The sequence below is a fragment of the Magnetococcales bacterium genome (assembly GCA_015231175.1).
Taxonomy (GTDB): domain Bacteria; phylum Pseudomonadota; class Magnetococcia; order Magnetococcales; family DC0425bin3; genus HA3dbin3.
Genome location: JADGBZ010000011.1, coordinates 1 through 56,396, shown reverse-complemented (window position 1 = coordinate 56,396; position 56,396 = coordinate 1). Strand labels below are relative to the sequence as shown.

General features: G+C 57.4%; 58 protein-coding genes (1 of these 58 running past the window's edge). 32 read left to right on the top strand and 26 right to left on the bottom strand.

The annotated features are described in order from the left end of the window. A protein-coding gene (locus tag HQL63_04380; protein MBF0176070.1) for a hypothetical protein crosses the window boundary here: on the top strand, positions 1–248 show its end. Its footprint begins 934 nt before the window's first position; only the last 248 of its 1,182 coding nucleotides appear in the window; the start codon falls outside the window, past its left edge; the stop codon is at positions 246–248. 10 nt (positions 249–258) lie between these two features. Here the strand turns inward: HQL63_04380 and HQL63_04375 are convergent, their stop codons facing one another. After that, positions 259–2,118: a hypothetical protein gene (locus HQL63_04375; GenBank protein ID MBF0176069.1), complete on the bottom strand. Its 1,860-nt coding sequence runs from the start codon at positions 2,116–2,118 to the stop codon at positions 259–261. A 276-nt stretch (positions 2,119–2,394) separates the two neighbouring features. Between HQL63_04375 and yajC the strand changes: the two genes are divergently transcribed. Genes yajC through HQL63_04350 form a run of 5 tightly spaced genes read left to right on the top strand, consistent with a single transcriptional unit; the run spans position 2,395 to position 6,210 of the window. After that, a complete protein-coding gene (gene yajC, locus HQL63_04370; protein MBF0176068.1) occupies positions 2,395–2,829 on the top strand; it encodes a preprotein translocase subunit YajC in 435 nt (144 codons plus the stop codon). 24 nt (positions 2,830–2,853) lie between these two features. Next, the gene (gene secD / locus HQL63_04365; protein MBF0176067.1) at positions 2,854–4,449 is read left to right on the top strand and encodes a protein translocase subunit SecD; all 1,596 of its coding nucleotides are present in this window, start codon (positions 2,854–2,856) and stop codon (positions 4,447–4,449) included. Positions 4,450–4,486: 37 nt separating this feature from the next. Further along, positions 4,487–5,425 carry a protein translocase subunit SecF gene (secF, locus tag HQL63_04360; GenBank protein MBF0176066.1) on the top strand — a complete coding sequence of 313 codons (939 nt, stop codon included), beginning with the start codon at positions 4,487–4,489 and terminating at the stop codon, positions 5,423–5,425. Beyond that, the gene (locus HQL63_04355) at positions 5,418–5,819 is read left to right on the top strand and encodes a hypothetical protein (GenBank protein MBF0176065.1); all 402 of its coding nucleotides are present in this window, start codon (positions 5,418–5,420) and stop codon (positions 5,817–5,819) included. The genes secF and HQL63_04355 overlap by 8 nt, the downstream gene beginning before the upstream one ends. A gap of 19 nt (positions 5,820–5,838) precedes the next feature. After that, positions 5,839–6,210 (top strand): response regulator, encoded by a 372-nt coding sequence (locus tag HQL63_04350; protein ID MBF0176064.1) that lies wholly within the window; start codon positions 5,839–5,841, stop codon positions 6,208–6,210. 150 nt (positions 6,211–6,360) lie between these two features. On the opposite strand, the gene HQL63_04345 is transcribed toward HQL63_04350, so the two are convergent. From HQL63_04345 to HQL63_04335, 3 genes are all read right to left on the bottom strand, one after another. Continuing rightward, positions 6,361–6,582: a hypothetical protein gene (locus HQL63_04345; protein MBF0176063.1), complete on the bottom strand. Its 222-nt coding sequence runs from the start codon at positions 6,580–6,582 to the stop codon at positions 6,361–6,363. A 63-nt stretch (positions 6,583–6,645) separates the two neighbouring features. Continuing rightward, positions 6,646–8,265, bottom strand: coding sequence for an ABC transporter ATP-binding protein (locus HQL63_04340; GenBank protein ID MBF0176062.1), 1,620 nt, complete (start codon positions 8,263–8,265; stop codon positions 6,646–6,648). 243 nt (positions 8,266–8,508) lie between these two features. Continuing rightward, a complete protein-coding gene (locus tag HQL63_04335) occupies positions 8,509–9,540 on the bottom strand; it encodes an ABC transporter permease (GenBank protein MBF0176061.1) in 1,032 nt (343 codons plus the stop codon). 221 nt (positions 9,541–9,761) lie between these two features. On the opposite strand from HQL63_04335, the gene HQL63_04330 reads away from it, so the two are divergent. Beyond that, a complete protein-coding gene (locus HQL63_04330) occupies positions 9,762–10,910 on the top strand; it encodes an SDR family NAD(P)-dependent oxidoreductase (GenBank protein ID MBF0176060.1) in 1,149 nt (382 codons plus the stop codon). On the opposite strand, the gene HQL63_04325 is transcribed toward HQL63_04330, so the two are convergent. From HQL63_04325 to nhaD, 4 genes are all read right to left on the bottom strand, one after another. After that, positions 10,907–11,797: an OmpA family protein gene (locus HQL63_04325; protein MBF0176059.1), complete on the bottom strand. Its 891-nt coding sequence runs from the start codon at positions 11,795–11,797 to the stop codon at positions 10,907–10,909. The two genes, HQL63_04330 and HQL63_04325, sit on opposite strands and share 4 nt — an antisense overlap. Positions 11,798–11,852: 55 nt before the next feature. Continuing rightward, positions 11,853–12,602 (bottom strand): MotA/TolQ/ExbB proton channel family protein, encoded by a 750-nt coding sequence (locus HQL63_04320; protein ID MBF0176058.1) that lies wholly within the window; start codon positions 12,600–12,602, stop codon positions 11,853–11,855. A gap of 20 nt (positions 12,603–12,622) precedes the next feature. After that, positions 12,623–13,048, bottom strand: coding sequence for a hypothetical protein (locus HQL63_04315; GenBank protein ID MBF0176057.1), 426 nt, complete (start codon positions 13,046–13,048; stop codon positions 12,623–12,625). A 118-nt stretch (positions 13,049–13,166) separates the two neighbouring features. Beyond that, positions 13,167–14,546: a sodium:proton antiporter NhaD gene (gene nhaD / locus HQL63_04310; GenBank protein MBF0176056.1), complete on the bottom strand. Its 1,380-nt coding sequence runs from the start codon at positions 14,544–14,546 to the stop codon at positions 13,167–13,169. Between the two features lie 470 nt (positions 14,547–15,016). Between nhaD and HQL63_04305 the strand changes: the two genes are divergently transcribed. The 6 genes from HQL63_04305 to dxs all read left to right on the top strand — a co-directional run bounded on the left by HQL63_04305 (position 15,017) and on the right by dxs (position 24,657). Further along, on the top strand, positions 15,017–15,451 hold the full coding sequence (locus HQL63_04305; GenBank protein MBF0176055.1) for a c-type cytochrome: 435 nt from the start codon (positions 15,017–15,019) through the stop codon (positions 15,449–15,451). 207 nt (positions 15,452–15,658) lie between these two features. Further along, a complete protein-coding gene (gene mfd, locus HQL63_04300; GenBank protein MBF0176054.1) occupies positions 15,659–19,327 on the top strand; it encodes a transcription-repair coupling factor in 3,669 nt (1,222 codons plus the stop codon). Positions 19,328–19,506: 179 nt separating this feature from the next. After that, positions 19,507–21,462, top strand: coding sequence for a biosynthetic arginine decarboxylase (gene speA, locus HQL63_04295; protein ID MBF0176053.1), 1,956 nt, complete (start codon positions 19,507–19,509; stop codon positions 21,460–21,462). Between the two features lie 163 nt (positions 21,463–21,625). Continuing rightward, positions 21,626–21,838, top strand: a complete 213-nt coding sequence (gene xseB, locus HQL63_04290) for an exodeoxyribonuclease VII small subunit (GenBank protein ID MBF0176052.1) — start codon at positions 21,626–21,628, stop codon at positions 21,836–21,838. Between the two features lie 4 nt (positions 21,839–21,842). Then, complete coding sequence (locus HQL63_04285) at positions 21,843–22,730, top strand: polyprenyl synthetase family protein (protein MBF0176051.1); 888 nt, start codon at positions 21,843–21,845, stop codon at positions 22,728–22,730. Between the two features lie 13 nt (positions 22,731–22,743). After that, positions 22,744–24,657, top strand: coding sequence for a 1-deoxy-D-xylulose-5-phosphate synthase (gene dxs / locus HQL63_04280; GenBank protein MBF0176050.1), 1,914 nt, complete (start codon positions 22,744–22,746; stop codon positions 24,655–24,657). A 43-nt stretch (positions 24,658–24,700) separates the two neighbouring features. Here dxs and HQL63_04275 read toward each other — a convergent pair whose 3' ends face one another. The 4 genes from HQL63_04275 to HQL63_04260 all read right to left on the bottom strand — a co-directional run bounded on the left by HQL63_04275 (position 24,701) and on the right by HQL63_04260 (position 28,599). Beyond that, positions 24,701–25,435 (bottom strand): sulfite exporter TauE/SafE family protein, encoded by a 735-nt coding sequence (locus HQL63_04275; protein ID MBF0176049.1) that lies wholly within the window; start codon positions 25,433–25,435, stop codon positions 24,701–24,703. 11 nt (positions 25,436–25,446) lie between these two features. Continuing rightward, positions 25,447–26,139, bottom strand: a complete 693-nt coding sequence (locus HQL63_04270; protein MBF0176048.1) for a class I SAM-dependent methyltransferase — start codon at positions 26,137–26,139, stop codon at positions 25,447–25,449. A 122-nt stretch (positions 26,140–26,261) separates the two neighbouring features. After that, positions 26,262–26,690 (bottom strand): hypothetical protein, encoded by a 429-nt coding sequence (locus tag HQL63_04265; protein MBF0176047.1) that lies wholly within the window; start codon positions 26,688–26,690, stop codon positions 26,262–26,264. A gap of 1 nt (position 26,691) precedes the next feature. After that, a complete protein-coding gene (locus HQL63_04260) occupies positions 26,692–28,599 on the bottom strand; it encodes a SurA N-terminal domain-containing protein (protein MBF0176046.1) in 1,908 nt (635 codons plus the stop codon). 198 nt (positions 28,600–28,797) lie between these two features. On the opposite strand from HQL63_04260, the gene HQL63_04255 reads away from it, so the two are divergent. The 5 genes from HQL63_04255 to HQL63_04235 are packed head-to-tail and all read left to right on the top strand — an operon-like array spanning position 28,798 to position 33,423. Continuing rightward, positions 28,798–29,799, top strand: a complete 1,002-nt coding sequence (locus HQL63_04255) for a bifunctional riboflavin kinase/FAD synthetase (GenBank protein ID MBF0176045.1) — start codon at positions 28,798–28,800, stop codon at positions 29,797–29,799. Further along, on the top strand, positions 29,796–30,266 hold the full coding sequence (lspA, locus tag HQL63_04250) for a signal peptidase II (GenBank protein ID MBF0176044.1): 471 nt from the start codon (positions 29,796–29,798) through the stop codon (positions 30,264–30,266). The genes HQL63_04255 and lspA overlap by 4 nt, the downstream gene beginning before the upstream one ends. Continuing rightward, on the top strand, positions 30,263–30,640 hold the full coding sequence (locus HQL63_04245; GenBank protein MBF0176043.1) for a DUF3035 domain-containing protein: 378 nt from the start codon (positions 30,263–30,265) through the stop codon (positions 30,638–30,640). The genes lspA and HQL63_04245 overlap by 4 nt, the downstream gene beginning before the upstream one ends. Positions 30,641–30,658: 18 nt before the next feature. Continuing rightward, positions 30,659–32,071: an insulinase family protein gene (locus tag HQL63_04240; GenBank protein MBF0176042.1), complete on the top strand. Its 1,413-nt coding sequence runs from the start codon at positions 30,659–30,661 to the stop codon at positions 32,069–32,071. Continuing rightward, complete coding sequence (locus tag HQL63_04235) at positions 32,068–33,423, top strand: insulinase family protein (protein MBF0176041.1); 1,356 nt, start codon at positions 32,068–32,070, stop codon at positions 33,421–33,423. Before HQL63_04240 ends, HQL63_04235 begins: the two co-directional genes overlap by 4 nt. A gap of 18 nt (positions 33,424–33,441) precedes the next feature. Here the strand turns inward: HQL63_04235 and HQL63_04230 are convergent, their stop codons facing one another. Together HQL63_04230 and HQL63_04225 are read right to left on the bottom strand one after the other, a co-directional pair. Continuing rightward, complete coding sequence (locus HQL63_04230; protein ID MBF0176040.1) at positions 33,442–34,389, bottom strand: PilZ domain-containing protein; 948 nt, start codon at positions 34,387–34,389, stop codon at positions 33,442–33,444. Positions 34,390–34,468: 79 nt separating this feature from the next. Further along, on the bottom strand, positions 34,469–34,879 hold the full coding sequence (locus HQL63_04225; protein MBF0176039.1) for an HNH nuclease family protein: 411 nt from the start codon (positions 34,877–34,879) through the stop codon (positions 34,469–34,471). Between the two features lie 446 nt (positions 34,880–35,325). Here HQL63_04225 and HQL63_04220 point away from each other — a divergent pair, with 446 nt between their 5' ends. Then, positions 35,326–36,039 (top strand): LexA family transcriptional regulator, encoded by a 714-nt coding sequence (locus HQL63_04220; protein ID MBF0176038.1) that lies wholly within the window; start codon positions 35,326–35,328, stop codon positions 36,037–36,039. 221 nt (positions 36,040–36,260) lie between these two features. Here the strand turns inward: HQL63_04220 and HQL63_04215 are convergent, their stop codons facing one another. Both HQL63_04215 and HQL63_04210 read right to left on the bottom strand, forming a co-directional pair. Continuing rightward, entirely contained in the window at positions 36,261–36,731 is a 471-nt protein-coding gene (locus tag HQL63_04215) for a C_GCAxxG_C_C family protein (protein ID MBF0176037.1), read from the bottom strand. A gap of 43 nt (positions 36,732–36,774) precedes the next feature. Then, entirely contained in the window at positions 36,775–37,017 is a 243-nt protein-coding gene (locus HQL63_04210) for a DUF2249 domain-containing protein (GenBank protein MBF0176036.1), read from the bottom strand. Positions 37,018–37,105: 88 nt separating this feature from the next. On the opposite strand from HQL63_04210, the gene HQL63_04205 reads away from it, so the two are divergent. From HQL63_04205 to HQL63_04175, 7 genes are all read left to right on the top strand, one after another. After that, on the top strand, positions 37,106–37,786 hold the full coding sequence (locus tag HQL63_04205; GenBank protein ID MBF0176035.1) for a bifunctional precorrin-2 dehydrogenase/sirohydrochlorin ferrochelatase: 681 nt from the start codon (positions 37,106–37,108) through the stop codon (positions 37,784–37,786). Positions 37,787–37,956: 170 nt separating this feature from the next. Then, positions 37,957–38,268 carry an Hpt domain-containing protein gene (locus HQL63_04200; protein MBF0176034.1) on the top strand — a complete coding sequence of 104 codons (312 nt, stop codon included), beginning with the start codon at positions 37,957–37,959 and terminating at the stop codon, positions 38,266–38,268. Between the two features lie 168 nt (positions 38,269–38,436). Continuing rightward, complete coding sequence (locus HQL63_04195) at positions 38,437–39,198, top strand: response regulator (protein MBF0176033.1); 762 nt, start codon at positions 38,437–38,439, stop codon at positions 39,196–39,198. Positions 39,199–39,380: 182 nt separating this feature from the next. Beyond that, on the top strand, positions 39,381–39,755 hold the full coding sequence (locus HQL63_04190) for a response regulator (protein ID MBF0176032.1): 375 nt from the start codon (positions 39,381–39,383) through the stop codon (positions 39,753–39,755). A 6-nt stretch (positions 39,756–39,761) separates the two neighbouring features. After that, positions 39,762–40,241 carry a D-tyrosyl-tRNA(Tyr) deacylase gene (locus tag HQL63_04185; protein ID MBF0176031.1) on the top strand — a complete coding sequence of 160 codons (480 nt, stop codon included), beginning with the start codon at positions 39,762–39,764 and terminating at the stop codon, positions 40,239–40,241. A gap of 130 nt (positions 40,242–40,371) precedes the next feature. Next, a complete protein-coding gene (locus HQL63_04180; protein ID MBF0176030.1) occupies positions 40,372–40,857 on the top strand; it encodes a hypothetical protein in 486 nt (161 codons plus the stop codon). Between the two features lie 64 nt (positions 40,858–40,921). Then, positions 40,922–41,545 carry a chemotaxis protein CheX gene (locus HQL63_04175; GenBank protein MBF0176029.1) on the top strand — a complete coding sequence of 208 codons (624 nt, stop codon included), beginning with the start codon at positions 40,922–40,924 and terminating at the stop codon, positions 41,543–41,545. Between the two features lie 55 nt (positions 41,546–41,600). Here HQL63_04175 and HQL63_04170 read toward each other — a convergent pair whose 3' ends face one another. After that, positions 41,601–42,221: a polymer-forming cytoskeletal protein gene (locus tag HQL63_04170; GenBank protein ID MBF0176028.1), complete on the bottom strand. Its 621-nt coding sequence runs from the start codon at positions 42,219–42,221 to the stop codon at positions 41,601–41,603. A gap of 238 nt (positions 42,222–42,459) precedes the next feature. After that, on the bottom strand, positions 42,460–42,678 hold the full coding sequence (locus HQL63_04165; GenBank protein ID MBF0176027.1) for a hypothetical protein: 219 nt from the start codon (positions 42,676–42,678) through the stop codon (positions 42,460–42,462). 118 nt (positions 42,679–42,796) lie between these two features. Here HQL63_04165 and HQL63_04160 point away from each other — a divergent pair, with 118 nt between their 5' ends. Together HQL63_04160 and HQL63_04155 are read left to right on the top strand one after the other, a co-directional pair. Continuing rightward, complete coding sequence (locus HQL63_04160; GenBank protein MBF0176026.1) at positions 42,797–43,003, top strand: hypothetical protein; 207 nt, start codon at positions 42,797–42,799, stop codon at positions 43,001–43,003. 235 nt (positions 43,004–43,238) lie between these two features. Beyond that, entirely contained in the window at positions 43,239–43,394 is a 156-nt protein-coding gene (locus tag HQL63_04155) for a hypothetical protein (protein MBF0176025.1), read from the top strand. A 281-nt stretch (positions 43,395–43,675) separates the two neighbouring features. On the opposite strand, the gene HQL63_04150 is transcribed toward HQL63_04155, so the two are convergent. The 7 genes from HQL63_04150 to HQL63_04120 form a co-directional block, all read right to left on the bottom strand. Further along, the gene (locus tag HQL63_04150; protein MBF0176024.1) at positions 43,676–45,103 is read right to left on the bottom strand and encodes an aldehyde dehydrogenase family protein; all 1,428 of its coding nucleotides are present in this window, start codon (positions 45,101–45,103) and stop codon (positions 43,676–43,678) included. Between the two features lie 171 nt (positions 45,104–45,274). After that, the gene (locus HQL63_04145) at positions 45,275–45,574 is read right to left on the bottom strand and encodes an accessory factor UbiK family protein (GenBank protein ID MBF0176023.1); all 300 of its coding nucleotides are present in this window, start codon (positions 45,572–45,574) and stop codon (positions 45,275–45,277) included. 35 nt (positions 45,575–45,609) lie between these two features. Next, positions 45,610–46,518, bottom strand: a complete 909-nt coding sequence (locus tag HQL63_04140; GenBank protein ID MBF0176022.1) for a U32 family peptidase — start codon at positions 46,516–46,518, stop codon at positions 45,610–45,612. Positions 46,519–46,723: 205 nt separating this feature from the next. Beyond that, on the bottom strand, positions 46,724–47,719 hold the full coding sequence (locus tag HQL63_04135; GenBank protein ID MBF0176021.1) for a U32 family peptidase: 996 nt from the start codon (positions 47,717–47,719) through the stop codon (positions 46,724–46,726). A gap of 236 nt (positions 47,720–47,955) precedes the next feature. Then, the gene (locus HQL63_04130) at positions 47,956–48,126 is read right to left on the bottom strand and encodes a tetratricopeptide repeat protein (GenBank protein ID MBF0176020.1); all 171 of its coding nucleotides are present in this window, start codon (positions 48,124–48,126) and stop codon (positions 47,956–47,958) included. Then, complete coding sequence (locus HQL63_04125; protein ID MBF0176019.1) at positions 48,111–48,551, bottom strand: hypothetical protein; 441 nt, start codon at positions 48,549–48,551, stop codon at positions 48,111–48,113. The genes HQL63_04130 and HQL63_04125 overlap by 16 nt, the downstream gene beginning before the upstream one ends. After that, complete coding sequence (locus tag HQL63_04120; GenBank protein MBF0176018.1) at positions 48,529–49,497, bottom strand: homoserine kinase; 969 nt, start codon at positions 49,495–49,497, stop codon at positions 48,529–48,531. Before HQL63_04120 ends, HQL63_04125 begins: the two co-directional genes overlap by 23 nt. A 34-nt stretch (positions 49,498–49,531) precedes the next feature. On the opposite strand from HQL63_04120, the gene HQL63_04115 reads away from it, so the two are divergent. The 4 genes from HQL63_04115 (at position 49,532) to HQL63_04100 (ending at position 55,912) form a co-directional block, all read left to right on the top strand. After that, entirely contained in the window at positions 49,532–50,161 is a 630-nt protein-coding gene (locus HQL63_04115) for a UbiX family flavin prenyltransferase (GenBank protein MBF0176017.1), read from the top strand. A gap of 341 nt (positions 50,162–50,502) precedes the next feature. After that, a complete protein-coding gene (locus HQL63_04110; protein MBF0176016.1) occupies positions 50,503–51,114 on the top strand; it encodes an NAD(P)H-dependent oxidoreductase subunit E in 612 nt (203 codons plus the stop codon). Positions 51,115–51,128: 14 nt separating this feature from the next. Next, on the top strand, positions 51,129–52,943 hold the full coding sequence (locus HQL63_04105; GenBank protein ID MBF0176015.1) for an NADH-quinone oxidoreductase subunit NuoF: 1,815 nt from the start codon (positions 51,129–51,131) through the stop codon (positions 52,941–52,943). After that, a complete protein-coding gene (locus HQL63_04100; GenBank protein MBF0176014.1) occupies positions 52,940–55,912 on the top strand; it encodes an FAD-dependent oxidoreductase in 2,973 nt (990 codons plus the stop codon). Before HQL63_04105 ends, HQL63_04100 begins: the two co-directional genes overlap by 4 nt. Before the next feature lie 174 nt (positions 55,913–56,086). Here the strand turns inward: HQL63_04100 and HQL63_04095 are convergent. After that, positions 56,087–56,396: hypothetical protein (locus HQL63_04095; GenBank protein ID MBF0176013.1), on the bottom strand; the 310-nt coding region annotated here is incomplete at its 5' end.

Below are 56,396 nucleotides of genomic sequence, written 5' to 3'. Positions count from 1 at the left end.
GGGACTCGTTCTATGTCCGCTACTGGAAAAACTGGTGTCAGCAGCGCAATGTGGAACTGCTGGATCTTTTCCCGGTGTTCATCCAGGAGCGGTCCGAAGCCGAAACCTTGGCCTTCGTCGATCAACATTTCCTCAAAGGGGATGTGCACTGGAACCGCGCCGGACACAAGCTGACCGCCGACTTCATACAGAGCCGTCTGGAAAAACGCCTGGGGGAACATGTAACAGGAAAACTGGGGACAAGATAAGCCGAACCGTCTACGGCTGGTTTTTTGCCAATATCTGGATCCAGAACGGGTCGGTGGCCAGGGGTCCGGGTGAGTCGGCGCCACGGACCTTGGGCTGCATGGTCGACACGGGATGATACCGACCATGAATCCACCGCACCATTTTGGCGCCAGGCTGGCTGGCATCCTCACCGAACAGGGTTTTGTAGCCGTATTCAACCAATGGCCTGAACACAACGACAACATAATCCGGAGGACGACGCTCGAAATGATCGATTTGTTTCTCTTCCGGAATACGCCGCAACTCAAGAGGAAGAAACGACATCGAGGGTGTCGTAGTGGCATGGCGGGAGAGATAATTCAGCATCACTCCTTCAGGTATGACGACGAATGTGGCATCCGGAGATGCGTGTTTCTCCATCCAAGAGAGAAAATAACGGATAACTGCCCCTCTGCTGTCGAGTTGAGGGGCGTAATAGACGATCCGATCCTTGCCTTCTCCGACCGAAAAATTTTTCATCCCGTAGAGAGTTTGACTCAGATAGGCGTTCCGCGCCAACGCCAGGGCAATCAGGAGCGTCATGATCATCCGGAACCGGGTCGGATCGATGCCATGATTGCCGACTTGCTTTGGCAGCCACGCCGTCAGGAATCCAACCAGCAGCAAGGAAGCGGGCATGGCATGAACGAATCCGTAATGGCTGATTTTCGTGTTGAACAGGATCTTCAACAACATGCCAAAGGAGAACATCGCCCACAACAGCAGAGGAGCGCTGTGACTCTGCAAAATATGTCCTGAAGTACCCGAACGACGCCTGACGTACCAAAAAGCCAATCCCATCACCAACACCAATACGGGCAGGGCCCGCAGGGATTGGGTCAGGTAATCCATTATCGGCGCGTTCCAGATCCACATACCGGCTGGAACCAATGGTGACCAGACGAAAATTATTGAGAAATGTCTCCGCTGGCCTGCGCTTGCCAAACCATATCGAGAAAACAGGAGCGTTGTCGATATCATGGCAACGATCCAAAACAGGTTTTGCCCCATCAACCACACATGATCCGCCAGATGGTCAGTACCGATCATGTTGGCATAGAACGGGTTCTGATCAATCCGGCCAGCCCATAACAGGCGATTGAAGTCAAACCAAAGGTAAGAAAGGGGAAACTGTCCTGTCAGAGAGTGGAAACCCAGCACTGACAGGGTAAATCCGCCCAAAATGGAGAAGAGCCGGGTTGCCCAGGGAAGACTCCGGCAGGAGGATTCTGTTGCAGCCAGAAGGAGGTGGCAGGCAACAACAAGCGTGCCTGTCACAAACATCTCCAGACGGGTCATGCAGGCCAGACCGTAAAGCCCCCCCATGAACAAGGCAGACCACCAACGGCCACCCTGCAAGGCGTTGCTCGCAACGCAAACAAGCAGGACCAACAAGATGATGCCATGGACGGATTCTTGACTGTATGGGGTGACGTAATTGTAATTTCCGGTCCAAAGGTATTGGCCGAAAGCAAAACTGGTCAAAAAAGAGAGTGTCGTCAGGTTGGCAGCCCAGATGCCAAGATATTTGTGGAAAAAATAATAAATCGCACCGCTCAGGACAACGATCCCGAACAAATTGGCAACGACCAAAGTGAGAAAGGATGTGTCGAAGAGGCGAAACAACAGGGCGTCAATGTGGTGGGAGAGAGGGCCAAAAATGGCATCGAGATCCCGGTAGAGAACCTCTCCCTGATTCATCCGCCAGGGAATGTACAGGTTGCGCCCAAAATCCACGACGAGATCGGGCCATTTTCTCCACGTCATCCAACATTCGCCCAGAAAGACCGCGCCCAGGATGAGGGAAGAGAGAAAAACACCCCAGGGGGATGTGGAAGACCGGTCTGTCAAGTGGTTTCTCCTGCACAGGAACAGGCTGAAGAAAATTCTCGTGGGAGGGTACACGCCCGGCACTGGAATATCCATCCTGGTTTTTCAACCAGTTGATTTTTTCCAACCTCACCGGCAGCCGCCGATTTTGCAGGCAAGCGCCGAAGTTTGTTTGACGCGGCACTTGGTTTTGTGCATAAAGTCTCTATTTGCGGGTTGTCCTGAACCAGGATGCCCGATCTGTGTCCGGTTCGGGTTCAACTGTTCGTTGCCATCACGCGCAAAAGAGGAGACGCGATGTTTGATCTTGTCGGTGCCGCATGGGCCCAAAATGGCGCTCCAGGACCGGGAGGTTCCGGGGCCACCATGCTCAATATCATTTTTATGGTGTTGATGTTTGCGGTCTTCTATTTTTTGCTGATCAGACCTCAACAGAAGCAACAAAAACAGCACCGCAGCATGATCGCCAACCTGCAACGGGGGGACTCCGTCGTCACGGGTGGGGGCATCATCGGTCGCATCCATCGGGTCGATGACGACGTGGTGCAACTGGAGGTCGGAGAGATCGACTCGGGCAGCAAAAATCCCAAGCCCGTGCGGCTTCGGGTCAGGAAGGATACCATCGCCAGCGTGATCGCCAAAGGCAGCGCCATCACGACGGAACCTTCTGACAGCAAAGACAAAGAGAAGAGCACCTCGCAGGGTGTCAAGATCGAGAAATCATCGGACTAAAACGCAACGGGAACCGTAAGTCGCATGCGCCAACTTCCTCTCTGGAAACCGCTTCTGGTTCTGGCGGTTACACTGATCTCTCTCCTGTACTGCATCCCTTCCATGCTGGGTGGCAAAATGCCCTCCTGGTGGCCTGGCTGGTTCCCTTCCCAGATCGTTCATCGTGGGTTGGATCTGCAGGGCGGTATCGCCCTGCTGTACCGGGTCGAGATTGAAAAGGCGGTGGAACAAACCACGGAAAATCTCATCGACGAAATCCGGGTGGTGTTGCGCACCGAACACCTCGGCCATCGAAGCCTGCAACGCATCGCCATGGACACTGTGGAACTGGGCCTTGGCACGCCAGCCGACCAGGATAAAACCCGGCAGGTGCTGGCCAAGCAACTTCCCAACTTCTCCTTGACCTGGATGGCGGAGAAAACGGCGTTTCACCTGACCCTGACCCCGGAATACAAAAAGGAAGTTGGCCGTTTGTCCCTGGACCAGGCCATCGAGACCATCCGTTCCCGTGTCGATCAATTCGGCGTCACCGAGCCTACCATCCAAAAGCAGGGTGAAGACCGCATCATGATCCAACTCCCGGGTCTGGATGATCCGGGCCGGGCCAAAGGTCTGATTGGCCGCACGGCCCGACTGGAGTTCAAGATGGTCGATGAAAAGGGCGACCTGGATGCCGCCCTGGCCGGTCGTGTTCCCCCAGGGGATATCCTCCTCTATGGGGAGCATGTGGACCGCAAAGGGCTCAAAACCAAGCAGCCTTACCTCTTGAAACGACGGACGGTTCTGGCCGGGGACCGTCTGACCGATGCCCGCGCCAGCATCGACCAGAACCAGTACAACGAGCCCTACGTCATGATCACCTTTGACCGCCAGGGGGCCCGCAAGTTTGGCCAGTTGACGGGTGAGAGCGTCGGGCAAAGAATGGCCATCGTCCTCGATAACAAGGTCTATTCGGCCCCCGTCATCCGGGAAAAAATCGACGGAGGACGCGCCCATATCAGCGGCAGTTTCACGCCGGAAGAGGCGCACGACCTGGCCATCGTTCTCCGCGCCGGGGCCCTGCCAGCTCCCATCACCATCCTTGAGGAGCGTAGCGTCGGCCCCACCCTGGGCAACGACTCCATACGCCAGGGGCTGGCTGCGACGTGGCTTGGTTGCGCCTTGGTCCTCCTCTTCATGGGGTTTTATTACAAGGGGTTCGGCATGCTGGCCAACATTGCCGTTATCGTCAACCTGTTCATTCTCATGGCCGCCCTGGCCATGATTCAGGCGACGCTGACCATGCCCGGCATTGCCGGCGCCGTTCTGCTCCTGGGTATTTCGGTCGATGCCAACGTCCTGATCTTCGAACGTATCCGGGAGGAGTTGCGCCTTGGCAAAAATCCCATGGCAGCCATCGACTATGGCTATGACCGGGCCTTTATCACCATCATCGACTCGCACATCACCACCTTGGTGACTGCCCTGGTTCTCTACCAGTTTGGCACGGGAGCCGTGCGGGGTTTCGCCGTCACCCTCATCATCGGTCTGGTGGCGTCCATGTTCACCGCCGTCTTCATGACACGGGTCAGCGTGGCCTTGATCCTGAAAAACAGGCGGCCAAAAACATTGAGCATTTGAGTCGAACATACACGCTACGGAGCGCAAGAGCGGGTCCATGGAACTGATTCATAAAAAGACCAACATCGATTTCATCGGGATGCGGAAGTATACCTTCGCCTTCTCGGGTTCCCTGATCATCCTCAGCATCCTCTCTTTCATTTTTGTGGGGCTGAATCTCGGTATCGATTTTGCCGGTGGCATTCTCATTCAGTTGCGCTTTCCCGCCCCGGTCAAAATTCAGGATATTCGTTCCATGGCCGCGCCGTTGGGCTATGGCGAGTTGGTCATCCAGGAGTTTGGCAGCAGCGAAGAGGTCATCGTTCGTGTCGTCGAACGACGTATCGAGGGTGATATGGTCCAGTCGGAGCTGGTCGCCAAGTTGACCCAGGCGCTGCAACCCCTGGCTGCGAATGGCAAGATCGAGGTCCGCCGCGTGGAGTACGTCGGTCCCCAGGTTGGCAAGGAGTTGACCTGGAAGGGGCTCATGGCGGTCTTCTACTCCCTGTTCGCCATCCTGGCTTATGTGGGGTGGCGCTTCGAATTCAGATTTGCCCTGGGGGCCGTCATCGCCCTTTTTCACGATGTCGTGATTACCGTTGGCTTCTTTTCTTTCACGCACAGGGAGTTTACCCTGGTGGTCGTTGCAGCCGTTCTGACCATCATCGGTTATTCCATCAACGATACCATCGTCGTCTTTGACCGTATCCGCGAGACAATGAAACGTTTGAAAAAACAGCCGCTTCCCATTATCATCAACGCTGCGGTCAATGAAACCCTCTCACGCACCATCATTACCTCCTTGACGGTTGTCCTGGTATTGCTCTCCCTGTTGTTGGTCGGGGGCGAGGTGATCCGGGATTTTTCCCTCGCTCTGTTTATCGGCGTGGTGATCGGTACCTACTCCTCCATCTTCGTCGCCAGCCCCATCGTCATCCTGCTGGAAAAGCGGGGCGCACCCTCTTCCCCCCCCCTTGTCGAGAAAAAACATGTCTGACGATGACGACATCCACATGCGGCACCAGGTTGTCCAGAGCGGATTTTCCCAGGAAGATGACAAGCTCCACACCGCCGCTCTGGAAGCAATTCAGCGCGAATTGGCGCAGGGACGAACCTTCGCTTGGGTGGAAAAAAACCTTCGCCTGGATGATCCCGAGATTGCACGCATCGCCCTGGATGACTTCCTCAAGATGGCCATTGCCGATCGCCATTTCAACGGCAAGGAGAGCCTGAAAGGATTGGCAAAATCTTTGCGAGTGGATGTGGACCGTCTCATCAAGGCCAAAAAGGAGATGATCGATGAAGTCAAGGAGGCCTCGATCAAGGTTTATCACTTGACAAAGGGAATGTCAGAACCCGACCATAAGCCGACCGGTTCGGAACGGCACTGAAAAGATAAGGATCCAAAAGGTGGCGCGCATTTTGGTTATCGACGACGATATCGGCGTTCGTGCGCTGATGCGTGTCATCCTGGAGGATGCCGGGCATGTGGTCGTCGAGGCTCCCAATGGCCGCCTTGGCATCAAACGTTACCGGGAAAGCCCCGCCGACCTGGTCATTACCGATATGGTCATGCCTGAGAAGGATGGCGTGGAGGTGATCGTCGAGCTGATGGAACAGGATGCCACCATCAAGGTGGTCGCCATGTCCGGCGGTGGTCGTGGTTTGGAGGCCGACTATAATCTTGGCATCGCCAAGGATTTCGGCGCCATCCGCACACTGGCCAAGCCGTTCTCCCGCCAACAGGTTTTGCAGGTCATTCAGGATCTGCTGCCGCTCTGAGTGCGACGACCTGGCTGCGCCACCTTCCTGACTGCCATCACATTCCCAGGATCTGCCGAGGTCTGTCGTACCGTATGGCATTCAAAAAGCTGTCAAACTCGAAGCGCAGGACACTGTCGTCGATATCGATCTTGAGGGTAATGCCGGACATCAGAATTTAATCTTACCCTCTCGCAACATGCGATCATAGACCGTCTCGGGAGGTGTTACACCGGGAGGATAAAATTTTCCTCCCAGGTTTTTTTCACCTTTAAAATGCCCAGCATTGGGGTTGGCTTCCTGTGCTCTGCGAGACGCTTCCACCAACGGCTTGGTACTCTCGATCCAATGTCTGGTCTCTTCATTCATATTAGGATCAGAACCGAATTTCATGCGGAATCACGCCCCGACAAGATGGTTTTATGACGTTCGGAATCACCCCACGACAAGCTGGCTTCATGAACTTCTTGAGCCAACATCCCCCATGCGCAGGGCGGCACTCAGCAACTCTTGCGTATAAGGGTGCTCGGGATGGTCGAATATTTTTTGCGTGGGAGCATATTCGACGATACGGCCCCGCCGCATGACGGCGACATCGTGCGCCATGGCGCGCATGACCCGCAGATCGTGCGATATGAACAGATAGGCCAGGTTGTAGTCAACCTGGAGCCGCAGGAGGAGCTTCAGGATTTGCGCCTGCACGGAGAGGTCCAGGGCGCTGGTGGGTTCGTCCAGAACCAGCAGTTCCGGTTTGAGGACCATGGCTCGGGCAATGGCGAGACGCTGGCGTTGCCCACCGGAAAACTGGTGGGGATAACGATCCAGGATGGCTGCCGACATGCCAACCTCTTCCAGCATGGCCACGACATGCCGGTGACGTTGCGCCGGATCGGCGATCAGCCGATGGATCTTCAACCCCTCCTCCAGACTTTGCCCAATGGTCAAACGGGGCGAGAGTGAAGAGACCGGATCCTGGAAAACCACCTGAATGCGCCGGCGCAGTGGTCGCAATGCGGCACGCCCCAGGCGGCCCAGATCCTGACCGGCAAAGCGCATTTCGCCGCCACCTTCGTTGAGGCGCAGAAGGGTCTCTCCGAGTGTTGTTTTGCCGCTGCCCGACTCCCCCACAATTCCCAGGGTCTCGCCACGTCGCAGGAGCAGATCAACCTGATCCACCGCTTTGACATGGTCAACCGTGCGCTGCAACACCCCCTTGCGAACGGGAAAATGACAATACACGCCCCGGGCTTCGTAGAGGGGTTCCGGGTGTGCGGGACGCGGTGGCGGAAACTTGGCTGGGAGGCTTGCCAGGAGAGTTTGTGTATAGGTATGGGTCGGGTGTTGGAACAGGGTTTGGGTTGCGGCGCTCTCCATGACTTCCCCAGCCCGCATGACGCACACCCGGTCTGCCATGTGGTGAACCATGGGGAGGTCGTGGGTGATCAACAACAAGGCCATGCCCATGTCATGTTGCAGATCGCGCAACAGATCCAGGATTTGTGCCTGGATGGTCACATCCAGGGCTGTGGTCGGTTCGTCGGCGATGAGCAACGCCGGTCGGCACGCCAACGCCATGGCGATCATCACCCGCTGGCGTTGGCCCCCCGAAAGCTGGTGGGGATAGGCATCCAGCAATCGGTGAGGGTCGGGGATGCCTGTTCGTTCCAGCAACGCCACGGCCCGCTGGCGCACCTCCCCGCCACGCATGCCCTGATGTTGCATCAAGGGCTCCGCCAATTGGCGTCCGATCGGATAGACAGGGTTGAGGGCGGTCATCGGCTCCTGAAAAATCATGGCCACGGCATTGCCACGCAACTTTTGCAGGGCGATATCGTCAAGATCCAAAAGGGAGTTGCCGGCAAATTGCATGCTCTTGGCCGTCCGCTGGGCACGCGGCGGCAGCAACCCCAGAATGGCCAGGGCTGCCATGGTCTTGCCACTTCCTGACTCCCCCACCATGGCCAGGGTTTCACCCGGATCGATATGAAAGGAGATGCCGCCTAAAGCTGTCACGGTCTCGCTGCTGGTCACAAACCGGACGGCCAGATCCTGGACTGCCAACAAGGGGCGGTGCATGTCAACCTCGTTATCGCCAAAACGCAAAGAAAATGGACCCTGTTCAGCACTCTTTGCAGGAAAATCCTTGACATGAGAGCCTTTGTCAGGGCTTCGCCACTCAGCACTCTTTGCAGGAAAAGCCTTGATATGAAAGCCTTTGTCAGGGCTTCACCCCGAACCCCACCAGGAGGAAGGGCGCAGCCCTTCCTCCTGGACCTCCATCCCAGTCTTTTAATCGTTTGTTTGGTGAACGATCTTGCTTCACTCCTGACGCGGATCCATGGCGTCCCGCAGGGCCTCGCCAATAAAATTGAGCAACAACAACACAATTACCAGAACCATGAAGGTGGAGAGCGAGAGCCACCAGGCTTCGATATTTTCCTTGCCCTGACGCAACAGCTCCCCCAGGCTCGGGGTGGAAGGAGGCACCCCAAGACCCAAAAAATCCAGGCTGGTCAAAGCCATGAAGGCCTCGGAGATGCGAAAGGGCAGGAAGGTGATCACCGGGGTCAGGGCGTTGGGCAGCAGATGGCGCCACATGATCGCCGGGTCCGATACACCCATGGCCCGTGCCGCCTTGACGTAAACCATGTTGCGCGAGCGCAGAAACTCTGCCCGCACATAATCCGATAGTCCAATCCAGCCAAAAATGGAGAGCAAGACCAGCAACAGAGAGAGGCTTGGCGTAAAAATGCTGGCAAAGATGATCAGCAGATACAACTCGGGCATGCTCCCCCAGATTTCGATGAATCTTTGCGCAACGAGATCCACCCGCCCGCCGAAATAGCCCTGAAGGGCGCCCGCCACGGTGCCCAATACCACCCCAATGGTCGTCAACCCCAAAGCAAAGAGCACCGACAACCGGAATCCGTAGATCAGCCGGGCGAGGACATCACGGCCACGGTCATCCGTGCCAAGGTAATTTTCCCGGGAGGGAGGGGAGGGCGAAGGATGGGTCAACTGGGTGTTGATGGATTGATAGCTGTGCGGGTTTGGCGGAAAAACCACCCAGTTGCCACCGGAGTTCAATTGTTTCAGGATGAAAGGATCCCGGTAGTCCGCCTCCGTCTCCAGAAAACCGCCAAAACGGGTCTCCGGGTAGGTGACAAACAAGGGGACATGCAGGCTTCCCTGATAATACAACAGGATGGGGCGATCATTGGCCAGAATCTCGGCAAACAGAGAGACTCCCAACAACACGCCAAAAATCCAGAGGGAGGTGAATCCCCGGCGATGTTGTCTGAAAAGCCGCCAGCGGCGTCGGGCCAGTGGTGATGGGTTCCAAATGCGCATGACGCCATTATAACGTCTTCCCGTGCGTTACAGCAGGCATCTTCTGAAAAGATCGCCTGGCCAGGTCGATTCCAGGTACCGCAATGGGTCTCTCTGCGCTATTCTTGCCGAAACTATTCACCATCCGGCAACGCATCGGGGTCCAGGGGGCTGGTACCGAATAGTCACTTCTTGCCCATGGTCCGCGCCGTTCCCCAATTGATTGGGGGTCGCGAACTTCCATGACAACCAGCGTGAGCTTTCAGGCATCACCCATGGGTGGTACGGGAAAAAAATTTCTGACCGGGTTGCAGGTCGCTCTCGGCGCGTTTTTCGGTTTTCCGCTTCTGATCATTTTGGTGCCCACCTGGTATCTCCACCGATGGTCCGAGCTGCGCGCCGGTCGGCCAGCGCCAGACGCCCCCTGGGTATACTTGAAAAAGCTGTTGCAGGCCCGCGACTCGATTTCCATCCTGTACATGGACGGCAAGGAGCTGAAAAGCGCTCCCGAGCCCTTGTGCGGGGAGGAGAGGAATCTGCAAAGCGCCCCCGAACCCCCGCACATGGACGACAGGGATTTGCAATGCGCTCCCGAGCCCCTGAATGATTCAGGCGAGGCAGTCAGGTGCGCTCCCCGGATGCATGGTGGGGGGCATGCGGATTGTGGGGGTGTGGCCCTGGTCACGGGCGGGGGGCGGCGTTTGGGGGCTGTTCTGTGTCGGGAGTTGTCTCGTATCGGTTTTGCCGTGGCGGTGGTTTATCACCAATCCGAACCAGCCGCCAGGCGCTTGGCCAAAAGCCTTCGTGACCAGGGAGGCAGGGCCGAAGCCCTTTCCATGGATTTGACCAACCCCGCCCGGATCGCCACTCTGGTCCACGAGGTGGAACGGAGTTTGGGGCCTCTGCGCCTTCTGGTCAACAATGCGGGCGTATTTGCTCCCACGCAGAGCGAGGCGGGAACCTGGGAGGCCATGGATGCCGTTTTCAAGGGCAATCTGCAAGGCCCCCTTTGGCTTTCGCTGAAAGCCGCAGAAAGAATGCGCCGGCATGGCGGTGGTTCGATCATCAACCTGGCTGACGTGTGGGGGGAACGTCCTCTGGCCGGGCATGCGGCCTACTGTGCGGCCAAGGCGGGGGTGATCATGATGACACAAGTTCTGGCGCGTGATCTGGCTCCAGACAAGATCCGTGTCAACGCCATTGCCCCAGGGGGCGTCTTACCCCCTGACTCCCCGGACGATGCCGCGCCGTTTCAGGTCATGTTGCAACACACCCCCCTGGCATCCCACGCCCACCCGGAGGCGATCCTGCGGGCAGTTCGGTATCTGCTGGACGCCCCATTCGTGACTGGGGAGATTTTGCACGTGGACGGGGGACGCCGCCTGGTCTAATAACCCACAGGCACCTTGCCGGAGGTTCCTGATCGGGCAGGTGGCGCATTTTGTTCGACAATCACCGGCGGTTTCGCGACGACGGAATCAAGAGACGGGCTGACATTCTCGCCCTTGGCCGCGCCAGGGCCGGCTGGCTCGGTTGCCAGATCCGGCTTGATGAAGACCGGGCGCGTCTCTCTGGAGATCAGGATTTCAACCCGGGCATTCTGCAACGGACTGGGACGCGCATTTGCAGATATGGGGGAGTTCTTCCGCGCCTGACTGGCCGGCTCTGTTCCGGCTGCGCCACGAAGTTGCAGTCGATGGGGATCGATGCCGCCCTTTTCGATAAACAGATCGACGATGGCAGCGGCTTTGGCGCCGGACAACCCCCAGTTGCTCCTGAACGGGCCTGATGGATCCGGTTGCAAGGGATCGGTGTGGCCGACAACACGAATCAGATTGGGAATGTCGGCAACGGAGGCCGCTATTTGCAGCAGAACGGTTTCGATTTCGGGCTGGATCTGGAAGTTGCGATCGACGAACAGGCCATTATCATTGACTTGCAAGGAAAAACCATTCTCGGTTTCGATCAGTTCGGCATCGCCGTTGTCCACCATGGCGCGAGAGAGAACCTCCAACTTTTCCCGCAATTTGACCAGGATGATCTGCTGGGAAAATTCAACAGCGATCAAGGACTCCCCGGACGGGTCAGCGTTGATTTGCTCCATGGTTTGCACCCCGAAAGCGCTACGCAGAGAGCCTGCCGCAGTCTTGAATTTGACGATGTCCAGTTGAGCCATGGAGAGCAACAACACAAAAAACGTCAGCAGCAGCGACATCATGTCGCCGAAGGTCATCATGTAGGCTGGCGCCCCTTTTTTACACTTTGGACAATCGGCCATGGTCCTGATTCCCGTTGGTCACGCTCGAAACGAACGACACGCTAAGGTTTTTCGATCACAGTTCACGCTGTTTGGGCGGCAGGGCCGTCATGAGCGCCTCCTGGAGAAGACGTGGATTCAACCCTTTCTGAATGCCAAGCATGCCGTCGATAATGACCCTGCGGACTTTCTGTTCATCGGCGCTGTAGATGGAGAGCTTGGTGGCAATGGGTGAAGCGATGAGGTTGGCCAGGAGGGCGCCATAAAACGTTGTAATGAGAGCCACGGCCATGGCCGGACCAATCTTGGAGGAGTCCTGCATGTTGGCCAACATTTGCACCAAACCGATCAGCGTTCCCACCATGCCAAAAGCCGGGCCATACTCCGCAACTCCCTCCATGAAAGCGATCCCTTTGGCATGACGCTGTGCCAGGGCATCGACCTCCTTGTTCAGGACATCTGCGAGAAACTCCGGATCGGCGCCATCGACGCAATAGGTGATGGCCGATTGGAGAAAGGGATCGTTGGCCTTGACCTTTTCCAGGGCCAGAATGCCATCCTTGCGGGCAATGTTGGCCAAATCGACGAGCTGGGAGATAACCTTTTCAATATTCTGTTCCTTGACGACGAATACTTTTGCAATGACGGCGGCCACATTGGCCACCTCACTCAATTTATGCCGGATAAACATGGCGCAGATGGTTCCGCCAACTGTGATCAGCACGCTCGGTATATCGATGAACATGGCAAAGCTGCCACCGATAAGAATAGCCCAGGAGATCAGAGCAAGGCCGGCCACCAGACCGACAACAGTAGCTATATCCATATTTCAAGTCCCTCGTCAGCTCAAGAAGCATGCTTTGTCATAAATAATGTGATGCGTCTGGAATTTGCATGAAAGAAAAATTTTAAAATCATGGTCTTTTTTTTCTTGTTTCCTGGGAGGTTCTTGTTTGCAAGGTTGAGTGCTTCTTGCTTTTTGTTGATACGCCTTTTCTCCCCTCTGGTCGATTTTCTTCTCTGTATTTTTTGATTAAATAGCCAGTCAAAAGGGCTGCCAACAGCAGCATGATGGCAACAAGCCCCCACGCCATGTCCGACTGATCGTGGACCTTGTTCTGGAAGGAGATGGACGCTGATTCCACACGGCTCGTTTGCATAGGGATCTCCTGATCGAAAACGCCTGACTCTTTCCGTCCAGAACCTCCCGTGTTCGGACAAGAGACCAATTCCATGGACTTCCTGTTCTTCCTGTTCTTTCTGGTTATCCATGCGGTTTGATGCTCAACCCTGCAACTCCACTCCCAGCGCAACCCAGCGAAGGGAGAGAGCTTGACCGGGTGCCACGCCTGCCATGCGACAGGCGCGGCATCTCCCGGTACAGATCTCCTTACCGTGCCACGATGGGGACGTTATTGAACAAATGGCTGTTGATCAGCATGTGCAGACCGATGCTTGCAGCGTAACCCAAGGCGACCGCCGGGGTCCATTTCAGGTGGGAGAAGAAGGTGTATTTGCCCCTGGCCTGACCCATGAGGGCCACCCCGGCGGCGGAACCGATGGAGAGCAGGCTGCCACCCACCCCGGCGGTCATGGTCACGAGCAGCCACTGCCCCGCGTCCATGGCCGGCATCATGGTCAGAATGGCGAACATGACCGGGATATTGTCCACGACGGCAGAGACGAGGCCCACGGAAATGTTGGCCCAGGTTGGGCTCCAATCGACATACATGACCTGGGAGACGTGAGCCAGGTAGCCGAGGAAGCCCAGTCCGCCGACGCAGAGAATGACCCCGTAGAAGAACATCAGGGTGTCCCATTCGGCCCGGCCCAACTCGCGGAAGATATCGAACCGGATGTCCCCGATGTACTCGTTCGATTTCAGGGTGTGCGGATGTTCGGGGTGTTTTTTGCGGTATCGAGGGGAAGTGGTCTTCAGGTAGAAGCCCAGAAACTGGACGTAAGCGAGTCCCAGCATCATGCCGGCCACCGGGGGGAGGTGCAGGTACTGGTGGAACAAAACCGAGGTGATGATGGTGAGCAGGAAGAGAAAGATGGCCCGCTTGGCGCCGCGCCGCATCTGGACGACCTCATCGCTTGGTTTGGGCCGTTCGTTCGGTACGGCGAAGTGCATGATGGCACAGGGCACCAGCCAGTTGACGAGAGAAGGAAAAAACAGCGGGAAGAAACCGCTGAAGGGGATGACCCCCTTTTGCCAGACCATCAGGGTGGTGATGTCGCCAAAGGGACTGAAGGCGCCGCCGGCGTTGGCTGCCACCACAATGTTGATGCAGGAGAGCGAGACAAAGCGGTTGTTGTCCTTGCCGACCGCCATGACCACGGCGCACATGAGCAGGGCGGTGGTCATGTTGTCCGCAACCGGGGAGATGAAAAACGCGAGCACACCCGTCAACCAGAACAGTTTTCTGTAACCGAAACCGGTGCGCACCAGCCAGGAGCGCAACGCCTGGAACACCTGCCGTTCATCCAGGGTGTTGATATAGGTCATCGCGACCAGGAGGAAGAGGAACAGTTCCGCATAATCCAACATGTTATGCCGAAAGGCCTCTTCGACGGCGGCGGACATGCCGTATTCGGCGCCGACCCAGGCAATCAAGGCCCACATGGCGCCCGCCGCCAGCAGAACCGGCTTGGATTTGCGCAGGTGGGTGAATTCTTCGGTCATGACAAACAGATAGGCAACGATAAAGGTCCACAGGGCAAACGCGCCTAACCCGTGCCCGGCCAACTGCGCGGGTTTGACCGCCATGGTCGGCGCTCCTTCGGATGACCAGGCCAGGCTTGCCCACCCCCACGCTGGAATGGCAACCGCAGCACGTCTGAATAATTTGCCAATCATGGTTGAATCTCCAGGTTCGTCATCTCGACCTCACCATATCTTTGCGAAATCTTAATACATATTGGCTCCCAGTCAATGCTTTTTCAGGAGAGGGACGCTCCGTTCCGAGCCACCGTTCCCTCGTGGCAGGCGCTTTTCCAGGATGGCGAGTCGCAACCCGGATTTATGTAAAACCTGATGTTGTCCACAGAGGCGATGGCATCGGTTTGCCGTGGAGTGGCCCGTGACTGCCTCGATCGCCATGGTTCCGGCTACACCGATCCCCCGGATCAGGGAGGCAAAAATCCCAAAAAAGGTATTGCATTGGCAAAAAAATGGACTAGATTGGCGTCAAGGAGATTTTCAGTGGAATAATTTCTGTATGGAGGCGTTCCCTGGCCATGGACAAGATCATCAAACCGACTACCACTGCCATGCTGTTGATTGCTTCCGGGACCATCGTGGCCATCGTTCTCTGGAGGCTGCATGGAGATGTCACGGTTGGTCGACGGTTGGTGGAAAATCATTGTGGAGTCTGTCATGATATCACCCCTGACAAGAAAAATGAGCGGGGGCCTTATTTGTGGGGTATCGTGGACCGGCCTGTCGGCGCTGCCCTTGGTTACAAGTACAGCCAGGCTTATACGACGTATACCCGGGAACACCCCTTTCTTTGGACCGAGGACAATTTGGACCGTTTTCTGACCAATCCCCAGGAGTTTATCCCGAATGTCCGCATGTCCGAACATCGGGTCGAACACCAGATCGCCTTCGATGGTATCGAAGATCAGGCCAACCGCCGGGATTTAATCGCTTATTTGAAGAGGTTGCGCTGAATGGCCTGTCATCGTTTGCCGGAAACCTGTCCGTGGCGTTGGCATGGGCCGTTTGTATGAATATGACTTTAACAATATGATTATGGGCATCGTCACGCTGATGGCGTTATTTTTTTGCGAAAAAACAACTTCCTGACTCCGCTCTGTCCGCCGTTCCCCATCCGAGGGAGTTGACCCCGGCGCCCCACCATGAATGGCCGACCAGGCATGAAACCAGCTGATTTATCGAAGATTTTCTGGGACATCATTCAGCCGCTTCTGGATAAAAAGCCCCCCCCGTTTCCCGGGCTCTCCGGACTCTCCGGGAGCTCGTTATCGTGGGTGGTCTCCCTTTTGGCGCGCCAACGACAAAAACCTCTGGTATTGGTGGTCAACTCCGCCAGCCGGGCCGAGACTGTCTACAGGGAGATGTTGTTCTTTACGCAAAAGGCCAATCCCATGCCGGAGTTGCTTCTTTTTCCGGCGTGGGAGGTGTTGCCGTTCGAACCCCTTTCTCCCTTCGGTCCCCTGGTTGGCGAACGGGTTGCCACGCTTTACCGTCTGACCCAGATGTGTGGTTTGGGGCCGGTGCAGAGTGGAGATGATGACCATGTCACGACTGGTATTGTCATCACCACGGTCAATGCCATCATGCAGCGCCTGATCCCGGCAGCCATCCTGGCCAGACATGGATTTTTCATAGCTGTGGGTGATCGTATCGATCTGCCGAGCTTTCGCGCCTTTTTGACCGAGGCTGGTTACCGTGCCACATCACAGGTCGCCGAGGCGGGTGAGTTTGCCGTGCGCGGTGGCATTCTGGATTTTTATCCTCCCGGTCATGAAGAGGCCGTCCGTATCGAGTTGTTCGGCGATAGCGTGGAGACCATGCGTCTCTTTGACCCGATGACGCAACGCTCAACCGATGATATTCCCTACGTTCGTGCCCTGCCTGTCCGCGAGGTGATCCTGAACGAGGAGTCCATCAGCCTCTTTCGGACCGAATACCGCAGCCACTTTGGCGCCGGCGCGGCAGAACATGAACTGTATCGAAAGATTTCCCAGGGAGCGCTCCATCCGGGGATGGAACAGTATTTGCCGCTTTTCTACAAAAATACTGCCACGTTGTTCGATTATTTGCCGGAGGGAACCATTTTTTTGCTGGATCCGGAGTTCGATGCCCTGGTCGCGGAACGGCATGGCGAGATTCTGGAGCGATTTTCCCTGGCACAGGAGGAGAAACGTCCCTGCCTCCCCATAGAGATGTTCTACCTGTTGCCGGAAACGCTTCCGCAACTTCTGGCGCCCTTTCCCACCCTGGCCCTTCGGCACGGAGATCGTCCTGCTGAAAATCATCTGAGTTTCGGGTTTGAATCCGTGCCGGAATTTTTCCGTGGCTATGAGACGGAAACCAAATCGGTCATGGAAAAGGTTGCCGAATATCTTCACCAACTCTGGGAGGAGGATGTTCGGGTCGGTATGGTCGTGCGCACCGTCGGCCAGAAGGAACGCCTGCGGGAGTTGCTGGAAGACAAAAAGATTCATGTCCGGGATGTGCCTGACTGGGAGGCCATGCTCACCGCCTCGCCTAAAGGAACCGTCTACCTTTCGGTTGGCGACCTGGTCGACTGTTTCCTGCACCGGCGCTTGCGTCTGGCCATCATCACGGAAGAGGCCATCTTCGGCCTGCGCGTGCGACGTCGGCAATTGGATCAACGTTATCTGGATCAATTGATAGCCGGCTTTGCCGAGCTGAGCCACGGTGATCTGGTCGTGCATACGGACCATGGCATAGGCCGCTTTGGCGGCTTGGTGACCCTGGCGGTAGGGACGATCAAAAACGACTTTTTGGTCATCCTCTATGCCGACGATGACAAACTTTACGTTCCAGTGGAAAATCTTGATCGGGTCGGCAAATATTCCGGCGGCGATGGCGTCGTTCTGGACAAGTTGGGCAGCGGCAAATGGGAAAAGGTTACCCAACGCGCCCGCATCAGAATCATGGAAATGGCTGCGGAACTTGTCCAGCTTCAGGCGCAGCGCGAGTCCCGGCAGGGGTTTGCCTTTTCTCCCCCGGATCCGCTTTACCAGGAGTTTGCGGCCTCCTTTCCCTTTGAAGAGACACCCGATCAGGCCCAAGCCATCCAAACCGTGTTGGAGGATATGGCTGCCAAAAAACCCATGGACCGCCTGGTGTGTGGTGATGTGGGTTTCGGTAAAACCGAGGTGGCGTTGCGGGCGACCTTTCGCGCTGTCATGGACGGTAAACAGGTTGCCGTTTTGGTGCCCACCACCATCCTGGCCCAGCAACACTTTGAAACCTTCTCCCGTCGCCTGGCGCCCTATCCGATCCAGGTGGCGCTTCTCTCCCGGTTTCGGACACCCGCCCAATTGAAAGTTTCCATACAGGCGCTGGCCTCGGGAGGGGTGGATGTGGTGATCGGCACCCATCGTTTGTTGCAGGAGGATATCCAATTCAAGGATCTGGGCCTGTTGATCGTCGATGAGGAGCAACGTTTCGGTGTCTCCCACAAGGAGCAAATCAAAAAATTGCGGGCGACCCTGGACATTCTCACCCTGACGGCCACACCCATCCCACGAACATTGAATCTGGCCATGTCCGGTGTGCGCGATATCTCCATCATTGCCTCGCCACCCACCAACCGGCTGGCCATCCGTACCATCGTGACGCAATTTGACCGGCAGAAGATTCGCGAGGCCATCCTGCGGGAGATCTATCGCGGGGGGCAGGTTTTTTACCTGTTCAACCGGGTCCAGGAGATCGACAAGGCCGCCACCATGGTCTCCGAACTGGTTCCGGAGGCCAAGGTGGGCGTGGCCCATGGCCAAATGCGCGAAAGCCGGTTGGAGCGGGTCATGATGTCCTTCTACCGTCAGGAGTTCAACGTCCTGGTCTGCACCACCATCATCGAAAACGGCGTGGACATCCCTTCGGCCAATACCATCATCATTCACCGGGCGGACAAGTTTGGCCTCGGTCAATTGCATCAATTGCGGGGACGGGTGGGTCGTTCGCGCCATCGGGCGTATGCCTACCTCCTGATTCCGCCGCCGCAAACACTCACCGCAGACGCCCAAAAACGCCTTGATGCTATTGAAAATTTAGGAGATTTGGGTGCAGGGTTCATGTTGGCCACCCACGATCTGGAGATTCGTGGTGCGGGGAATATTTTGGGCGATGAGCAGTCCGGGGAAATTCGCGAAGTGGGCTTCGACCTCTACCATCAAATGCTCCGCGAGGCCATCGCCGCCCTCAAAACCAACTCCGCCGGTGAACAAGCCGGCGATGCCCCCCCGGAAATATCCACCATCATCAATCTTAATCTCTCGACCTTCATTCCGGAGGAGTACGTTCCCGACGTACACCACCGCCTCCCCATGTACAAGCGGATCGCCCAGTTGACCACGGTCGATGAGATTCTCGACATGCGGAACGAATTGCTGGACCGTTTCGGTCCGCTTCCCGAGTCGGTGGATAATCTGCTCAAGGTATTGCGCATCAAGGGTCTTTGCCGGATCATGAAGATCACCAAACTGGAGGCCGGCCCCAAGGGGGGAGTGATCCATTTCCACGAAGAGCCGAATATCGAACCCTCCGCCATCCTGTTCATGCTGCAAGGGGGGGGCGGCAACATGCGGTTCAACCAGAAAGATCGTGCTTTAAGTCTGAGAAATCGGGATTGGGAGGATACATCGCGTCGTTTGACCGAACTTCGCCAGACACTCGAAAGTCTTCTGCCAAACAGCCACGGCCAGCAGCTTTCCGCCACCACCCCGGTTCCCCCCCAGAAGGCGCCGGAACGGCATTCTGTTCCCCCTTCGTCCGGGGTTGCAGGCAAACCCTCTTCCAAGCGAGCAAAAAAATCTGCGCGCTCATGAGGGTGCCATGGGGTTTGTCTTGTGCGAGGTCATGCATGGTTGATCTTTCCGTATCGGTTGACAAAACCGGTAAAAAGGGTCATCTCTCTCCGGCACTGTGGCCTGATGGCGTCACAAGGTGTTGTGACACGCTGGTGTCATGAAAAGGGCGAGGTTGCCCGCTGCCGAGAATCCTTGACATGGAAAATTCAACCGAGTCCGCGCCTCTTGCCTCTTCCGCCGATCCGGACGATCTCTGGACCAGTGCAGACTCTCTCAACCTTTACAATGTGCAAGGTTGGGGAATCGGCTTTTTTGGCGCGAACGAACAGGGTCATCTGACCGTGGCCCCCCTGCTGACACGGGGGCCGACCCTTGATTTGATGGAGCTGGTTGAAAACATTCAGGGCCGAGGTATCTCCCTGCCCGTCCTGATCCGTTTTTCAGATATTTTGCGCGTGCGCATCGAGACCCTCCACACCTGTTTCCGCATGGCTCGGGAAGAGTATGAATACGCCGGGCAATATCTGGGCGTATACCCGATCAAGGTCAACCAGCAGCGGCAGGTCGTGGAAGAGCTTGTCCAGTTTGGCCACAGTGTCGACATGGGCCTGGAGGCTGGCTCGCGCCCGGAATTGCAAATCGTCCTGGCCATGCTCGACAATCCTGACGCCCTGATCATCTGCAACGGCTACAAGGATGAGGAGTTCATCCGCTTGGCTCTCATGGGCCAGCAGATGGGTCGCCATATCCATGTCGTGGTGGAAAAACCGCAGGAACTGACCAAGCTTCTTCAGATCGCTGACGAATTAGGCATTCGCCCCAACATTGGCCTGCGCGTCAAACTGGAGGCCAGTGGCTCCGGCAAGTGGGAGTCTTCCGGGGGGTTGTTCTCCAAATTTGGCCTGACCGCCATGGAAATTCTGGACGCCGTCGAAGCCATTCAATCCCGGGGCATGCTGGATTGTGTTCGTCTGCTGCACTTTCACATCGGATCCCAGATCACCAATATTCGTAAATTCAAGAATGGCCTTCGGGAGGCGGCGCGTTTCTACGCTGAATTGCGCCACCTTGGCTGTGACGTTCAGTATGTCGATATCGGTGGTGGTTTGGGGGTCGATTACGACGGATCACAGACCACGGAGGACTCTTCGGTCAACTACTCCATTCAAGAGTATGCCAACGATGTTGTCGCCTACCTCCTGGAGGTGTGTGACAACGAGGATCTGCCCCATCCGAACATCATTTCGGAAAGTGGTCGCGCCTTGACCGCCCATCACGCCATGCTGGTCGTCAATGTTCTGGAGGTGGCCCGTTCGGTTCCCTTCGACCGGCCAGTCACCCAGAACCCGCAGGATGCCCCGGAAATTCAGGAACTTGTTGAGATGTTGCACGACCTGAATGAAAAGAATGCCCTGGAAGTCTGGCACGACACTTTGCAGCTCAAGGATGATTTTCAGAAAATGTTTGCCCTCGGCGCCCTCGATCTGGTGCAAAGGTCGAAGGGGGAGCGTCTGATCCGTCAGATCGCTTTTCGCATCGAGGAGATGGCCCAGAGAATGGACAACCCCCCACCGGAACTCCTCTCCACCATGGAGTACCTGATCGACAAATACTATTGCAACTTTTCCATTTTTCAGTCGTTGCCGGATCATTGGGCCATCGACCAGCTTTTTCCGGTTCTTCCCATCCATCGCCTGAACGAGCGGCCCACCCGCCTGGGCACGCTCCAGGATATCACTTGCGATTCCGACGGCAGCATGGATCGTTTCATCCATCGCGAAGGTGGGGCCAAAAACTCCCTGGAGTTACACCCCCTGCGCCAAGGGGAGCCTTACCTGCTGGGGGCATTTCTGACCGGCGCCTACCAGGAGATTCTGGGAGATCTGCACAATCTTTTCGGTGATACCAACGTGGTCCATGTCTCCGTTGCAGAAACGGCCAAGGGGTGGGAGTTTCGGCAGATTCTTGCCGGCGAACTGGTCCGTGATGTCTTGCGCTATGTCTCCTATGATCCGGAGGAGCTTGTCCGCCGCGTCAGCCGCCTGACCCGCAAGGCCGTCAGTGAGGGGCGCGCCAATCCGGACCAGGCCCGTGCCTTCGTTCGCGCCTACGCGGCGGCCTTGAACGACTACACCTATCTGGAAACAAGTTGACCCCATGAGCCGCGCAACCATGGATTGATGGACTGGAACGTTGATCCTCGGCGACGTGTCTGTTATGTTCATGCCCAGCGGTGGGGGTTGAGTGTCTGTGGGGGAGGGGTCGTGATCTCCCCCGACATGGGTGGTCGTCGGGGCGCGCATCTGGGGAGTGATCATGCAGACCATGAACTTTGAACACGCTCTGGGTCGTCTCGAAGCTTTGGTGCAGCGTCTGGAGCTGGGCGATCTCTCCCTCGATGAGGGGGTGGCTGCCTTTGAAGAAGGGGTCAAGCTTGCCCAGGCCTGTCAGGAACGTCTGGATGCAGCGGAAAAAAGGATTGAAACCTTGACTGTTCCCCTGCAAACCACTTTCCAGAGGGACGGCTGAGCCCGTGGATCTGCAATCCTATCTCGGTCGAATGAAGGCCAAGGTGGATGCGGCCCTGGAGAGCTATCTGCCTTCGGAGAACCGCCTGCCGCAGCGTCTGCATGCGGCCATGCGCTACAGCCTCATGGCTGGGGGAAAGCGGTTGCGTCCCGTTCTGGCTCTGGCTGCGGCGGAGGCGGTGGGAGGCGAGATGGATTCGGTCATGCCCTTCGCCTGCGCCATGGAGTGCATTCATACCTACTCCCTCATCCATGACGATCTCCCCGCCATGGATAACGATGACATGCGCCGGGGTTGGCCGACATGCCATAAAAAATTTGACGAGGCCACCGCCATCCTGGCCGGCGATGCCCTTCTCACCTTTGCCTTTGAATTGTTGGCGCAGCACCCCGTTCCCGGTCAGTCAGCCGAAGTGCAGTTGGATGTCATGGCCCAGTTGGCCAAGGCGGCTGGCATGGCCGGTATGGTCGGCGGCCAGATGCTCGACATGGAAGCGGAAAACCGCCTTATCGACCACGTTGAACTGCAAAACATTCACATCCATAAAACGGGCGCCCTGATTCGAATGGCCTGTGTGGGGGGAGCCCGCCTTGCCGGGGGCGATACCGAGCAGATCAAACATTTGAAACGGTATGGGGAGGCCGTCGGATTGGCATTCCAGATTACCGACGACATCCTGGATGAAATCGGCGACAGCAAGCTTATGGGCAAAAACACCGGATCGGATCGCAATAAATCCAAGGCGACCTATCCGTTTCTCATCGGTCTGGGTCAGGCTCGCATGGAAGCGCAACTCTTGGTGGACGAGGCCCTGAAAAGCCTGGAGTCCTTCCAGGATGCCGCCCATCCCCTGCGGGATCTGGCTCGTTTTACTATCTCCAGAACCAATTGATTCCGCTTTGGATATGACATCTCTCCTGGAAAAGATCGACGAACCATCCCAGCTTCGCAAACTCGCCGAGGCCGAGCTGCCTCTGTTGGCCAGTGAGGTGCGGGAGTTGACCATCGACACAGTGTCCCGGACCGGGGGTCACCTGGGGGCCAGCCTGGGCGTGGTGGAGTTGACCATCGCTCTGCACTACATTTTCAACACCCCGGAAGACCGTTTGATATGGGATGTGGGTCACCAATCCTATCCGCACAAAATCCTGACCGGTCGCCGTGACCGCATGGGCACCCTCCGCCAACGGCATGGTTTGTCCGGATTTACCAAACGTGTGGAAAGCCCCTATGACCCGTTTGGCGCCGGACACTCCTCCACGTCGATCTCGGCGGCTTTGGGCATGGCGATTGCCTCGCGGCAGAAAGGGGAGAAACGCAAATGTATCGCCGTCATCGGCGATGGGGCCATGACGGCTGGCATGAGCTTCGAGGCCCTGAACGATGCAGGGCAGCACCGGGGTTTGGGTCTTGTGGTGGTTCTCAATGACAACGAGATGTCCATCTCCCCCAATGTCGGCGCCATGTCGGCTTATTTGAGCCGCATCCTGAGCGGACGGATCTATACCACCATCAAGGATGGCACCGGGCGTGTCCTGAAAAAAATTTCCGAACCGCTCCTGGGCGCTGCCCGGCGCGCCGAAGAACACATGAAAGGCATGATCACGCCAGGGACGTTGTTCGAGGAGTTGGGGTTTACCTACTTCGGCCCCATCGATGGACACGACTTTACCCAGTTGTTGCCCACGTTGCGCAATATACAACGCCTCTCCGGCCCCATTTTGTTGCATGTCGTCACCCGCAAGGGGAAGGGATTCCCACCGGCGGAGGCCAGCCCCTGCACCTATCATGGCGTCCAGCCGTTTGACCGCACGACAGGGAGGTTGCCGTCCAATGGGGTCATTCCCTCCTTTACCCAGGTCTTTGCCGAAACTCTGGTCTCCCTGGCCGAAAAGGATCGGCGCATCGTCGCCATAACGGCGGCCATGCCGGAGGGGACAGGCCTGAACCTGTTCCAGGAGCGTTTTCCGGAGCGCTTTTTCGATGTCGGTATTGCCGAGCAGCATGCCGTCACTTTTGCCGCCGGTTTGGCCTGTGAAGGTCTCTTGCCGGTCGTGGCCATCTACTCGACCTTCTTGCAGCGTGCCTATGACCAGATCATCCACGATGTGGTGTTGCAAAAACTGCCCATGGTTTTTGCGGTCGATCGAGGCGGCATTGTGGGTGAAGATGGGGCGACGCATGCCGGGGCTTTTGATCTGACTTTTCTGCGTGCCATCCCGGACATGGTGTTGATGGCCCCGGCTGACGAAAATGAACTGCGTCATATGCTCGCCACGGCCCTGACCCTCGGCAAGCCGGTTGCCCTGAGGTATCCCCGGGGCGCCGCCATGGGTCTGGATCCCGCTCTGCCCACGCCCCTTCCCGTTGGTGTGGGGCGGCGTCTGCGCGAGGGCAAGGGTATTGCGTTGGTTGCCGTCGGTTCCATGGTGCATGCTGCCCTGATGGCCGCCGATATCCTCAAACGGGAGGGTATCCAGCCTGCCGTCTACGATGCCCGTTTCGTCAAACCTTTGGACATGGCTCTGCTGCGTGAGGCCGCCGGCCACGGCGCCATGATGGTTTTGGAGGAGAACTCCATATGTGGCGGCTTTGGCGCCGCCGTGCTGGAGTTTCTTGCCTCCGATGGTTTTCTCGACGCGGGGCTACAGGTGCGTACCCTGGGCATACCCGATACCTTCATTCCGCAGGGCACCCGCAAGGAGTTGCGGGCCGAACTTCTCCTGGACGGAGAGGGCGTTGCCCGGCAGGTTCGGGACATGTTCCAATTCCGTCAGGCGGCGCCGAAACCCAAAATGTGGGTCAACCAGCGCCGCTGATTCCCGTTGACCCTGACGAGCCTGTCGACAGGGGCCGTGCGGCTCATGTGGGGGTGAGTTGCCGGATGATGACGAGCAGACCGGCGGCTGCCGCAAGCAACAGGACTGCGGTGCGGGTTCGGCCCCGGTCAAGCCAGTGGGCCAAAGGGGCCGACAGGAAGACACCCAACAGAGCAAAGGGCAACAGCGACAGACCCACGCTGAGTTCTTTGCTGCCGAATCTGTGGATGGCGTGCAGGACGGAGAGTGAGGTCAGTGTGCTGACGATGAAGGAGAACGCCAGGGTTCCACGCAGTTGAGGTCCGGGAAGCTCCTGAAGGGCGATGGCCAGGGGAGGTCCACCCATCGTTGTGGTGATGGACATGAAACCAGCCAGGAGGCCAGCCGGAACAAGGGTCAGGGGGTGGATGCGCACCCGCCATCCGGCAAAGGAGATCCCGGCGGTCACCAGGACGGCGCCGCCAAAAAAAAGGTCTGTCTCCCGCAGGGAGAGCAGAACCAGGGCCTGAGACCCCAAACCAAGGCCAGGAAAAAGCCCGACCAGGATCCAGAGGAGCCCCTGGGGGCGTCCCATCGTCTTGTGATCGCGGGCAAGGGTGGCCAGCGTGACGCCGAGGCTGACCACGATGATGGGGCCGGGAACCAACTCCGGCAACACCAGCATGGCCACGGGCGCCGACACCAGGGCATGACCGAATCCGACGGACCCCTGCACGATGGCGCCAACCAGAATGACGACGGCCATCAAGACCAGGGCCGGCCCCCATAAGGTTTCCATTCAGGGGTGTGTCATGGCAGGGCCGCAACCAAAATGTATTGAAAGACGAAAAGATCCCGAAACTCAAAGTCGCTCAATCCGGTGATGCGCAAGCGGGCGTTGGTAAACTCTGCCGGATAGGAGGTGGGTTGCCGTTCGTAATATTGTTGATTCAGATTTTCATAAACGTCAGTCAGACGAAAACCGGCAGCCGTCAACATGTTGACCATTTCGCGAATGGTAAAAAAACGCAGATGGGTGCGATCCAGGATGCCGCTGTCGGCGTAGGTCCAGTGGCCCTCGACGAGATGGTGGAGCATGCCGAAGTAACGCACGTTGGGAATGCTGGTGACAATGACCCCATGTGGGGCCAGATAGGGCCGCAACCGCACGAGGAGTCCACCGGGGTTGACCAGATGTTCCAGGACATCGGCGAAAATGATGGTGTCAAACTCCCCTGGCGCAAAATCCAGCGGGATGGAGGCCGCATCACCGGTGTATACGGCATCCAGATGCCTGGTTGCCAGCTGTGCCGCTTCCGGGTTCAGTTCAATCCCCGTGACGCGGCTGACGCCGCGCTCCTTGAGTTTTTTCCCCAGCAGACCGGCGCCACAGCCGACATCCAGGACGCTTTTCGCCCACTCGGGGACGCGCTGAATGACCTCTGGACGATCCCCGAGAAAATACTCCCCGACCGCCGCGTCTGTTCCCGATATTTCCGACATGACATTCCCTTTTTGTAACTGTTCAGAGACCCCATCTCAAGCCACTATCGGAATGGGCAAAGCGTAACCATTCAGTACCCGGCAACGAATCGGGGTCCAGGAGGCTGGCTCCCTGGCAGGGCCTAAGACGGTGTCCTGGTGGGGTTCGGGGCGAAGCCCTGACAAAGGCTTTCATGTCCAAGCTTTTCTTGCAAGGGTGGTGAATAGTTACGTTTTGGATGAGGTTCCAGGATCGGCAGGGCAGGCAGGGTTGCATGGCCCAGAGCGACATGTTTTTCCTGAGTGGCCTGTTCACGGATCTGGCGCCAATGCGCGGCATCCTGACGCAGGGTGATCAGCCGCTGTTGCATCGCCTCCCGGGCTGCCGGATCCGGGGTGGCGGCCAGGCGCGATTTGATGACATCGGCTTCAGAGTGCAATGCCCGCAGGTGGTGCAGGGCGCTCAACTCGGCGGTTGTGACGGCATCAAGGGAGGCGCAAAAGCCCCCGACCCGCTGAGCGGAATGGGCATCGATGATCGGAATGGCCTTGAGTGTGTTCTTGGCTGGCATGTCAAAACGTATCCAAAACTTTCTGGTCGATCTGAATGTCATTTTGTCGGCGCAGCTCGGCCAGGAAACCATCCCAAATTTCACTGCCCAGCTCGCTGCGCATGGCGTCCGACGATTTTTTATAGGGCGGGTCGTCGGCGTTGGCGGTGGGGTGGCGTATGCCGGTCAGGCGGATCAAGGTCAAGTTTTTGCCGTCATGCACGATGGTGGGGAAGAGAGGATCTTGCATGGAGAGCTGAAAAGCGGCTCTGCGAATGCTGCTGGCCGGTGCGGTTTGACTGGGCCCACCATAGGTGAACGGGGCAGAGCTGCCCGCATGGATGCCAGGGCGGAAATTTTCGGCCCCATCCCAGGATTTTTCCCCTTTGCGGATGGCCTGGAGAAGGTTTTCCATGGTTTTGCGGGCCTCCTGACCGGCCTGCTCGGCACGCAGCGCCTTTTCAACCTGTACCTTGGCCTCGTCCAGTTTCATGGCCTGAGGTTCCCGCCGGTCCAATATCTTGAGAACCAAAAAGGTGTTGTCGCTCACCTCGATGGGAGGTGACTGCCCCCCCTTGGCAAGGGCAAAGGCGGACTCCTGGAATTTGGGCTGTTTTTCGACTCCCTGCAAACGAGGATCATCGTGTTGGAAAAGATCGGTCTCGTGGTAACCGAGGCGGAGATCCTTCGCCAGGGTTTGCAGATCGACTTCAGGTGTCAGTTGGTCTTCCAAGGTGACGGAGCGGGCATAGATGGCATCCTGAATTTTTTCTTCGATGATCTGGCTGCGGATCTCGGCAGTGACGCTCTGCAAGGAACGAACGACGGCAGGTTGGATGTGATCAACCTGGATCAGATGATAACCGAAATCGGTCTTGACGGGATCCGAGAGCCCTTTTTCAGCCAGCGAAAAGGCTGCCTTTTCAAAGACAGGATCGGTCATGCCATGTTTCAGGAGGCCCAGATCTCCACCCTGGGATGCTGAAGGATCATCGGAGAGTTGGCGGGCTACATCGGCAAAGGAGTCGCCGCCCTGGATACGGGCCTTGGCCTGGCGGATCTTTTCCAGAGCCTGGGCGCTCTCCCTGGCATCGGCGGAGGCCTTGGCCAGAATATGGCGGACCTGACGGGACTCTTCCGTCTGATAGTCGGCCAGGTGTTCCTGATAGTAGGTTTCGATCTCCGGGTCGCTGACCTGGATATCCGCCCGGACACTCCCGGCATCCAGGGTCACATAGGCGACCTTGACTTGCAGAGGGGTCATGAAACGGGTCTGATGCATGGCGTGGTAGGCTTGCAAAAGTTCCGGTGTGACCTTGATTTCTGCCTCAAGGTTGCGCGGATCAAGGGTCAGCGTGTGAATGGTCCGTTCCTCATGCTCCATCTGGAACAAATCTTTTTGCAGCAATTTGGGCAGGTGAGGGATCTGACTCAGGGTTTTTTCGAGTTGGGAAAGGGTCAAATCCACGGCCAGGTTGGCCTCATACTGGGATGGGCTGAGATGCTCCCGGTGCAGAATGGCACGATACCGCTCTTCGTCGAATTGACCATCGGAGAGAAACGCCGGGTTGGCGGCGATGAGGCCCCGCAGCCGGTCGGATGAGACGGAGAGACGGAGTTGCCGGGCCATATCCTGGACCAGGGTACGATGGATCATGCGCACCAGAACCTGCTGTTTCATGCCCAGGAGTTCAGCTGTCTTTTTGTCCAGCTTGCCGTTGGAGCTTTGCCGCAGATTGTTGAGAAACGACTCGTAGGCCTGCTGGAACTCCCTTTGGGAGATTGAATACCCCGCCACCTTGGCGACCGGAGTTTCCGAGTCACGCTGCGCATAGTCGCCAATGCCCCAGATGCCGAAGGAGATGGCAAGGAAGACCAGAAGAACTTTGATGATGATGCTGTTGGCGCTACGACGCAAGACGTTCAACATGTGTTCCGGCTCCCTCAAGGGCAATATGACGATGCGGCACCCCGCAATCTAATCCGGTCCCGTGAGCATTTCAACCCGCGTCTTGCGTTGACTGACAAACCGGCTTTGGGTAGCTTGCTCACGGTTGATGGGTTTTGGCTGGTGGCAACCGGCGCCGGCGGATGGAATGGGACGCAGAGGGGTCGGCACGAATCCTGTATGCAAATCATACGTGGTGTGCAAAATTTTCCAGAGACGTTTCGCGGCGCAGTTGTCACCATTGGCAACTTCGATGGCGTTCATTTGGGGCATCAGGCGGTGTTCCAGACATTGCGGGCGTTGGCGGGACAGCACGGCGCCAAGGCAGTGGCCATCTCGTTCGAGCCTCATCCCAAGCGCCTGCTGTTGCCGATCTCCGCTCCCGCACGCATCACCGGGCTGCGTGGCAAAGTGCGCTGGATGGGCCGGCATGGTGTGGATGGCTTGTTTTTGATTCGCTTCACGCGGGATGTTGCCGCCCTCGGGCCTGATCGTTTCGTCGATCGGTTTTTGGTGGGGGCCTTGCAGGTGCGGGAGGTTCTCGTGGGGTTTAATTTCCGATTTGGCGCCGGGGGGAAGGGGACGTATCCCCTGCTTCAGGAGTTGGGCGCCCGCCACGGGTTTGGCGTGCATCGGCAGGAGGCCTGCCAGCTGGAGGGGAAGACCATCTCCTCCACCCGGGTCAGGGAGTGTGTCCAGGCTGGTGATTTTGCCATGGCGGAGCGTTTGCTGGGGCGCCCGTTTGAGGTGGAAGGGCGTGTTGTCCACGGGCGCAGCCGGGGACGTGGACTTGGTTTTCCCACCGCCAATTTTCGTCTGGAAGGATTGTTGCATCCTCCGCCGGGGGTTTATGTGGTGGAGGTGCTTGTGGATGAGGTGTGGCTGCCTGCGGTCGCCAATCTGGGTGACAATCCCACCTTTGGCGGCGAAGGACTCCGCCTGGAGGTTCACCTGCTCGTTACGTGCGGCGACATCTACCGGCGTGTTTTGAGAATCTGTTTTCGCAAACGTTTGCGGGATGAAATTCATTTTCCCGATGCCGGGGCCCTGCAGGCCCGAATCGTTCGGGATGTCGCCGAAGCCCGTGCCTGGTTTGCCGCAGATCCGCATCCCATGCCGAAAGACCGGGGGCATGAGGAGGAAGATTTGACATCAACCGGTCGGGGTATCCAGAAACAATGACCCAATTCGGCATTTTTGTAGCGCTTCTGGTTTTGGCCGCAGACCAGTTGACCAAATGGATGGCATCCCTCACCCTGGTCGATGGAGGTGTGGTCATTCTCCCCGGCTTCATCGACCTGGTGATCGTCCACAACATCGGGGCGGCGTTTGGGCTGTTTGCCGGGTGGTCGGCGCCCTGGCGACTGGGCATCCTGGCCGGAGTGGCTGTGTTGGCGATCGGTTTGATGCTGCATTTGATCAGGTTGTCGACGCGATATTGGTCTGCCGGCGCTTTGGCGCTGGTTCTGGGAGGCGCCGTGGGTAACCTGGTGGACCGTCTGCGTTGGGGATGGGTGGTGGACTTTATTCACCTTCATTGGCATGATCTCTCCTGGCCGGTGTTCAATGTGGCGGATAGCGCCATCACCCTGGGGATCGGTATGTTGCTCTGGGAACATTTTTTCCATGCGGGAGACGGGGAATCATGAGGCCAATGGTCTGTTTTGCATGCCTGGTTATGACCTTGATGTTGACGGGCTGCTCCGGAAAATTTCGTTTGCCGTGGGAGAGCGATACCCCGGATGTCAGCCGCATTGCGACAAGAGAACCCCTTGAAATTCCGCCAGATCTGGATCTCCTGCCGCCCTTGCCGGGCTCGGGTGGAACGGGATCCACAACCACTCGGAGCGATCATGGGGAGGGATCCCGCCCTGTTGCCGGCGCCGTCGGTACGGCGGCTGTTTCCGGTGCTCCAGATGCGACCCAGACGGCTGGGAGTATTTTGTTCGGAACTGGCTCTGCCAGAAAATCGGAGCCGGTGTCGCGGGATCAGAAGGAAAAATTGCCGGGCTGGATCAAGTGACACGAGGAGTATGCTGCAATGAGTTCCTGGTCCATAGCCCGTTCAGGTGGAAAGGAGCGGTGGTCCGCCCGCATCGGGCTGCGCGTCGTTCTGGGATTGTTGGCGTTCCTCGGAACGGTGACTCTCCAGGCTGCTGAGCTCGACTATCGGGACTTTACCCTTGAGAATGGCTTGCAGGTCGTCCTGCTGCGCGAAAAACGCGCCCCGGTGGTGGTGGTCCAGGTTTGGTATCGCGTCGGGTCGATGGATGAGGTGGCTGGCCAAACAGGCCTGGCCCACATGCTGGAACATATGATGTTTCAGGGCACCAAAAGTTTGGCGCCGGAGGAGTTTTCCCGCATCGTCGCCCGCAACGGCGGCACCGACAACGCCTCTACGTCCCAAGATTACACCAACTATTATATCAAATTGGGCGCTGACCAATTGGATCTGGCGTTGCGGATGGAAGCGGACCGCATGCGTAATCTGGTGTTGCGGGAGGCAAAGTTTAAATCCGAAAACAAGGTCGTCCGCGAGGAGAGGCGCATGCGCAGCGAGGCGACGCCTGCGGCGCGCATGGGAGAACGGTTTCTCGCGACAGCCTACCAGGCGCATCCGTATGGACGCCCGGTGATTGGGTGGATGGAGGATATCAGTCGGCTTTCGGTCGCGGATCTGGATGCATTCTATCGGAGGTATTATGCACCGAACAATGCCACCCTGGTGATCGGCGGAGATTTGGAATTTTCCGAAGCGGAACAAAAAGTCCGTCACTATTTTTCCCCTTTGCCCAGCGACCCGCATCTCAAACGGCAGCGGGTGGCTCCGGAACCGTATCCTGCCACTTCGCGCCGTCTGGATTTTTTGGATGCAGAGGCCAAGGTTCCCTTGTGGATGGCGGGCTTTCTGTCGCCAACCATGACTGATGGGGCCGCCGGGAACGACCCTTTTGCCCTGGAGTTGGCTGGAGCCATCCTTGGTCGTGGACTCTCCAGTCGCCTGTATCGGCGTCTGGTGACGGAGGATAAACTGGCCGTCTCCGTCACTGTTGACTACGCCAGTCTCAGCCGGGATCCGGTTTTTCTCACCTTCCACATTCTGCTTGCCAAAGGAGCTTTTCCGGCCCGGGTCGAGGAGGCTGTCCGGGAGGAGGTTACTCGTTTGGGACGGGAACCGGTCCCGGAACGTGAGCTTGCCAAGATGCAAAATTTTTTGATCGCCGAACATGTTTATGAACGCGACTCCGTGCAGTCATTGACCTGGGATGTGGGGCGAGCCATCACCAGCGGCGTGGATTGGCGCCAGTTTGTGATCCATTTTCCTGAACGGATGCGCGCAGTGACGGCGGCGGATGTGCAGCGAGTCGCCGCACGTTACCTCTCTTCCGAGCGATGGGTCGTTGGCGTCTTGATGCCCTTTCCCACACCAAAACCCCGGAAGGTCTCTGAATGATACGGACCCTTGGTACGGTTTTAACCGGATTGTTGCTGGCGCTTGCCCTTGGGAACCAGCCTCTGCTGGCTGATGGAACCGGTTTGCGCGCCCAGGAGTTCGTGGCTTCCCGGGGTGAACGTGTGTTGCTGGTGGAAAGCCATGCCAACCCGATGGTGGAGGTCAGGGTTTTGTTCCGGGCTGGCAGTGCCTACGATCCAGCCGGCAAGGAGGGGTTGGCCGATGTCACGGCGTGGCTGTTCAACGAGGGGGCCGGGGAGAAAAGTGCGGAGGCCTTTCATGAACACCTTGATTATTATGGCATCCGGTTGTTCGCCGAGGTGACCCGGGATAGTTTTGAAATCAGCTTGACCACTTTGTCTTCCTATCTTGAGGAGGCTTTTGCTGCATTGGGTCAGGCCTTGTTGCAGCCTCGCTTCGATGCCGATGCCCTGGCCCGGGCGGTCGCCGACAAAATGGCGGAGTTGGCCAGGGAGAAAGAGAGGGCGCCCACTCAGGCCGGGCGCCTGCTCTACGAACTGATCTATGCCGGACACCCTTATGCCCACCCGATCCACGGCTCCTTGGAGAGTCTCCAACATATCTCTCTGGCGGACGTCCAAAAGTTTCGGGAGGAGGGATTTCGCGGGCCAGGGATGGTCATGGCTGTGGCGGGTGATGTGGATCAGACGCGGTTGCGCGTCTTGACGGAGCAACACTTTTCCAGTGTGCATGATCAACCGTCCCCCTGGCCACCGCTTGAGACAGCAGTGGCGGTCCCCCAAGGATCGGCGCGCCACCTCGACATGGACGTGCCTCAGACCGCGATCCGCCTGGGAAGGGTGGGGATCAATCGTCATGATCCGGATTACTATGCGTTGACGGTTTTGGATCAGATTTTGGGTGGGGGATCAAGCAGTCGTCTTTTCAAACAGATACGTGATGATAAAGGTTTGGCTTACGGTGTGTATTCGGCTTTTTCACCGTTGGAGGCGCTGGGCCCGTTGTTCATCTCCCTCGACACTAAAAATGCCTCGGCACAAGAGGCGTTGGATCTGGTTCGCCAAGTGATCATGCGTTTGGCCAATGAGGGGGTCGAGCAACAGGAATTGTCGGATGCTGTTCGTTACCTGACCGGATCATTCCCTTTACGACTGGATGGACTGGACAAGTTGGCCGCCACATGGGCAGCCATCGGGTTTTATCAACGCGGACCGGATTATCTGGAGAAGTGGCCGGAACGCATCCGTTCGGTGACCCAGGAGGATGTGGCCAGGGTAGCCGGGAGACTCCTGGATGTGGGGCGTTTCTTCACGGTGACGGTGGGGAAAAGAGATGTACCCCCGAAGCAGACGGAATCCGGGAAATATTGAATTTTTTGTAACTATTCATCACCCTCTCAGGCTTTTTTTCTTTTTCAACGCCATCAATTTCGTCAACTCGGATGGCTGCCGGTTGCCTGCCACGTTTTCAGGTTGGCGATCCTTCTCCTGACGAAGGCTGGCGAGAAAAGCCTGTTGGATATGGCTGACCATGATGTTCAGGCGATCTTCCTGGACTCTGTCCGGTTGGTCCAGCTGTATCCCCACCTTTATGGTTTGGGTTGAAGAGGGGATGTTGGGTTGGCGTGGAGCCGGTTCATGGTTGCGTATGTAACCAGCCAGGCTCAATGTCGCCACATGGGGGATTTCCAAAGAAACCATCAATTTGGTTCCTGCTGGCAGGGTTTCGACCGGACCGGGCAGGAGACATGCGATGCCACCCACGCTGACATCCCATAATTTTGCAGTGATGGTCTTTTTGTCGGGCATGTGGAGGGCCAAGATAGCCGGGTGGGTCGGGATGACGCGGACCCGGTAGTGGCGTCTTTGGCGAAAAGAGCCAAACTCCTCCGGGCGGGTAAAGCGCAAGAGAGAGTCTGTATTGTTTTGACATGTTCCCAAAAAGCGGATCTTACCCTCGATGGTCTGCATCCGGTTGAAGAAGCGCATCGTCACAGGGATATCAGGGTGTTTGCGGATCTGAACGTTGCCGATGGGCGGCTCCACGGGTTCCAGAAAAATGCTTTTTTTCAGATCTTCGGGCTGGAGGATGGGGTCTGCCTGGCTGATTGGCGAGGGAAGATGATCAGACGTTTCATGTCCGGTTGAAACCACTTCCGTCGTAGCGGGAGGTGACGCCATGCGTGTAAAGTAGATGCGTACCTGCTCACCGACTTGCAGTTCAACTTTTTCCTGTTGTAAGAGACAATGACTGAGGAGCGTCTCGATGCGTTGGGTCTCCTTGATGACTTCGTCGTATGGGTGGGCCTTGCTGCCTTGGGGCTCCGATGCTGACATGGCGACTCACTTTCTGATGGTGGATCTGGCTCAGGTCCAAGCTTTTCTTGCAAAGGCGCTGAACAGTTACAAAAGTTGCTCATTTTTTTGCAAGCAGATCCATCAGATGTGCAAAAGGGGTGTGTGTGGCAGATGCGACGGTTTCATGGACAGGGGCAGCCTGGCCTCCACTGGCCAGGTGATCGTGATAGCGGGCATGCTCGTTGTCGTGGCAGTAGACACATAAATTTTCCCAATTGCTGCCGTTGGGTGGGTTGTTGTCATGATTGTGATCTTTGTGATGAACCGTCAATTCATGGAGGTTTTCACGGGTGAAATGGCGGCCACAGCGGGCACAGACCCAAGGATGGATTCTCAGGGAGTGGTCCCGGTAACCGGCTTCGCGAGCCTGACGTGACTGACGTGCTTCAGATACGATGGCATCCCCTTTTTCTGGGCGATTTTGGCCTTGCCTGGGCCGAAGCGTGCCAAAAGATTTGGTTTTGATCATGGTGGATGTTGTCCTGGTGGAAAGTTTGGTCGAGATTTGTCTGTCATGCGTAAGGGAAGCAACCAGAGAGCTTCCGATATGCCAGCAAAATCTTTCATGTCAACATTTTTTTGCGGTGACTCGGTTTAAAGTAATTCCTCTCTGTTTTACGACCAGGGCGGGTGGGGGCGAAACCCCACGGGCAGGGACGTATGCGGAAAAAATCCCGTGGGCGAAAATAAGGAGTTTAAATAACTTGAAAGTGTAGTATACTCCCAGGCAGGGAATCAATGAGGCGTATGCCATCTCCAGGTAATGAAAAGATTCCTTAGATATCGAGCTGCAATTTGCAACTTCAGATGCAAATTGCAAAGCGACGGATGGGCTTACACGTGCGCCCACTCGTGCTACAACACAAGAGGGATTTGTTTTTTGTCAAACACGCTCAACCTGAGAAGCAGACAACCATGAATCTGAACCTGAAGCAAACAAACAAACTCAGCAGTCGCATCCGCACGGCGCGGGAACATGCCGGATTCACCCAGAAGGAGCTGGCCGACCGGGTGGGTATCAGCCAAACGGCTGTCCACAAGTTGGAGTGTGGACGTTCCAGATCATCCAGGCGCACGGTTGCTATTGCCATGACTTGTGGTGTGGATCCGGTCTGGTTGGAAACGGGACAGGGTGACATGGTGACCGGGGGGGGAGCGAGCCTTGCCATGAGCATGTCCCCTTACCACAACGAGCCCGTGGGCGCCTTGGCCGAACAGGCCGAGACCTACCGCGTCGAAGAGACGGAGTCCCCGAGTCGGGTTCCCCTGATCTCCTGGGAAGAGGCGGTCAACTGGGGCAAATCCCTGATCTCCCCAAGGGTGTCCAATTGGGTGTCGGCCATTCACAGAATCAACCCCCTGGTCTTTGCCCTGAAGGTCAGCGGCGACTCCATGGAGATCGAATTTACCGAAGGGGATATCCTTCTGGTGGATCCTACCAAAAAACCGCTTCATAAACAGTATGTCGTGGTTGGGTTGGCCGGCGAGGACAAATGTACCTTCAAACAGTTGATCATCGACGGGGGGCAGCGTTACCTGAAACCCTTGAATCCACGATATCCTATCATCGCTATTGACGAAAAAACCATGTTTTGTGGTGTGGTCGTAGCAAAGTTCAAAGAGTTTTGATCTGGACAACACCCGCGCAGGTCGGCGCATGGTCTGCTGATGACCGCCATTCAGTGGCGGGCTGGTTGACCTGTCGGGGGGGGCGGGTTTCTTTGGTTGACGGGACGTGATCGTGCAACCGAGCCCTGGTGCGTGGATGCCCGGGGTTGTTGTCGGCAGATCAGGCTTCTCCAGCCGCAGGGGATGTGTCTTTTCTGTGGGCCGGTTTCGGTCCCCTGCCCTCAATCGAGTTCCAGGTCGTGGAAACCGACCTGGAGGATGGTTTTTGCAAGCATTTCAGCCATTTTTTGTGTGTGTTCCTTGCAAAGTGTCTTCTCCTCTCCCTGGGTGTTCCATCGCAACAGCAATTCCTGGCAGGAGTCTGTGCCAACAGACTCCATGAACCGGTTATGGTAAATCTGTGCCAGCGTGTAGGCCTCTTCCTTGGCATCTTCGTCCCCCGGTTTTTCGCGGCCAGCGACGATACCGATGGCCAAAAACCCGGATGTAAGGACGCCACAGGTCTTCTTGAGTTCTGAAAAACCACCGTTCAAGGGCGTGGCAATGCGGGTGATGGTGTCTGGATTGAAGCGGTGCGGGGCAAAGACCTCGGCAAAGGCTTTGACGATGGCCTCGGCACAGGAGTAGTGCGTATCGGAGTAGTATTTTTTTGCCAAAAGGCCGATTTCCCGAATGACTTCCTCTTCGGTCATATGGTTTGCCTCGCGGTGGAGCCATCCCGTGCGTGGAGGTGGCTCATTTTGGGGTTGCGCACTGTATGGTGAGAACGACCCATTCCGGTGACGGTTGTTCAGTGACGACCTGAAGGCCGCGTTCGGCCAGTCTGGCATAGAGAAGGCACGGTACGCGATTGTGGTGAACAATGAGTCTCTCCCCCGGTGTCAGCGTGGCGGCGAGCCGCAAAATCTGAAAGAGGGGCTCAGGGGCCGGTAGATCACGCACGTCCAGAAACCGTGATGCCGAATGTTCCGTATCCAAGGGCGTCCCTTTCGCAAGCTGAGGTGTTTCTGACACAGTCCGTACCGTGTTATGTTCAGAGGATAACCCCAAGCGGATGGCGTCGTCCATGGCAATGCCTGCACCAGAAATCATACCTGGCCTACCGGTTTTTTTGGATCTGCGTGGTCGATCCTGTCTGGTATTGGGTGGAGAAGGGGAAGCTGTGGGTAAAGTGGAGGCTTTGCTCCGTGCCGGCGCCAGAGTCCTGCTGCTTGCGGAAAGGGTGGATCCGGTTCTGGTCGCGCAGATGGATTCGGGTAGGTTGATTTGCTCGCAAGAGAGCTTCAGGCCAGATCACCTGAACGATGTCTGGTTTGTCCTGAGCACCTTGCAGGATTCTGATGTCAATGCAATTTTGCAAGTCGAAGCGGAACGTCGACGCATCTTTGTCAATGTTGTTGATCATCGGCGGTATTGTTCAGCCTTGTGGCCAGCCGTCATCCATCGCCCCCCTGTGACCGTGGCCTTCTCCACAGGTGGCGCCAGCCCGGCCCTGGCCGGCTACCTGCGGCGGAAGATTGCGGCAGCGCTCCCGGAAAAGATGGGCGCCTTGGCTACATGGCTCAGCGGATGGCGGGGCATGATTTCCGTGCGTTTTCCGGAGTTGACGGCACGTGGAAATTTTTGGCGGAGGGTTCTGGATGATGGGGTGGTGGAGCGCTACCTTGCGGGGGATATCCATGGAGCCGAGAAGATGATTTTGCAGGAATTACCCCATCAATCCCTCGACGACCAGGCCAGACCCTGATCCTCTGCTCCACTCCACGCTGCGCTTCGCCGGCCAGGGGATGGCCGGCTTTTACGGCAGGTCTTTCCTTTGCAGAAAATTCCGTTATATTGATGGTTTACCTGGGGGGAGACTTGGCTTGTTTTTTTTCGGCGGTCAGGTGGTTCACAAACTTGAATGGGGAAATCTCCATGGGGAGTGGTGCTGAGAAAATATTGGTCCACATCGATAAGGATTTGGCGGAAATTGTTCCGGGATACATCCAAAATCGCTGGCGCGACGTGGAAGCCATGCGTCTGGCTGTGGAAAATCACGACCTGGAGAGTTTGCGGGTGATGGGCCATCGCATGAAAGGCTCCGGGGCGGGATATGGATTCGATGCCATCACCGAAATTGGCCGCAGGGTGGAGAGTTGTGCCAGGGAAGAACAGATTGGTGAAATCAACCACGAAATCGAAGCTTTGGTGGAATATTTGCAACGGATCGATGTCCAATATGAATGAATCGTTCCGTCCGCCCCTTGTTGCAATAGATGCAAGGATGGAGGGGTTCTTACCCGGTCTTTCCGTTCCTGGGAATAACCCCTTCCGATGGATCAGGGCCAGGAAGGTTCGCCCGGGTACCGTTTTGATTGTCTCCCGGGTGTGTTTTCTGAGTGGTGCATGTCGCATATGAATCATCAAACCGAGAATGGGATTGGAACCACCCCTGCTGTCCATATTTTGGTCGTCGATGATGATCCGGATATTCGGGAGCTTGTGGGTAGTTCTCTGGAGAGGGAAGGGTATCGGGTCAGCACCTCGCCAGATGGACAGGGTTTGGAACGTAGCATGGATCAGGTGGATCTGGTTATCCTGGATCTGGTCCTGCCGGGGGACGATGGCTTGGTACTCTGCCGGAATTTGCGGGCACGGTCGACTATTCCCGTGATCATCCTGAGCTCCAGGGGGGAGGAGATGGACCGGATCATCGGGTTGGAGATGGGGGCTGATGACTATCTGCCCAAACCCTTTCATCCACGCGAGCTTTTGGCTCGGGTCAAGAGCGTGTTGCGCCGGACCCGTTTGTCGCCGACTCCAGCGACCGGTGATCCGGATGACGTGGTCTACAGCTTCTCTGGGTGGACACTTGATGCACTCTCGCGCAACCTGACCTCCCCCCAGGGCGATTCTGTGGCCCTGACGGGCAGTGAGCACCATCTTTTGACGATTTTCCTCGGCCATCCCAATCGGGTGTTGTCGCGAGATCAGCTTTTGGATTTGACGCGGGGACGCGAGATCGACCATTTCGACCGGACCATCGACATGCAGGTCAGCCGGTTGCGACGGCGGTTGGGGGATGATCCCCGCTCGCCGCAACTGATCAAGACGGTGCGTAGTGCCGGTTATGTCTTTTGCTCCAGAGTGGAAAAAGGACGTGGCAGGAGGTTGTAGAAACGAAACCGTGACGCACCCTGACTCTTTCCTGGATCTGCCAGGGAGCAGGCCCCCTGGATCCTGATGTGTCGCCGAGTGGTGTACGGTTATGCCGGGAGACGGGTTGCGCAAAAGTGTTGGTCGTTACCGGGGAGATGTACGGAGGGCGGCCCTTTCCTTTGGAGACCAGGAGGTGGAGTGTGGCACGCATTCTTGTCATGGATGACGATCCTGTGATTCGTCAACTTTTGCTGGCCATCCTTCAGGAGGCAGGGCACGAGGTGCGTACCGCCTCCGATGGCCGGGCCGGAATGGCTCTCTATAAGACCGAACGACCGGACGTGGTCATCACGGATCTGTTGATGCCCGAGTTGGACGGCGTTGGCGTGATCCGGGAGTTGCAGAGTCTTGAACCCAACGTCCGCATTGTGGCCCTGTCGGGCGGAGGACGGGTTTTGACAGCCGAAACGAGTCTGGATGTTGCCAGAAGATTGGGCGCGTGTATCATGGTCGCCAAACCGTTTACAGCCCAGGATGTGTTGGATGCCGTTGTCGCGGCACTGCGCCCCGGATAGTGCGTCATGCGGATTTTGGTGCAGCGGGTGGCAAGGGCGGCAGTGCGGGTCTCTGGCGCCGAGGTCGCACGGATCGATCAGGGAGTCTTGTTGTTTCTGGCCGTAGAACGAGGAGATGGAGAGGATGTGGCCGTGCGGGCCGTGCGGAAGGTGGTGGGCCTGCGCATGTTCGCGGATTCTCAGGGACGCATGAACCTCTCCTGCCGCGATGTGGGTGGCCGTTTCCTCTGCGTTTCCCAGTTTACCCTGGCAGCGGATTTAAAAAAAGGTTATCGGCCCTCTTTTGGCGGGGCCGAGGATCCGTTATTGGCCAAGCCCCTTTTCGAGCGTTTTTGCGAGCTCCTGGAAAATGAAGGCGTGGTTGTGCAACGCGGCGTGTTCGGCGCCCATATGGATGTGGAGTTGGTCAACGATGGCCCGGTGACATTTTGGATGGAGTTTCCAGTCGGGCTCCAGTGGGCTGGCTCCCTGGCGGGACCAGGATAGAGTCTTGGTGGGGTTCGGGGAAAAGCCCTGATAAAGGCTTTTATATCCAGGCTTTTCTTGAGAGGGTGGTGAATAGTTACAATCTTTTTTTTGGTGAGTGCTGAGCGGATACATAAAAAGGAAAAATTCTATGGCCAAAAAAGTCGGTACCTTGGAAGAGGCACAGGCCCTGGTGGATGCCTTGTATCGCAAGGCGGAAGAGACCAACCGGGAGCTTGAACAGGCAATCCAACATGCACGCAGCAACTTTGCCGTGATCGAAAAGTTGGCCGTCTCCAGCCAGGAAATCGGCAAGGCGGTCAAGGTGATCAAAAATATTGCCGGGCAGACCAACATGTTGGCCTTGAACGCCTCCATCGAGGCGGCAGGAGCGGGAGAGGCGGGCAAAGGGTTTGCCGTGGTGGCCAATGAGGTCAAAGATCTCTCCCGTCAGACCGCCGAGGCCACCAACATGATCGCCGAGCGGGTGGATGAAATTCAATCCAACGCCTCCGAGGCCACCAGCACGGCCCGCGAAATGATCCAGAGCATTCAGCGGATCAGCGCAGCCAACAGTGAGATATTCCAGACTGCCGGGATTGGTCTGGGAGCGGGCGGGGGAGGGGGCGTGGAGTGATGGGGGGACGGAAGTCCGGCATGACCCGCAGAATGTGGGGGAGTGCCGTTGCAGGAGGGGAGCTATGGACCCAAACTTGAAAGAATTGATCCTCCATGCGGCGGAGGAGTCGGTCATGGAGATCGTCAACACCATGCTGTTTGTGGATGTGACTCCGGGCCAGGGGGTGGCCAAACCCTCAAACGTGCCCCATGTGGCGGCACGGGCCGAGGCCTCCGCCATGGTGGGAATGAATGGTGGATTCAATGGGGGGGTTCGCCTGGTGACATCGAGCAAAGTGGCGCGCCAACTGGCTGGAGCCCTTTCTGGTGAAGGGTATCGTACTCTTACGGACGAAGCCAGAGATGGGTTCGCTGAACTTGGCAACATGATTTCTGGCGGCATTCAGACCCGTATGGAGGGGTTTGCCAATTGTGGGCAGATCAATCTGACTCCCCCGACGGTGATCGTCGGCGCCGACTATGAAGTGGATTATCGTAGTCACCTGGAGAGTGTCCGAAAATTTTTTCGGTTTCAGGATGAGCCGTTTTTTGTCGAGGTCTTTTTTCAGGTCGACAAAGACGCTTTGGTCAACGTGATGTTGAGCGAAGAGTTGGCCCGTAATCTGGATGCCCTGAGCAAAAAGTGGGGGGGAGGCACCCGGGCCGAGGTGATCCAGCGGTTGGTGCAACATGCCTTGAAGGGTTGATACCGACAGTCGCCCGGGGCTCGCTCTCCATGCGTCTCCCCATGCGTCGGCGTTGTCATGCGTGATCAGGGGGTTGCATCTTCCTTGTGGCCGAGGGGGGTGGGGCGGGGTCGTTCAGGAGGTCGGTGTTGGAGTAGACAGTCCCCTTGCGTTCTTGGGGCGGGGGTGAGGATGGTGCGACCCTGGGAAGGGGTTCGGGGGGGCTGTTCTCCGCAGCGGATTCGACAGGTGTGGCCACGGGTGGGAGTGGCTGGGCTGGCGTCGCACGGGATGTTGATTCTCTGAGCCGACTCTCCCCCTCAAAAAAGCTGCCGCGTTCGATGACCATGATTGAGGAGAGCAGTTGACCAGTAGCGTTGCCACCGGCCAGGATCTCGATCTCGTCGCACTCTGCCTGGCCATGGAAGTGACCGCAGACAACAAATTTTTTGGCGTGGACATGTCCTTCGATGCGACCGGACTTGCCGACCATCACGAGACTTTCCGAGGTAATCTGGCCCTCAAACTCCCCATCCATCTGGAGATTGCATCGGGTTGCAATCTCTCCTTTTATCCTGGTGCCGGCTGCGATGGTCGTTGCGCTTGGCTTTTCGACGATGGGCTTGTCAACAGCGAGTGCGGGAGTGGGTTCGTCAATCTTTTGCTGCACTTCCTTGTTTTTATGAAATAAAGCCATTTTTCATCCTTCTTTGAAAAAAAAATCGTCGTAACTATTCACCACCCGCCAACGAATCGGGGTCCAGGGGGCTGGCTCCCTGGCTTTGTCCAGGGCAGCGCCCTGGTGGGGTTCGGGGCGAAGCCCTGACAAAGGCTTTCATGTCCAAGCTTTTCTTGCAAGGGTGGTGAATGGTTACAAATCGTCTTGGTCAACCCATTCCGACACCTGCCAACGGTTCTAGATACATGACCCGAGCCTAAAAAGAAAGAGTTCCCTGAGCCTTGGGATGATGAGCGGGGGAGGAACGGTCATGCGACAAAATTTTGGCAAAAGCTGCCAACAGGCCGGCACCCGCCATGAAGGCTTGATGCATCCCAAAATATGAGGGCAAGACCGGATCGTTGCGACCTTTTTTGCAAGGGTGTTGAATTGTTGCGATTTTTTTATAAATTTGGAGCAATTTTTTTTCTGGCAAGAAAATTGCTTAACTCCAGCAGGAGCCGGACCTCCTCACAGGATGTGGGGCGATTCGGTAGGCTGATGGCCGACACGCTCGTTTTGTCGGTCTGATTTCCAAGGATGGAGAGTGACCTGTGACCGTGCATGAACTGCAAGAAATCGCGGGACGTTTGTATGGAGAAGGCCTGATTTCGCCAGTCTATATCCGGGCTTTGGCCAAAGATCTGCAAACCACGCAGAGCGACGTGCGTGGTTGGTGGGAGGGTTCAGGGAGTGGAATCCCGGCCAGCACCCGGGGAACCCTGGAAAAGCTCCAGGTCGAAAGAAATCGCCTGCAATAGACCCAATATTTTCAAACTGTAGCATGATTGTCATGATTCCCGCCCTGGCAAACAAGCATGGCTGGGAGAGCGTTTCTGGGCAGCCCCGTCGGGTGATTGGACGGGGCTTTTTTTCGCGGTCTGTCGCACGGTTGAGGGCTTTTGGGAAGTTGTAAATGTTGGCACAATATTTTCATACTCTCTCCCATAGCCGGTGTGCAAGGATGCACAGCCGTCAAGGTCTCAAGGATGGAGGATGAGACGACTGCTTGAAAGAGGAGTGACGGTGATGAAATGGCAAGAGTGGTTGCGTCTCTGGGTGTTGCACGTTCCCTGTGGCGTATTGGTTTACTGGGTGACAGTGCAACCGATGTTGGTGTCCATGATGCAGCAGCACGGTCCACATCATTGAACTTCTCTTCGGGGCGCAGGGATCGCGCTCCCGGGCGTTCCAGGGAAGGGACGCCGTTGGTGGGTCGGGACCGATGGATCACCAGTGGAGAGATTGAAGCTCCCTGGCCCGGCGGCCTGTCCGGAAGGGGTGAGGGAAAACCTCTTCGAAACGTTCGCTCCGGGAGTTCGGAACTCCAGAGCGGGCAACGCTGAAGTGGGGTTGAAGGGGAACCAATCGGGTCGGCGTCCAGGGAAGGACGCCGACCGGGTTCCGCCACGATATGCCGGCTTCATGCCCCTTCACACCCGATAGACCAGCACCCGTTCCTCCAGCATGTCGCGCATGGCGTAGCGGACCCCTTCACGGCCCAGACCGGAGTCCTTGAGGCCACCGTAGGGCATGCTGTCGACGCGGAAGGAAGGAACATCGTTGTGGATGACACCCCCCACTTCCAAGGTGTCCAGGGCCTGGATGACGGTGCTGAAATCGTTCGTGAAAATACCGCATTGCAGGCCGAAGCGGGAGGCGTTGACCCGGGCAAAGGCCTCTGCCATGCTGCCCACCGGAGTCAGGGTGACCACCGGTCCGAAGGCCTCATCGGCGGCAACACGGGCGCTCGGGTCCACATCCTCCAAAATGGTGGCGCTCAGGCTGTTGCCGGCGCCCACAGGGACAACAGTGTTGCCGGTGACCAGTTTGGCTCCCTGTTCCAGGGCTTCGTTGATCCAAGCCAGAATGCGATCCCGGTTGGCCCGGTCGATGATAGGGCCCAGGGTGGTGGTTTCATCCAGGGGATCGCCGATCTTCAGGGCCTCGGCGGCGGCCTTGAAACGGGCGCGGAACTCCCCCATGATCTCCTGGTGCAGAAAGATGCGCTGCACCGAAATGCACACCTGTCCGCATTGGTAAAATGCCCCGGTGATCGCCCGCGCGATGAGCCAATCCCAATCCCGCACATCGCGATCCACGATGAGGCCGGCATTGCCGCCCAACTCCAGGACCACCTTTTTTTTGCCCGCATCCCGTTTCATCTTCCAGCCCACCTCGGGAGAGCCGGTGAAGGTCAACAGGTTGATGCGCTCATCTTCCACGAGCATCTGCCCGGCGGCACGGTCGCAGGGGAGTACCGAAAAGGCCCGCAGTGGCCAACCAGACTCCTGAATGATCTCAGCCAATAAAATGGATGTCAGGGGGGTCTTGGAGGCCGGTTTCAAAATCACGGGACAACCGACGGCCATGGCCGGGGCGATTTTATGCACCGCCAGATTGAGCGGAAAGTTGAACGGGGCGATGGCGGACACCACACCGACCGGATAGTGCCGGACCAGGGCGCGGCGTTTGGCGCCCATGGGGTTGATGCCCAGATCGTAGGCCTCGCCATACACCCGCGTGGCCTCACCGGCAGCAATCTCGAAGGTGGCCACGACGCGGGAGATTTCCAGACGCGACTCGGCCAGGGTTTTGCCATTCTCCCGGGAGAGCAGACGGGAAAACTCTTCGTGGCGTTCCTGGATCCGGTTGACGACAAACCACAGGGCGTCGGCGCGCTGGTAGGGTTCCAGACGCCTGGTCTCCTCCAGGGAGGCCACGGCTGCATCCAAAGCCTGGTTGATCTCAACCGGGGTGCACTGGGCCACCCTGTCAACGACCTCACCACTGTAGGGGTTGAGAACATCTTGACTTTTGCCGCTTTCGACCCATGTACCAGCCAGATAAGCCTTGCGCATGATGGATTCTCCCTGGTGAAGTGGTAACTGTTCAGCGCCTGTAACTATTCAGCACCCTTGCAAGAAAAGCCTGGACATGAAAGCCTTTGTCAGGGCTTCGCCCTGAACCCCACCAGGACTCCGTCTTAGGCCCTGCCAGGGAGCCAGCTCCCTGGCAGAGGTCAGGGTTCCTCATTTTTTTCCCGGGGCGTCACCAGCCGCTTCGGAGGGATCCGCAACCCCCTTTTCAGCAAGGAGTTTTTCCAATTCAGCCACCTTTTTTTCCATGGCTTCAACCTTGATACGGGTTTTGCTGAGGAGTTCGGATGTGATATCAAACTCCTCCCGCGTGACAATGTCAAAGTGGACGATGGCCTCCTTGACCGCATCGTGGACTCGCCGATGGAGTTCATCGCGGGTAGCCCCGACCTTTTCAAAGATGCCCAGGACATTCTGGGTAATCTGGTCGATCAGATTGTTGTCGAGTTGCATGCTGCATTCTCCCTGAGGGGGTGCCATGGCACCGGTCAACCCGGCGGCGCCACAAAATCCAGCCCGGCCCGGCCATGGTAGTAACCGTTACAAAAGGGTTCATCGTGATTGATGGTCTGTAGGCGTTGCAGGGCTTCGCTGACATCCATGCGGCCTGACAGGCGTTCGTGCCAAATGTGGACGATCTCCTCCATCCCCTGACTCTGGGGCGAAAGACGCACGATTTTTACCCCGCTTGCCGCCAACTGTTCCACCTCGGCCACCAGGTTGAAAACCCGTGCCGACAGGGTCTGGACGCCGTTGATATTCAGGAGGGGCTCATCCTCCTGAGTCTTCATGATCATGCCGTCGGGGAATTCGCCGCACTTGTATTGACAGTTGGTTTTGGGGAGGCGAAAAGCCCGCGCCGTATAGCAGCGGGCGGAAAAGGTCAGGGGCAAACGGCCATAAGCGAACACCTCCATCTCAACCTGGGAGCGGATTTGCTGCATGATGCCGGCAATCATGGCCTGTGACAGCTCCACCGGAGCCACCACCCGCCGCACACCAACCCCAGCCAGAAAATCGAGCGTTTCCGGGTTGTAGGTGGTGATGTGCGGTCCCGCCACCATGAGGCACCCTTCGCCGATGGCCACGCCAGCCATGTCATTGGCCTCAAACATCACCCCAAGCCGGGTGGCCTCCTGAATGACCTGCCGCAGATAGAGTTGTTCCTCTTCGGTCATGACCAGGCCCAAAGTGGAGAACACGATCTCCTTGCCTGTTGGGCGCAGCGCCTCCGCCAACTGGGCCATCTCCTCCGGGGAGAGGTGGTTGCGTTTGGAACAGACCACCTCCCCGATGTAGAGGATGTCGGCTGAGGTGGTCTCGGCCATACGCCGATAAAAATCCCGCAACCCCTTTTTTCCCCACTCATACAGGACAGGACCAATGGCAATTTTCATGGTTGGCCGTCCTCCTGAAGGTTTGTCATCACGAATGAAAGACTGGGATGGAGGTCCACCAGGAAGGGCTGCGCCCTTCCTGGTGGTGGGGTTCGGGGCGAAGCCCTGACCAAGGCTTTCATGTCAAAGCTTTCCTTGCAAGGGTGCTGAATGGTTGCCTTGTTTTGGAAGGGTACAGAGAAGGGTACAGAATGGTTGTGTGGCATCATTGCCAATTTTCCTGGTAGGTTCCCAGGGTGTGGGTCGTGCCTTCGGAGATGGCGTTCAGCGTCTTGAGCCAGCTGCCTTTGGCTCGGAATTGATCTGGAGCGGCATAGTAGGCATCCACCGCATGACGCATGACCCGGGTCACCGTGGCCACATAGGACTTGGTGCGCTGCCGCCCCTCGATCTTGAGGCTGACCACACCCGCTTCGATCACTTCCGGCAGCATTCCCAGAATGTTCAGGGAACCGGGCTCCTCCATGACGTGATAGACCTGCTCGTTGGCGGCAAACCGTCCCTTGCAGATGGTCGGATAGGCGGCTTCTTCGCCGGGGGCATACTGAGCGATGAGGACGCCGTTCAGTCGGGTTTGGAGTTTATCGGCGGTGTTGTCAAAGCGCACGGCCCGGGCTGGTGAACAGACCCCTTCGATGTTGGGCGAAACGCCGGTCACGTAGGAGGAGAGGTAGCACCTTCCCTCGGCCATGACGCACAGACCGCCAAAGGCAAACACTTCCAGATCGACGTTGACCTGCTCTTTGAGGGCGCGAATCTCGGCCACAGTCAACACCCGGGGCAGGATGACCCGCTGGATGCCGAAATGGCGCTGATAAAACTGGATCGAGGCATGGTTGCTTGCCGAGGCCTGCACCGACAGATGAATCGGGAGTTCGGGATAACGCTCGCGGCAATATTTCAGCAGCGCCAGGTTGGCCAGAATAATGGCGTCGGCCCCCAGTTTGGCCGCCAGATCCACGGTCCGGTACCAAATGTCGGGGCCATCGATCTGGGGGAAGGTGTTCAATACGATATTGGCTTTGACGCCATGGGCATGGGCATGGGCGATACCTGTAGCCGCCTCTTTCTCGGTAAAGTTCAATCCTTCAAAATTTCTGGCATTGGTGACGTTGCCGAAACCGAAATAGACCGCATCGGCGCCACTCTCCACGGCGGCCTTCAAGGAGGGAAGGTTGCCAGCCGGGGCCAATATTTCCACTTTTTTCATGACTCTGCTTTATCCGGAAGGGTGGCTGATAAAAGACCGGGATGGAGGTCTGGGAGGAGGGGTTGCCCGGCTTCTGACTTTCTTCCCCACCCCCAGGCGCAGTCTATCCAATCCGGCCCGTTCAGGCAAAATCTATCCGGCTGGTTCGCCTCTTTTTCCCGGCAACCATTCAAAACCCAGCCACCTTCTCTCACCTTTTCATGCCATCATCTGCGTGTACAAAAAACTCATCTTGCCCCGTCATTCTCCTTCACAGGCTTGAGGATGAGGTTTTGAGGATGGACAGAGCCCAGGGCCTTTTCCCAGATGACCAGGGAGCACTTGAACAACGGCTCCGCCTGGGCATACTGGCTTTGCGCATAATACAGTCCCGCCAGGTTGTTCAGGCTGGTGGCGATATCGGGATGGTCTGGGGTAAGAGCTTTATGGACACTTCAAGTTTTTTGAGTGCGACACTGATTGCATCCTGGTGTTTCCCTGATTCACTGATTTGCTTCTCTTTGGCATCCCCGGCCATTTTTACCACTGTGGGTGGCTCTGTGCTTCCTTCAGCCTGAAGAGGCCGGATCCCCCATCCGTCGCATCCAAACATGGCCACCACGGTTGCCAAGGTCAACACGGTTTTGGCTCGACAAAACTTTGTTTTCGTCAATCCCGTGCCTGCCTTGATTTTTTCCCCTGATCTTTGTTTAGATTCGGATTTTACCATGTCATTCCCCCCCCCCTCCCCAATTTCTATGGTCATGCGCGAATCACAAGGCAATTTTGGAACCAATTCAAGAAAGCCCCCATCGCAGTCACTATTCACCACCCGGCCACGCATCGGGGTCCGGCAAGGCAGAAAAAAAGTGCAGCCGCCGCAGGAATGGATCCGGGGATTTGCGGGTGACCTGCCGACCTTGACGCAGAAAATACCAGTCCCGCAGGCGGGTCAACAGGAAACGGAGCGCGGCGGCGCAGAGTGCCGCATTTTTCCAGGACAGTTCGGCGGCAGTCAAATTTCTCGCACGCTGATAGCCCGTTATGATGGCCTGATGATGATCGGGCAGAAAGACGCCATCCGCAGTAAACCCCCAGGCGACCAGGGCAATGGCCAGGTCGTAAAGCCAGCGCTCCCGGCATGCATAGTGAAAATCGATGACGCCCACCAGGGAACCCTCCGCGAACAAAACATTGTCGGGAAAAAGATCCCCATGGCACACCCCACAGGGGAGGTCGCTTTGCAGAAATCCCAGTTCCAGGCGGGTCATTGTTGCCGCGATCAGAGTTGCAGCGGGCGGGTCGTTTTGTGCCAAAACCGGGGCAAGTCGCTCGATGAGCATCCGCCAGGCCGGTTGACCCATGGGGTTGGGTCGTGGTTGGGTAAAATCCTGCCCGGCGAGATGGATTCTGCCCAACAGCTCACCAACCTGTCGGCACTGATCCGGCGTCGGGTGCAACACGTGGGCGCCCGGCAGACAGGTTGCGATCAGGCTGGGTCGTTCGCGCAAGGCGTGCAACACCCGGCCTTGCCGATCCGCCACGGGATGAGGTGCGGGAATGGCACGCTTGACCAGATGGGCCATCAGACGAAGTGTGTGTTCAACGGTTTTGGCCTGTTGCGAATCCTCAACCAGGGTCAGGACATAACGCCCCCGCTCGGTCACAAGAAAAAAGTTGCTGTTATCCACACCATCGCTGATACCCTCCATCTGCAATGGACGACCGATGGCATACTCCCGCAGAAGGGGTTGGATGTCGGCGAGGCACAAAGGGGTGTAAACGGACATGGCCACACCTGGGCAAAAGGGAGAAACACAACGCATGAACGCAACAACACGTCCCACCATCGTTGCCATGACCGGCGCATCCGGAGCCGCCTACGGCCTTGGTTTGATTCGGGCGTTGTTGAGTGTCAACGCACGGGTGGATCTGCTTCTCTCCGAGGCGGCACTGCAAGTGATCGCCCATGAGTGCCAACTGGCCTGGAGCGGCGATGCCGACACCCTGCAACGAACCCTGTCAGAACACTTTGCCACCGATGCCAACCACTTGCAATATTACGGTCCCAAGGATTGGCACGCCCCGGTGGCATCGGGATCGGGAGGGGTACGGCACATGGTGATCTGCCCCTGCTCCATGGGCACCTTGGGCGCTTTGGCCCATGGGTTGGCTGACAATCTGATCCGCCGCGCCGCCGATGTGGTTCTCAAGGAGGGAGGCACTTTGATCCTTGTCCCCAGGGAGACCCCCCTGACCGCCATCCACCTGGAAAACATGTTGCGCCTCTCCCGGACGGGCGCCACGATCCTGCCGGCGGCCCCCGGGTTTTACCATCGCCCGGCCACTGTCGATGCCCTGGTCGGGTTTATTGTGGAGCGCATCCTCTCCCGGTTGGGGATCTCTGCATCGACACCCCTCCACTGGCCGCCGGCACGGTCTGCAACCCAGTGATGATCCATATGAACGAAATGTAACCATTCAGCACCCTTTCAAGATAAAGTCTGGACATGAAAGCCTTTGTCAGGGTTTCACCCCGAATTCCACCAGGAGGTTCTCCCGGGCCTGCCAAGGAGCCAGCCTCCTGACCCCGATGCGTTGCAGGACTCTTCCTTGGACCGGCCAGGGGTCAGCCCCCTGGCCCCCGATGCATTGTCGGGTGACCAATAGTTACAATAAATTTATGTTAATTTGGATTTTTTTCAACCATGGGACGTTGAGATTTTGCTGCTGTTGATGCACCATCCGAGGGTGTCAATATCAGCATGTTCGAATAACCTGAACTGCCAATTTGCATCGGGAGGTTCGCCGTGAGTAATCAGTCCTTAGAAGCCACTGTGGATCCTGAACTGGTACGAAAGTGGGTTAAAGATATCGGTTCGGACTCCACGGCAGCCGTGCCGTTGTTGCAAGCCATACAGACGGAGTACCGCTATCTGCCCCGCAAGGCCATGGATCTCGTCGTCGGGAATACGAGCATCACCGCCAGCCAACTCTTTGGTGTGGCTACCTTCTATGCCCAGTTCCGCCTGCGTCCGGTTGGTCGGCACATGATCCGGGTCTGTCATGGCACGGCCTGTCATGTGAGCGGCGCCGACCGGTTGGATACCGCCATTCGCCAAATTCTCGGCCTCCAGGATCCCGATCAGGACACCGCTGCCAATGGCAGTTACACGCTGGAAAAGGTGGCCTGCATCGGTTGTTGCAGCCTGGCGCCCGTCATGGTGGTCGGTGAGGAGACCTTCCCCAACCTGAAGGGAGCTGATGCCCAGCGCTCCCTGCAAAAGCATGCCAAGGCAGCCAAGGAGGTTTTGCCCGGAGATGCCGGACAGAAAGATGCGGATGGTGACACCAAAGACGCATCAGAAGCCAAAAAGTCGAAAAAATCTGGGGAGGCGCGGCCATGACGACCGGTAAGGGAATGACCATTACGATCGGCGAAGGAACCTGCGGTATCGCCGCTGGGGCCCGTGACGTGGCGGCCTTGTTGAAACAAAGGTTTCCGGAAGCCCACATGCAGAGCGTCAGTTGCCTGGGCATGTGCCACCAGGAACCCATGATCGAAATCGCCAATCCGGACGGAAAGAGCTACCTCTACGGCAAGGTCAATAAAAAAAATCTTCCCAAGATTGTCCACTTTCACCAGGGCAAGGGGGATATTCCCGCCGCCAACTTTATCCGCTCCAGCGATGAGCCCGACACGGACAAAGGATCCTATCTCACCAGCCAGACCCGCATTGCCTTGCGCAACGTCGGTCACCTGGATCCCACCTCGGTGGAGTCGTTCCGGGCCAGAGGGGGTTACAAGGCGATCGAAAAGATTCTCAAGGGCGGCATGAGCCCGGAGGCGGTGCTGGAAGAGGTCAAAACCTCCAATCTACGGGGCCGGGGCGGCGCCGGGTTTCCGACGGCCATCAAATGGGGCTTCGCCCGCAGTGCGCCAGGCTACCCGAAATATCTGGTCTGCAACGGCGACGAAGGCGACCCGGGCGCCTTCATGGATCGTTCCCTCCTTGAGGGCGACCCCCATTCGGTCCTGGAAGGGATGCTCATCGCAGCCTATGCCATCGGTGCCAGCAAGGGGTACGCCTACATCCGGGCGGAATATCCTCTGGCAGTCAAATTTTTTGGCCAGGCTTTGCAGGATGCCCGCCAACTGGGTTACCTCGGCGACAAGATTCTCGGCACCGATTTCTCCTTCGATATCAAAATCAAAGAGGGCGCCGGCGCCTTTGTGTGCGGTGAGGAGACCGCCCTGTTGGCCTCCATTGAGGGCCAGCGCGGCATGCCTCGCATCCGCCCTCCCTTCCCGGCCATTCAGGGACTCTTCGGCAAACCCACCATCATCAATAACGTCGAAACCCTGGCCAATCTGGCGTGGATCATCAACAACGGTGGAGCCTCCTACGCTGCCATCGGTACGGAAAAGAGCAAGGGCACCAAGGTGTTCGCTTTGGCTGGCGCCGTATCCCGGGGCGGGTTGGTGGAAGTGCCCATGGGCATGTCCATCGGTGAGGTGATCAACAAGATTGGTGGCGGTTCTGCCTCGGGGCGCGCCATCAAGGCCGTGCAGTTGGGTGGACCCAGCGGTGGCTGCATTCCCGCCAGCATGTTCGACACCCCCATCGACTACGATGCCATCAACGCCACCGGCGCCATCATGGGATCGGGCGGCATGGTGGTGATGGACTCCCAATCCTGCATGGTGGACATCGCCCGTTACTTCCTCGACTTTACCCAGGTTGAATCCTGCGGCAAATGCACCTTCTGCCGCGTTGGCACCCTGCGCATGAAAGAGATCCTGAGCAAGATTTGCGAAGGCAAGGGAACCATGGAAGATTTGCAGATCCTGGAAGACCTGGCTCCGCAAATCAAGGATGCCAGCCTCTGCGGCCTGGGTCAGACAGCCCCCAATCCGGTCCTGACCACTCTCAAATATTTCCGTGACGAATACATCGCGCATGTGCAGGACAAACGGTGTCCGGGTGGGGTGTGCAAGGCTCTGATCACCCACACCATCAACCAGAAAGATTGCACCGGTTGCACCATCTGCAAGCGGTATTGCCCGGCGAACTGCATCACAGGGGAGCTGAAAAAACCGGAAACCTGGGTCATCGATCAGTCGTTGTGCATCAACTGCGGCATGTGCAAGGAAGTGTGTAATCCCGAGGCCGTCATCGTGGAGTCGTTAGGCTTGACTGCGGCTCACTCCCAGCCAATGAGGGCATCCGCATGAGTAACAACATCACTGTCACCTTGAATGGTCATTCGACCACAGCGGCTCCAGGCGCCACCATCCGCGATGTGGCGGAGGCCAATGGCGTTCACATTCCCACCTTTTGCCACGATGATCGGCTGAAACCTTTTGCTTCCTGTTTCCTGTGCGTGGTGGAGGTGGCCAATGCCCGGACCCTCCTGCCCGCCTGTTCGACGCGGGTCACCCCGGGCATGGTCATCGATACCGACAGCCCCAAGGTGACCCACAGCCGCAAGACCGCTCTGGACCTTCTGCTCTCCGACCATGCCGGGGATTGCATCTCCCCCTGCGAGGCCACCTGTCCGGCCAACATCGATATCCAGGGCTATGTGGCGCATATCGCCAATGGCGATTTTGCTTCGGCGGTCCATTTGATCAAGCAGCGCAATCCTCTGCCTGTGGTGTGCGGGCGCATCTGCCCCCACCCCTGTGAGTCCCAGTGTCGGCGCGCCCTGGTGGATGAACCGGTCGCCATTAACCCCCTGAAGCGCTTTTCCGCCGAATACGAGCTGAGCCACGGACCCTTCGTGCCGACTCCGGCCCCGAATACAGGACACAAGGTGGCCATCATCGGGGGAGGACCGGCAGGGTTGTCGGCGGCTTTCTATCTGCGCAAGGCGGGGCATGCCGTAGACATTTTCGAGGCCCTGCCCGCACTGGGTGGCATGGCCCGTTACGGCATCCCCCGTTTTCGTCTTCCCTGGGAGTTGATGGACAAAGAGATTCAATCCATCATCGGCATGGGGGTGACGGTCCACCACAACCAGCGGTTGGGGAAGGATTTCTCCATCGCCGACCTCAAGGCGCGTGGTTTTGGGGCCATTTTGTTGGCCATCGGGGCGCACAAGGCCAAGCCGATGCGGGTGCCGAACGAAGAAGTCCCCGGCGTGATCGGCGGCGTCGATTTTCTGCGCAAGGCCGTCATGGATGAGCCCCTGCACATTGGACCCGGCAGCCGGGTGGCCGTCGTGGGCGGTGGCGATACCGCCATGGACTGCGCCCGGGTGGCTCGGCGGCAAGGCTCGGATGTGGCCCTGCTCTACCGGCGCACCAAGAAGGAGATGCCGGCCAGCCCCGTGGAGCAGGAAGAGACCCATGAAGAGGGCATCGATATTCAATACCTGGTCGCTCCGGTCGAGGTGGTTCTGAACGAAAAAGGGTCTGCCAAGGCCCTGCGGGTCATCACCATGCAACTCGGGGAACCTGACGCTTCCGGACGCCGTTCGCCGGTGCCGGTGCCGGGCAGCGAGAAGGATCTGCCTTTCGATCTCATCATCGCCGCCATCGGGCAGGATCCAGATCTTACCTGCCTCGACAAGGAGGCTGACAAACCCAAGACCACGCGCTGGAACACCATCGTCTACGATGAAAAAACCAACGTGACCAGCATCCCTGGCGTTTTTGCCGCCGGTGACTGCTCCTTCGGTCCAGATATCCTCATTCGGGCCATCGGCGAAGGACGCCGGGCAGCCATGGCCATCGATCTCCACCTGAACGGCGCGGAAGTCACCTTGAAGAGCGCCTATGCCATCTCCCGGGGTCGTTTGGCCGAGCTGGACGCCGCCGATTTCCAGCCCCGCTACGTCCACCAGAGACGTGCCCTGGAAACCACGCATCCACCGGAAAAACGCCTGTCCAATGAAGGGGGATGGGCGCCCATCAACATCGGTCTGGATGCGGCCCAGGCCATGGCCGAGGCGTCACGGTGTATCCTGTGTGGTTGCGCAGCCCGTTTCGACTGCGACTTGCGGCACTATTCGACCCTCTATGGGGCCACGGAAAAGCGTCTGGCCGGAGACAAGCGCGCCTACGATGTCGACAGCCGTCACCCCTTGATCACCATCGAGCCGGACAAGTGCATCACCTGTGCAAGCTGTGTCCGGATGTGTTCGGAAGTTCGCGATGTGCACGCCCTCAGCTTCATCAATCGCGGTTTTGGCACCCGCATTGGCCCCACTTTCGATGATCCGCTGCAACAAACGGGTTGTGATGCGTGCGGCATGTGCGTCGATCTCTGCCCCACCGGAACCCTGACCCTGAACTTCAAACAGGAGAATGGTCCATGGGTCAGCCTGGCCAAACAGACCACCTGTGCGGCCTGTAGCCGGGGTTGTGGGGTGGTGGTGCATACCACGGATGGTCGGGTGGTCAAGGTCACCTCCATCGACGGCGACCCGGTCAACGGCGCCAATATTTGTGCCGAGGGGCGTTTCAGTTACCAACTGGTCGGCAAGGAGGCCGTGGCCGACCCGGATACCGCCCTGACCCGGGCGGGGGAGATCCTCGCCCAGGCCAAGGATGTTGCGGTGGTGGTCTCGCCTTTCCTGACTGTCGAGGAGAGCTACGTGGCGGCTTTGCTGGCTCGGGCCAAGGGCGGCAAACTCTACTATCCCACCGACAAGGAGATTGTTGGACCCGCCAAGCCCATGGGCAAGTTCCGTGGTGAGGCCAACGTGGCCCTGCTCAAACGGTTGGGGGCCACACCCTGGCAGCCCAACCTGAGTCCCGGTGCCCTGGTGTTGGTCGGCACCCGGGTGGACTCCCCCGGTGTTGACGTGGCGCGCCGCATCCTCGTTGGACCCTACCGGGGCGATGCCACGGTCGCTGTTTTTGTGCAGAGCGCCGATCCCCTGGAGTGCGAAGGGACGTTCCTGAATCGAGACGGCCAGTTGGGACGTTTGCGCACTGTCTTGGGGCATGCCGCCAACCGGAGTGTGGCCAAAATGCTGGCCAGGTTGCTCCATGACAGTGAAGTCGGCAAGATGGATGTCATCCAGCAACGGCTGATCAAGGAGATTCCGGAGCTGGCTCCCATCACCTCCTTGCATGGCGATACAGCCCGTGTGGTCGTGACCACGCTGGCCCCACTCCTGGAACCCGCCATGCCGGATCTGCGGCAGGCCCGTTTCAAGGAGCATATGCAGAAGATGGGCCTCGCCTGGGCATGAGCCGGGGCGGTACATTGAAAAACTGGGATGGAGATCCAGGAGGAAGGGCTGCGCCCTTCCTCCTGGTGGGGTTCGGGGCGAAGCCCTGACAAAGGCTTTTATATCCAAGCTTTTCTTGTAAGGGTGCTAAATAGTTACGATTGTTTGGTAGTGCCTTCGTTTGGTTGATTGCGATCAAACTGCCATACCAAACTCAAACCTGTTGATGAAAAGGCCGATCACAGTGTCATGCATGAGAATCGACCTGGAAAAACAAATGGTCCTGCGTGCCAATCTCTTGATACGAGTTCTCAACGTCAAATGCTTTCGCTCAATCCTCCACGTATTCTCTTTGCCTACGACATGCTTCTCTGGATCGATATGGCGACTGTAAGCACCCCAGTCGTCTGTAAAAAATTTTGTGATACCAAATGGTTCCAATAATTTTTTGTAACTATTCAGCACCCTTTCAAAAAAAGCCTGGATATGAAAGCCTTTGTCAGGG

What these genes read in the sequence shown, in the direction of transcription:
- yajC (MBF0176068.1), top strand. Translation starts at nt 2,395, where the DNA reads ATGTTTGATCTTGTCGGTGCCGCATGGGCCCAAAATGGCGCTCCAGGA.
- secD (MBF0176067.1), top strand. Translation starts at nt 2,854, where the DNA reads ATGCGCCAACTTCCTCTCTGGAAACCGCTTCTGGTTCTGGCGGTTACA.
- secF (MBF0176066.1), top strand. Translation starts at nt 4,487, where the DNA reads ATGGAACTGATTCATAAAAAGACCAACATCGATTTCATCGGGATGCGG.
- HQL63_04355 (MBF0176065.1), top strand. Translation starts at nt 5,418, where the DNA reads ATGTCTGACGATGACGACATCCACATGCGGCACCAGGTTGTCCAGAGC.
- HQL63_04345 (MBF0176063.1), bottom strand. Translation starts at nt 6,582, where the DNA reads ATGAAATTCGGTTCTGATCCTAATATGAATGAAGAGACCAGACATTGG.
- HQL63_04340 (MBF0176062.1), bottom strand. Translation starts at nt 8,265, where the DNA reads ATGCACCGCCCCTTGTTGGCAGTCCAGGATCTGGCCGTCCGGTTTGTG.
- HQL63_04335 (MBF0176061.1), bottom strand. Translation starts at nt 9,540, where the DNA reads ATGCGCATTTGGAACCCATCACCACTGGCCCGACGCCGCTGGCGGCTT.
- HQL63_04330 (MBF0176060.1), top strand. Translation starts at nt 9,762, where the DNA reads ATGACAACCAGCGTGAGCTTTCAGGCATCACCCATGGGTGGTACGGGA.
- HQL63_04325 (MBF0176059.1), bottom strand. Translation starts at nt 11,797, where the DNA reads ATGGCCGATTGTCCAAAGTGTAAAAAAGGGGCGCCAGCCTACATGATG.
- HQL63_04320 (MBF0176058.1), bottom strand. Translation starts at nt 12,602, where the DNA reads ATGGATATAGCTACTGTTGTCGGTCTGGTGGCCGGCCTTGCTCTGATC.
- HQL63_04315 (MBF0176057.1), bottom strand. Translation starts at nt 13,048, where the DNA reads ATGGATAACCAGAAAGAACAGGAAGAACAGGAAGTCCATGGAATTGGT.
- nhaD (MBF0176056.1), bottom strand. Translation starts at nt 14,546, where the DNA reads ATGGCGGTCAAACCCGCGCAGTTGGCCGGGCACGGGTTAGGCGCGTTT.
- HQL63_04305 (MBF0176055.1), top strand. Translation starts at nt 15,017, where the DNA reads ATGGACAAGATCATCAAACCGACTACCACTGCCATGCTGTTGATTGCT.
- mfd (MBF0176054.1), top strand. Translation starts at nt 15,659, where the DNA reads ATGAAACCAGCTGATTTATCGAAGATTTTCTGGGACATCATTCAGCCG.
- speA (MBF0176053.1), top strand. Translation starts at nt 19,507, where the DNA reads ATGGAAAATTCAACCGAGTCCGCGCCTCTTGCCTCTTCCGCCGATCCG.
- xseB (MBF0176052.1), top strand. Translation starts at nt 21,626, where the DNA reads ATGCAGACCATGAACTTTGAACACGCTCTGGGTCGTCTCGAAGCTTTG.
- dxs (MBF0176050.1), top strand. Translation starts at nt 22,744, where the DNA reads ATGACATCTCTCCTGGAAAAGATCGACGAACCATCCCAGCTTCGCAAA.
- HQL63_04275 (MBF0176049.1), bottom strand. Translation starts at nt 25,435, where the DNA reads ATGGAAACCTTATGGGGGCCGGCCCTGGTCTTGATGGCCGTCGTCATT.
- HQL63_04270 (MBF0176048.1), bottom strand. Translation starts at nt 26,139, where the DNA reads ATGTCGGAAATATCGGGAACAGACGCGGCGGTCGGGGAGTATTTTCTC.
- HQL63_04265 (MBF0176047.1), bottom strand. Translation starts at nt 26,690, where the DNA reads ATGCCAGCCAAGAACACACTCAAGGCCATTCCGATCATCGATGCCCAT.
- HQL63_04260 (MBF0176046.1), bottom strand. Translation starts at nt 28,599, where the DNA reads ATGTTGAACGTCTTGCGTCGTAGCGCCAACAGCATCATCATCAAAGTT.
- HQL63_04255 (MBF0176045.1), top strand. Translation starts at nt 28,798, where the DNA reads ATGCAAATCATACGTGGTGTGCAAAATTTTCCAGAGACGTTTCGCGGC.
- lspA (MBF0176044.1), top strand. Translation starts at nt 29,796, where the DNA reads ATGACCCAATTCGGCATTTTTGTAGCGCTTCTGGTTTTGGCCGCAGAC.
- HQL63_04245 (MBF0176043.1), top strand. Translation starts at nt 30,263, where the DNA reads ATGAGGCCAATGGTCTGTTTTGCATGCCTGGTTATGACCTTGATGTTG.
- HQL63_04240 (MBF0176042.1), top strand. Translation starts at nt 30,659, where the DNA reads ATGAGTTCCTGGTCCATAGCCCGTTCAGGTGGAAAGGAGCGGTGGTCC.
- HQL63_04235 (MBF0176041.1), top strand. Translation starts at nt 32,068, where the DNA reads ATGATACGGACCCTTGGTACGGTTTTAACCGGATTGTTGCTGGCGCTT.
- HQL63_04230 (MBF0176040.1), bottom strand. Translation starts at nt 34,389, where the DNA reads ATGTCAGCATCGGAGCCCCAAGGCAGCAAGGCCCACCCATACGACGAA.
- HQL63_04225 (MBF0176039.1), bottom strand. Translation starts at nt 34,879, where the DNA reads ATGATCAAAACCAAATCTTTTGGCACGCTTCGGCCCAGGCAAGGCCAA.
- HQL63_04220 (MBF0176038.1), top strand. Translation starts at nt 35,326, where the DNA reads ATGAATCTGAACCTGAAGCAAACAAACAAACTCAGCAGTCGCATCCGC.
- HQL63_04215 (MBF0176037.1), bottom strand. Translation starts at nt 36,731, where the DNA reads ATGACCGAAGAGGAAGTCATTCGGGAAATCGGCCTTTTGGCAAAAAAA.
- HQL63_04205 (MBF0176035.1), top strand. Translation starts at nt 37,106, where the DNA reads ATGGCAATGCCTGCACCAGAAATCATACCTGGCCTACCGGTTTTTTTG.
- HQL63_04200 (MBF0176034.1), top strand. Translation starts at nt 37,957, where the DNA reads ATGGGGAGTGGTGCTGAGAAAATATTGGTCCACATCGATAAGGATTTG.
- HQL63_04195 (MBF0176033.1), top strand. Translation starts at nt 38,437, where the DNA reads ATGAATCATCAAACCGAGAATGGGATTGGAACCACCCCTGCTGTCCAT.
- HQL63_04185 (MBF0176031.1), top strand. Translation starts at nt 39,762, where the DNA reads ATGCGGATTTTGGTGCAGCGGGTGGCAAGGGCGGCAGTGCGGGTCTCT.
- HQL63_04180 (MBF0176030.1), top strand. Translation starts at nt 40,372, where the DNA reads ATGGCCAAAAAAGTCGGTACCTTGGAAGAGGCACAGGCCCTGGTGGAT.
- HQL63_04175 (MBF0176029.1), top strand. Translation starts at nt 40,922, where the DNA reads ATGGACCCAAACTTGAAAGAATTGATCCTCCATGCGGCGGAGGAGTCG.
- HQL63_04170 (MBF0176028.1), bottom strand. Translation starts at nt 42,221, where the DNA reads ATGGCTTTATTTCATAAAAACAAGGAAGTGCAGCAAAAGATTGACGAA.
- HQL63_04155 (MBF0176025.1), top strand. Translation starts at nt 43,239, where the DNA reads ATGAGACGACTGCTTGAAAGAGGAGTGACGGTGATGAAATGGCAAGAG.
- HQL63_04150 (MBF0176024.1), bottom strand. Translation starts at nt 45,103, where the DNA reads ATGCGCAAGGCTTATCTGGCTGGTACATGGGTCGAAAGCGGCAAAAGT.
- HQL63_04145 (MBF0176023.1), bottom strand. Translation starts at nt 45,574, where the DNA reads ATGCAACTCGACAACAATCTGATCGACCAGATTACCCAGAATGTCCTG.
- HQL63_04140 (MBF0176022.1), bottom strand. Translation starts at nt 46,518, where the DNA reads ATGAAAATTGCCATTGGTCCTGTCCTGTATGAGTGGGGAAAAAAGGGG.
- HQL63_04125 (MBF0176019.1), bottom strand. Translation starts at nt 48,551, where the DNA reads ATGCGTGGCCGGGTGGTGAATAGTGACTGCGATGGGGGCTTTCTTGAA.
- HQL63_04120 (MBF0176018.1), bottom strand. Translation starts at nt 49,497, where the DNA reads ATGTCCGTTTACACCCCTTTGTGCCTCGCCGACATCCAACCCCTTCTG.
- HQL63_04115 (MBF0176017.1), top strand. Translation starts at nt 49,532, where the DNA reads ATGAACGCAACAACACGTCCCACCATCGTTGCCATGACCGGCGCATCC.
- HQL63_04105 (MBF0176015.1), top strand. Translation starts at nt 51,129, where the DNA reads ATGACCATTACGATCGGCGAAGGAACCTGCGGTATCGCCGCTGGGGCC.
- HQL63_04100 (MBF0176014.1), top strand. Translation starts at nt 52,940, where the DNA reads ATGAGTAACAACATCACTGTCACCTTGAATGGTCATTCGACCACAGCG.